This window comes from Ochrobactrum sp. PL_is501 (assembly GCF_055816895.1).
Map to the genome: position 1 here is coordinate 1 of NZ_JBVPGR010000020.1, position 42,844 is coordinate 42,844.

General features: G+C 56.2%; 40 protein-coding genes and 4 pseudogenes. 21 read left to right on the top strand and 23 right to left on the bottom strand.

Features of this window, described 5'->3' with window-relative positions; genetic code table 11:
• Positions 1 to 50: 50 nt before the first annotated feature.
• The 3 genes and pseudogenes from AC0TOF_RS01355 to AC0TOF_RS01365 all read left to right on the top strand — a co-directional run.
• Positions 51 to 152, top strand: a pseudogene (locus tag AC0TOF_RS01355) (PaaI family thioesterase); the annotation flags it as partial.
• A 67-nt stretch (positions 153 to 219) separates the two neighbouring features.
• The gene (locus tag AC0TOF_RS01360) at positions 220 to 663 is read left to right on the top strand and encodes a hypothetical protein (protein WP_473766938.1); all 444 of its coding nucleotides are present in this window, start codon (positions 220 to 222) and stop codon (positions 661 to 663) included.
• A 66-nt stretch (positions 664 to 729) separates the two neighbouring features.
• A complete protein-coding gene (locus AC0TOF_RS01365) occupies positions 730 to 1,155 on the top strand; it encodes a SufE family protein (RefSeq protein WP_122003296.1) in 426 nt (141 codons plus the stop codon).
• On the opposite strand, the gene AC0TOF_RS01370 is transcribed toward AC0TOF_RS01365, so the two are convergent.
• The 3 genes from AC0TOF_RS01370 to AC0TOF_RS01380 all read right to left on the bottom strand — a co-directional run bounded on the left by AC0TOF_RS01370 (position 1,147) and on the right by AC0TOF_RS01380 (position 3,767).
• Positions 1,147 to 2,439 carry an amidase gene (locus AC0TOF_RS01370; RefSeq protein ID WP_473766939.1) on the bottom strand — a complete coding sequence of 431 codons (1,293 nt, stop codon included), beginning with the start codon at positions 2,437 to 2,439 and terminating at the stop codon, positions 1,147 to 1,149. The two genes, AC0TOF_RS01365 and AC0TOF_RS01370, sit on opposite strands and share 9 nt — an antisense overlap.
• Before the next feature lie 93 nt (positions 2,440 to 2,532).
• Entirely contained in the window at positions 2,533 to 3,324 is a 792-nt protein-coding gene (locus AC0TOF_RS01375; protein ID WP_473766940.1) for a DUF6456 domain-containing protein, read from the bottom strand.
• Positions 3,321 to 3,767: a helix-turn-helix domain-containing protein gene (locus AC0TOF_RS01380; RefSeq protein WP_122003310.1), complete on the bottom strand. Its 447-nt coding sequence runs from the start codon at positions 3,765 to 3,767 to the stop codon at positions 3,321 to 3,323. The genes AC0TOF_RS01375 and AC0TOF_RS01380 overlap by 4 nt, the downstream gene beginning before the upstream one ends.
• Positions 3,768 to 4,038: 271 nt before the next feature.
• Between AC0TOF_RS01380 and AC0TOF_RS01385 the strand changes: the two genes are divergently transcribed.
• Positions 4,039 to 4,308 (top strand): cytoplasmic protein, encoded by a 270-nt coding sequence (locus tag AC0TOF_RS01385; protein WP_122003293.1) that lies wholly within the window; start codon positions 4,039 to 4,041, stop codon positions 4,306 to 4,308.
• A gap of 138 nt (positions 4,309 to 4,446) precedes the next feature.
• Here the strand turns inward: AC0TOF_RS01385 and AC0TOF_RS01390 are convergent, their stop codons facing one another.
• Positions 4,447 to 4,875, bottom strand: a complete 429-nt coding sequence (locus AC0TOF_RS01390; protein ID WP_122003292.1) for a Ros/MucR family transcriptional regulator — start codon at positions 4,873 to 4,875, stop codon at positions 4,447 to 4,449.
• A 703-nt stretch (positions 4,876 to 5,578) separates the two neighbouring features.
• On the opposite strand from AC0TOF_RS01390, the gene AC0TOF_RS01395 reads away from it, so the two are divergent.
• The 7 genes from AC0TOF_RS01395 (at position 5,579) to AC0TOF_RS01425 (ending at position 14,121) form a co-directional block, all read left to right on the top strand.
• Positions 5,579 to 7,684 (top strand): S9 family peptidase, encoded by a 2,106-nt coding sequence (locus AC0TOF_RS01395; protein WP_473766941.1) that lies wholly within the window; start codon positions 5,579 to 5,581, stop codon positions 7,682 to 7,684.
• A gap of 114 nt (positions 7,685 to 7,798) precedes the next feature.
• Positions 7,799 to 8,137, top strand: coding sequence for a hypothetical protein (locus tag AC0TOF_RS01400; protein ID WP_473766942.1), 339 nt, complete (start codon positions 7,799 to 7,801; stop codon positions 8,135 to 8,137).
• A gap of 103 nt (positions 8,138 to 8,240) precedes the next feature.
• On the top strand, positions 8,241 to 9,941 hold the full coding sequence (locus AC0TOF_RS01405; protein WP_473766943.1) for an AMP-binding protein: 1,701 nt from the start codon (positions 8,241 to 8,243) through the stop codon (positions 9,939 to 9,941).
• A 116-nt stretch (positions 9,942 to 10,057) separates the two neighbouring features.
• A complete protein-coding gene (locus AC0TOF_RS01410; protein ID WP_473766944.1) occupies positions 10,058 to 10,420 on the top strand; it encodes a DUF2267 domain-containing protein in 363 nt (120 codons plus the stop codon).
• Positions 10,421 to 10,713: 293 nt separating this feature from the next.
• A complete protein-coding gene (locus tag AC0TOF_RS01415; RefSeq protein ID WP_473766945.1) occupies positions 10,714 to 11,154 on the top strand; it encodes a c-type cytochrome in 441 nt (146 codons plus the stop codon).
• A gap of 412 nt (positions 11,155 to 11,566) precedes the next feature.
• Positions 11,567 to 12,505, top strand: a complete 939-nt coding sequence (locus tag AC0TOF_RS01420) for a c-type cytochrome (protein WP_473766946.1) — start codon at positions 11,567 to 11,569, stop codon at positions 12,503 to 12,505.
• Positions 12,506 to 12,609: 104 nt separating this feature from the next.
• A complete protein-coding gene (locus AC0TOF_RS01425; RefSeq protein ID WP_122003284.1) occupies positions 12,610 to 14,121 on the top strand; it encodes a helicase HerA-like C-terminal domain-containing protein in 1,512 nt (503 codons plus the stop codon).
• Between the two features lie 101 nt (positions 14,122 to 14,222).
• Here AC0TOF_RS01425 and AC0TOF_RS01430 read toward each other — a convergent pair whose 3' ends face one another.
• Positions 14,223 to 14,939, bottom strand: coding sequence for a L,D-transpeptidase (locus AC0TOF_RS01430; protein WP_122003282.1), 717 nt, complete (start codon positions 14,937 to 14,939; stop codon positions 14,223 to 14,225).
• 292 nt (positions 14,940 to 15,231) lie between these two features.
• Complete coding sequence (locus tag AC0TOF_RS01435) at positions 15,232 to 15,885, bottom strand: haloacid dehalogenase type II (RefSeq protein WP_473766947.1); 654 nt, start codon at positions 15,883 to 15,885, stop codon at positions 15,232 to 15,234.
• A gap of 333 nt (positions 15,886 to 16,218) precedes the next feature.
• Between AC0TOF_RS01435 and AC0TOF_RS01440 the strand changes: the two genes are divergently transcribed.
• Positions 16,219 to 16,815 (top strand): superoxide dismutase, encoded by a 597-nt coding sequence (locus AC0TOF_RS01440; protein WP_122003280.1) that lies wholly within the window; start codon positions 16,219 to 16,221, stop codon positions 16,813 to 16,815.
• Positions 16,816 to 16,875: 60 nt separating this feature from the next.
• On the opposite strand, the gene AC0TOF_RS01445 is transcribed toward AC0TOF_RS01440, so the two are convergent.
• Both AC0TOF_RS01445 and AC0TOF_RS01450 read right to left on the bottom strand, forming a co-directional pair.
• On the bottom strand, positions 16,876 to 18,171 hold the full coding sequence (locus AC0TOF_RS01445) for a CynX/NimT family MFS transporter (RefSeq protein WP_473766948.1): 1,296 nt from the start codon (positions 18,169 to 18,171) through the stop codon (positions 16,876 to 16,878).
• The gene (locus AC0TOF_RS01450) at positions 18,168 to 18,845 is read right to left on the bottom strand and encodes a FadR/GntR family transcriptional regulator (protein WP_473766949.1); all 678 of its coding nucleotides are present in this window, start codon (positions 18,843 to 18,845) and stop codon (positions 18,168 to 18,170) included. Before AC0TOF_RS01450 ends, AC0TOF_RS01445 begins: the two co-directional genes overlap by 4 nt.
• 172 nt (positions 18,846 to 19,017) lie before the next feature.
• Between AC0TOF_RS01450 and AC0TOF_RS01455 the strand changes: the two genes are divergently transcribed.
• From AC0TOF_RS01455 to AC0TOF_RS01465, 3 genes are all read left to right on the top strand, one after another.
• Positions 19,018 to 20,010 carry a magnesium transporter CorA family protein gene (locus AC0TOF_RS01455; protein ID WP_122003277.1) on the top strand — a complete coding sequence of 331 codons (993 nt, stop codon included), beginning with the start codon at positions 19,018 to 19,020 and terminating at the stop codon, positions 20,008 to 20,010.
• Between the two features lie 61 nt (positions 20,011 to 20,071).
• Positions 20,072 to 20,302, top strand: a complete 231-nt coding sequence (locus tag AC0TOF_RS01460) for an AbrB/MazE/SpoVT family DNA-binding domain-containing protein (RefSeq protein ID WP_061347202.1) — start codon at positions 20,072 to 20,074, stop codon at positions 20,300 to 20,302.
• On the top strand, positions 20,299 to 20,685 hold the full coding sequence (locus tag AC0TOF_RS01465; protein ID WP_473766950.1) for a type II toxin-antitoxin system death-on-curing family toxin: 387 nt from the start codon (positions 20,299 to 20,301) through the stop codon (positions 20,683 to 20,685). Before AC0TOF_RS01460 ends, AC0TOF_RS01465 begins: the two co-directional genes overlap by 4 nt.
• Here the strand turns inward: AC0TOF_RS01465 and AC0TOF_RS01470 are convergent.
• The gene (locus tag AC0TOF_RS01470; protein ID WP_122003309.1) at positions 20,682 to 21,152 is read right to left on the bottom strand and encodes a GreA/GreB family elongation factor; all 471 of its coding nucleotides are present in this window, start codon (positions 21,150 to 21,152) and stop codon (positions 20,682 to 20,684) included. The two genes, AC0TOF_RS01465 and AC0TOF_RS01470, sit on opposite strands and share 4 nt — an antisense overlap.
• A 162-nt stretch (positions 21,153 to 21,314) precedes the next feature.
• Here AC0TOF_RS01470 and betI point away from each other — a divergent pair, with 162 nt between their 5' ends.
• The 4 genes from betI (at position 21,315) to AC0TOF_RS01490 (ending at position 26,952) form a co-directional block, all read left to right on the top strand.
• Positions 21,315 to 21,899: a transcriptional regulator BetI gene (gene betI, locus AC0TOF_RS01475; protein WP_473766951.1), complete on the top strand. Its 585-nt coding sequence runs from the start codon at positions 21,315 to 21,317 to the stop codon at positions 21,897 to 21,899.
• Positions 21,900 to 21,901: 2 nt separating this feature from the next.
• Positions 21,902 to 23,551 (top strand): choline dehydrogenase, encoded by a 1,650-nt coding sequence (gene betA, locus AC0TOF_RS01480; protein ID WP_473766965.1) that lies wholly within the window; start codon positions 21,902 to 21,904, stop codon positions 23,549 to 23,551.
• A gap of 98 nt (positions 23,552 to 23,649) precedes the next feature.
• Positions 23,650 to 25,113 (top strand): betaine-aldehyde dehydrogenase, encoded by a 1,464-nt coding sequence (betB, locus tag AC0TOF_RS01485; protein ID WP_473766952.1) that lies wholly within the window; start codon positions 23,650 to 23,652, stop codon positions 25,111 to 25,113.
• Between the two features lie 768 nt (positions 25,114 to 25,881).
• On the top strand, positions 25,882 to 26,952 hold the full coding sequence (locus AC0TOF_RS01490) for a helix-turn-helix domain-containing protein (protein ID WP_473766953.1): 1,071 nt from the start codon (positions 25,882 to 25,884) through the stop codon (positions 26,950 to 26,952).
• Here AC0TOF_RS01490 and otsA read toward each other — a convergent pair.
• The 14 genes and pseudogenes from otsA to AC0TOF_RS01560 form a co-directional block, all read right to left on the bottom strand.
• Positions 26,906 to 28,285 carry an alpha,alpha-trehalose-phosphate synthase (UDP-forming) gene (otsA, locus tag AC0TOF_RS01495; RefSeq protein WP_473766954.1) on the bottom strand — a complete coding sequence of 460 codons (1,380 nt, stop codon included), beginning with the start codon at positions 28,283 to 28,285 and terminating at the stop codon, positions 26,906 to 26,908. The two genes, AC0TOF_RS01490 and otsA, sit on opposite strands and share 47 nt — an antisense overlap.
• A 14-nt stretch (positions 28,286 to 28,299) precedes the next feature.
• Complete coding sequence (gene otsB, locus AC0TOF_RS01500; RefSeq protein WP_473766955.1) at positions 28,300 to 29,082, bottom strand: trehalose-phosphatase; 783 nt, start codon at positions 29,080 to 29,082, stop codon at positions 28,300 to 28,302.
• 66 nt (positions 29,083 to 29,148) lie between these two features.
• Complete coding sequence (locus AC0TOF_RS01505; RefSeq protein WP_473766956.1) at positions 29,149 to 30,564, bottom strand: mannose-1-phosphate guanylyltransferase/mannose-6-phosphate isomerase; 1,416 nt, start codon at positions 30,562 to 30,564, stop codon at positions 29,149 to 29,151.
• Positions 30,565 to 30,567: 3 nt separating this feature from the next.
• Positions 30,568 to 31,992, bottom strand: coding sequence for a phosphomannomutase (locus AC0TOF_RS01510; protein ID WP_473766957.1), 1,425 nt, complete (start codon positions 31,990 to 31,992; stop codon positions 30,568 to 30,570).
• A gap of 322 nt (positions 31,993 to 32,314) precedes the next feature.
• A complete protein-coding gene (rfbD, locus tag AC0TOF_RS01515) occupies positions 32,315 to 33,193 on the bottom strand; it encodes a dTDP-4-dehydrorhamnose reductase (RefSeq protein ID WP_473766958.1) in 879 nt (292 codons plus the stop codon).
• On the bottom strand, positions 33,190 to 34,266 hold the full coding sequence (gene rfbB / locus AC0TOF_RS01520) for a dTDP-glucose 4,6-dehydratase (RefSeq protein WP_473766959.1): 1,077 nt from the start codon (positions 34,264 to 34,266) through the stop codon (positions 33,190 to 33,192). The genes rfbD and rfbB overlap by 4 nt, the downstream gene beginning before the upstream one ends.
• Before the next feature lie 9 nt (positions 34,267 to 34,275).
• Positions 34,276 to 34,827, bottom strand: coding sequence for a dTDP-4-dehydrorhamnose 3,5-epimerase (gene rfbC, locus AC0TOF_RS01525; protein ID WP_473766960.1), 552 nt, complete (start codon positions 34,825 to 34,827; stop codon positions 34,276 to 34,278).
• Positions 34,824 to 35,708 carry a glucose-1-phosphate thymidylyltransferase RfbA gene (gene rfbA / locus AC0TOF_RS01530; RefSeq protein ID WP_473766961.1) on the bottom strand — a complete coding sequence of 295 codons (885 nt, stop codon included), beginning with the start codon at positions 35,706 to 35,708 and terminating at the stop codon, positions 34,824 to 34,826. The genes rfbC and rfbA overlap by 4 nt, the downstream gene beginning before the upstream one ends.
• A gap of 213 nt (positions 35,709 to 35,921) precedes the next feature.
• Positions 35,922 to 36,737, bottom strand: a complete 816-nt coding sequence (locus tag AC0TOF_RS01535; protein ID WP_253126638.1) for a glycosyltransferase — start codon at positions 36,735 to 36,737, stop codon at positions 35,922 to 35,924.
• On the bottom strand, positions 36,734 to 37,780 hold the full coding sequence (locus tag AC0TOF_RS01540; protein WP_253126641.1) for a glycosyltransferase family 2 protein: 1,047 nt from the start codon (positions 37,778 to 37,780) through the stop codon (positions 36,734 to 36,736). Before AC0TOF_RS01540 ends, AC0TOF_RS01535 begins: the two co-directional genes overlap by 4 nt.
• On the bottom strand, positions 37,780 to 38,724 hold the full coding sequence (locus tag AC0TOF_RS01545; RefSeq protein ID WP_473766962.1) for a beta-1,6-N-acetylglucosaminyltransferase: 945 nt from the start codon (positions 38,722 to 38,724) through the stop codon (positions 37,780 to 37,782). The genes AC0TOF_RS01540 and AC0TOF_RS01545 overlap by 1 nt, the downstream gene beginning before the upstream one ends.
• A gap of 49 nt (positions 38,725 to 38,773) precedes the next feature.
• Positions 38,774 to 39,691, bottom strand: a complete 918-nt coding sequence (locus AC0TOF_RS01550; RefSeq protein ID WP_473766963.1) for a glycosyltransferase family 2 protein — start codon at positions 39,689 to 39,691, stop codon at positions 38,774 to 38,776.
• Positions 39,692 to 39,777: 86 nt separating this feature from the next.
• Complete coding sequence (gene glf, locus AC0TOF_RS01555) at positions 39,778 to 40,923, bottom strand: UDP-galactopyranose mutase (protein WP_473766964.1); 1,146 nt, start codon at positions 40,921 to 40,923, stop codon at positions 39,778 to 39,780.
• 234 nt (positions 40,924 to 41,157) lie between these two features.
• Positions 41,158 to 41,636, bottom strand: a pseudogene (locus tag AC0TOF_RS01560) (IS66 family transposase); the annotation flags it as partial.
• A 168-nt stretch (positions 41,637 to 41,804) separates the two neighbouring features.
• On the opposite strand from AC0TOF_RS01560, the pseudogene AC0TOF_RS01565 reads away from it, so the two are divergent.
• Together AC0TOF_RS01565 and AC0TOF_RS01570 are read left to right on the top strand one after the other, a co-directional pair.
• A pseudogene (locus AC0TOF_RS01565) lies at positions 41,805 to 41,942 on the top strand (IS3 family transposase); the annotation flags it as partial.
• Positions 41,930 to 42,844, top strand: a pseudogene (locus AC0TOF_RS01570) (IS3 family transposase); the annotation flags it as partial. The pseudogenes AC0TOF_RS01565 and AC0TOF_RS01570, both read left to right, overlap by 13 nt.

Genomic DNA, 42,844 nt, shown 5'->3' on the forward strand with positions numbered 1-42,844 from the left:
TCGCGAAGCGACGTGGTGTATTTTCCCTCTGAATGCGTCGAAACTCCCTTATGGAGGAACAACTCCATGCGGTCGTTTCTCCTGTTCAGCAGAAAAATACACCAACGCCGAACCGTAAGTTAATTCGTCACTACAGCCTAACGTTCAAACCGAACGGTTACGGAATCTTTTCGAATTCATCGGACATTGACGCCGACACACCGCAACAGAAGCAAGGCAATGATCCGTTTTCTCCTCAAATCCGCATTCTGGCTGACGCTGGCGTTTCTTGTGATGCCACGCATCTTCCCTGCGGATGAGCAGAACAAGCCGCAGGAGAAACCCGCCATTGCCACGACCGAGCGGGAACCTGATCCAATCGGCCAGCTTCTCGCCAATGGCAAAACCGCGGTGGAGCTGGGCAAGCTTTGCATCGATAACCCGTCCTTCTGCCAGAACGGAACCTCGCTGGTTTCCGGCGCCGGAAGCGGACTTCTGGAAGGAAGCCGTGTCGCGCTTGAATATCTGAGCGACCGTTTCGGCACCAAGCCGCAACCGCCTGCGAAAGTGGAACCGGTAGCGCTTCCGCCTGCACAGGCCGCAACCGGCATTCCCATCCCGACATCGCGGGAAGACGCCCTGCGCGCACTGGATCGTCGCGCGACCGGCGCAATTGAACGCTAGTTTTCCGTGACCTTGCCACGTTTCATCACTATATAAGCGGCAAGAAACTTCTTTCAGGCGAGTATCATGACCACGACCATCGATAGCATCATGTCCGATTTCGAATTTCTCGATGATTGGGAAGACCGCTATCGCTATGTCATCGATCTCGGCAAGGAACTGCCGCCCTATCCCGACGATGCGCGCGATGCAGAGCACAAGGTGCAGGGCTGTGTCAGCCAGGTCTGGCTGAAAACGCTGCCGCAAGACGGCGCCGATCCGGTCATCGAATTTCTGGGCGATTCCGATGCACATATCGTGCGCGGTCTGGTGGCCATCGTGCTGGCGCTTTACTCGGGCCGCAAGGCTTCGGAAATTCTGACGATAGACCCCGAAGCCATTTTGAAAAAGCTCGGTCTCGACGAGCACCTCACCCCGCAGCGCGCCAATGGTCTGCGTTCCATGGTAGCGCGCATCCGCCGCGAAGCGGAACTGGCGAAAGAGTCAGCCTAACAGTTTTTCCACCGACAGGGCTGCGGCCAGCAGCCTTTTGTCCGTGCCGCCGCGCGCGGTGAGCATGAAGCCGGTCGGCAGCGTCATGCCCGCCATGGGCACGGTGATGCTGCAAAGGTCGAACTGATTGCCGACCTGTGTATCCCGCAGGAGCAGCCCTTCCACACGGTCATATTCGGCCTCGTCATCGCTGACCGAGGCAATCGTCGGCGCAACAATCGGCGTAGCGGGCGTCACGAACATGTCGAACTGGCTCAAACGCTCGTCCATTTCCCGCACCAGCGCCGCGCGCGTTTCCATAATCCCGCGATAGGTTTCCATCGGCACCTTGATGCGGACGGCGAGCGGGCGCTTCACGCGGATGTCGACATTGGCCTCGGGATCGCCAAGCCATGTCGATGCGTGAACATGGCTTGCCTCAATGCCTGCAATGGAGCCGACGCGGGTTGCTTCGCGCAGGCGCTGGATCAGATCATCGACTTCCAGATCGGCAATGACAGCGCCCGCCTTTTCAAGAAGTGCGACGGATGCCTCGAAATGTTTCGCCACATCCGGCTCCATATCCGCCAGAAGATAGCCCTTCGGCAGCGCAACACGCAGCCCCTTTAGCGGCAGCGCGTCGGGCAATACCGGTGTTTCGCCTGCCATCACAGCATCGGTTAGAATGGCGTCAGCCACCGTGCCGGTCAGAGGACCGACGGAATCCAGCGATGGCGCCAGCGGAAAAGCGCCGTCGAGCGGAATGCGCCGGGCTGTCGGCTTGAAGCCGACAATGCCGTTCAGCGCCGCCGGAATGCGCACCGACCCGCCCGTATCCGAACCGATGGCAATTTCGCTCGTGCCTTCCGCAGCCGAGACTGCCGCACCCGACGACGAGCCGCCCGGAATGCGCGTAGGGTCAATCGCATTGCCCGGCTCGCCATAATGCGGATTGAGGCCGACCGGCGTGAAGGCAAATTCCGTCATATGGGTCTTGCCGACGATAACCGCACCTGCCTCGCGCAGACGGCGGACAATCGTTGCATCCTGCGTCGCAGGCGCGGCATCACGGCGGATAACCGAACCGGCCAGCGTCGGCTCTCCGGCAACATCGAAAAGATCCTTGATCGAAACAATGCGCCCGTCGAGCGGCCCGACAGCGCGCCCGTCGCGCAGGCGCGCATCGGCGGCATCCGCCTCGGCACGTGCCTGTTGCGCATAAACCTTGCTGAAAACGCGCTCATTCCCTGCCCGCGCTTCCAGCCGCGACAGGATGCTTTCCAGCCGATCCCGTACCGAATTCATGTGATTTCTCCCCACTTCCCCATCAGGCCTGCCAGGCTTGTTTGGCACAGGCGATAGCCCCGCCCCAATGGAGTGTCAATGAGGGAGATCGCGTCACTTGTTCTGCGGCTGCAGCCGGGGGCGATAGTCGTCGGCCCCCCAATGCAGGACGGCGCCGCCTCCCCGCTCCTTTTCAGGCTGAGGGTTGTAATGCCGGTGCAGTGCGGCAAGGCCGACCTTGAGCAGCATCTTGGCCGAACGTGCAGGCCATTGCCGCTCGCGCTCCACAGTTTCAAGACCTTTCAGGAAGCAGCAGACGTCGACCAGAACACCGTTCAATTCCGGTCCGACTGCCTCCAGCGCCCGCTCGACCCGGACGCGGCTGGCAAGCGCAATATCCGTCAGTTCGGCCATACCGCCCGACCCGCTCGCCCTGCTCCTGACGCTTGTGTCCCAACGCATCGTGATGGAAGGCATGAGCGAGCCGCGCGTGAAGTCGGCACGCAGCCGCTCGCCTGCAAGAAACTCGTCTTCCGAAATGAAGGAAGAACCGCTCGCGGTCTTGCGCCGGTAGAGCATGGCGAGCGGCGACTCTTCCGGGTTGATCTCAACCTTTTCGCCCTGCTCATACTCCACGGTCAGGGTTTTCCTTGCCGGAACGGGTGATGGCTTGCAGCGCTTCTTCTGGCTCCCGGCAGCGCCTTGCGCCAGAACAAGGCGTTCATTCTCCCAGCGCAGCAATTCCTTTTGATGCATGGCCTTCAGTTCGGAGCGGGAAGCCGCAATGGTCCCGTGATCCGCCGCGAGTAATACATGCGTGGCGCGAACCGAATCCTGAACCTCGCAGGACCCGCCCTTCAGAAAGCGTATAATTCTCGCTTCGGACACTGACAGTTGGGTGGTCATGCCGCCATCCTCCACTCCGCGAAAGCACTTTGCGCAATGCGCTCGAAGGTCGAGACGATCGCATCGAATTCGGTATCGTCACGCATGTCTTCCACCAGATGGCAGGCGTGCATTACCGTGGTGCGGTCCCGTGCAAAGCCCACGGCCACATCCCGCATGGCCAAGCCGAATGCCGTGTGCGCGACATACATGCCGATCTGCCGGACACGCGCAACCTCGCGCCTGCAACGCAAGGGAGAACGCAATTCGGTGCCGGAAACCCCGAACATGGCTACAAGCAAATCAATCAGGGCATCGCACAACGCTACATTGTGCCGCTGCCGCAACCGGTCCGCGGAGCCCTCCTCCATTGCCAGGCTAAGGTTGCGACCATGCCTTGCTGCCAGCAGCTTCAATGCTTCGAAAGCTTCTGCCCGCGTGTGAATGACATCCGATAGTTCCAAAGACATTCATCTTCCCTCGCCAGAATAGGAATATCTTCTTATACGGAGGAAAATGCAAGAGTGGATAAGTTTTGTAGAATGGATTGCGTTGCATGCTTAATTTCGTGGTTTCTAAGATAGGCTAAAGCCTTGTAAGCATGGCACTAACGCCCCGCGAAGGGTGCAATTGATGGCTATTCTACCGAAATTTGCGGGTAAAATCTAGGAATATTATCCAACACCATCTGGCGAGGCTCATGCTCGTTCACACCCAGAAATGAGGATTGTGACGATGGAAGCGGATCTCAAACATGCCCGCAAATTGTTTTTTGACCGGCAAAAACAGAATCAACTGACTGCGATGCAGCGTATCGCCTTGCAGATTATCGCCGGGATCGATCTCGATGAAGTTCTCAAAGCATCGCAAGAAGAAAAGGAACAGACCAAGCGGCGCCTGACGCGCCTCATGGAGAGGGAACGACTGAAAGGAATGCGCGGTCACTGGAGTTATGACCTGAACCGGCACATTGCATTGAAACAGGCTTTTGACCGGATCGCTTGATGGAGACGGCGTTTCGGGAAAAGCGGGTTCAAGCAAAATGGCCGTTATCGTCGAGCTTGCGCTTTACGATAACGGCCATTTCAACAAACGCTCAAGAATAGACGCGGCAAAGCGCAGTGCGCTCGAATGTCAGAGCGCTTAAGCTTCCTTCGGCTTGCGGCCGAGGCCCATCTTCTTCGCCAGACGCGAACGCGCAGCGGCGTAGTTGGGAGCGACCATCGGATAGTTCGGGTCGAGATCCCACTTTTCGCGGTACTGTTCCGGCGTCATGTTGTAATGGGTCATCAGGTGACGCTTGAGCGACTTGAACTTCTTGCCGTCTTCGAGGCAGATGATGTAGTCGTCATGAATCGACTTCTTCGGATTGACTGCCGGCTTCGGCTTCTCAACCACGACGGGCGCTTCCTCGCGTTCGACGTGGCGCTTGAAAGCAGAATGCACTTCAGCGATCAGCTGCGGCAGTTCACCGGCGCGAATCGAATTATTGCCGACATATGCAGCCACAACATCTGCAGTAAGGCTCAGAAGCAGTTCTGCGCTCTCGTCGTGCGTGTCCAGATTTTCCATCAGATTTCCTTTTTACTTCTTATTGTTGCGTAATCGACGACTGGAGATCCCCGCCTGCCATCGTCGCTACGTATTCCAAAACTCTGCCGCATTCATTCCCGATTGCGGATATCAGTTGATAATGTCATTTGCAATAGAATTGTCAAACCACATTACATTAACAACAAGTCTTTCTTCTTGAATCGGCAAATACAAAAACCAGAACTCAACCTCGCCGGAATAGGGAAACTATGAAACACGATGTGTTCGCGCTGCCTCCCCTGTCATTTATTACAGGATAAGGATGAAGCCGCAGTTCGCTGCCGGGATTCCTTTAATTTGCTCGGGCGCCGCTAGCAATATTTTTTTCCCTCAAGTTTTCTTGTACGAGGCTTAAGACTAACCCGTTTCCGTTCAGTAGCTTTTGGCCGCAAAATCGGGCCTCAAAAAGGCATTGGTCAAATATATTTCAACGGAATCAACTCGCTTTCGCCTTTTGGCGCAACTATATAAACACCAGTATCACCCGCTAGCGGTCTGATTCCAACATTTGCATCCCTTGGTTCAAGCGCTGAGCAAATGTTGGTATCCAAAAGACCACCAGGAATTTGACGTTTGAAACAGCATCTATGTCAGCCGGGATTCAAACGTGAAATCCAATCCACTAGAACGCATGGCTTACGGGCCTTGCAGCAAATCGAAACAGTTTTCATCGGAACTATGGATGTCTCAAAGCTCCTCCCAACCGCAACCGCCGCACGCAGCCAAACATCCGGTCAATGACACCCGCCACGGGATCACCCGCACCGACGATTATGCTTGGCTGCGCGCAGATAACTGGCAGGAAGTATTCAAGGACCCTTCGGTTCTTGCCCCAGAAATACGCACACATCTGGAAGCCGAAAATGCCTATCAGGCAGCGCTCATGAAAGACACGGAAGCGCTGCAAAAAAGCCTGTTTGCAGAAATGCGCGGGCGGATCAAGGAAGATGATTCGTCCGTTCCCTCAAGGGATGGCCCCTACGCCTATGGCGTGTCCTATCGCACCGGCGGCGAGCAGCCCTATTTCATCCGCACGCCCCGCGATGGCGGCGCGGAAACCATTCTTCTCGACGGCGATGTCGAAGGCAAGGACAAGGCATATTTCCGCCTCGCCTCCGCCGACCATGCGCCTGATCACAAACTTTTGATCTGGGGCTATGACGACAAGGGGTCGGAATTCTACAAGCTGAAAGTCCGCGACCTCACTTCGATGAAGGACCTTGAGGATATCGTCACCGATACCAATGGCGGCGGCGCCTGGGATGCGCGAAGCGAAGGCTTCTTCTATACGCGCCTTGATGAAAACCACCGGCCATCCAAGGTCTTCTATCACAAGATCGGCACAGACCAGTCAGACGACCGGTTGATCTATGAAGAAAAAGATCCGGGCTTTTTCCTCGGCGTCGGCGGCTCGGCGCTGGACGACTATATCTTCATCGACATTCATGACCATGAAACATCGGAATGCTGGCTGCTTCCCGCCAGCGACCCGGCGGCAAAGCCGCAGCTCGTCATGAAGCGCAAGACCGGCACGGAATATGACATCGCGCCCGGCGGCGACGTGTTCTACATCCTGACCAATGCCGATGGCGCCAAGGACTTCAAGATATGCCAGGCGCCCGCCAGCGCGCCGCAGCCGGAAAACTGGGTCGAGGTCGTGGCGGAAAAGCCGGGACGGCTGATCCTGTCGCACTCGGCCTACAAGCATCATCTTGTCTGGATGGAGCGGGATAACGGCCTGCCGCGCATCGTGATCCGCGACCGCGAAACCGGCGAGGAACACGCCATTGCCTTTGACGAGGAAGCCTATTCGCTCGGTCTTCACGGCAGCGCCGAATATGATACGGATGTAATCCGCTTCTCCTATTCGTCCATGACGACGCCGGAACAGCTTTTCGACTACAATATGCGCACGCGGGAGCGGAAGCTCCTGAAAACGCAGGAAGTTCCGTCCGGCCACAATGCGCAGGATTACGTCACGCGCCGCGTCTTCGCCAAGGCATCGGATGGCGAACTGGTGCCGGTCTCCCTGCTCTATCACAAGAACACCAGGCTCGATGGCTCTGCGCCATGCCTGCTCTATGGCTACGGTTCCTATGGCATCACAATTCCGGCGAGCTTCAGCACCTCGCGGCTGTCGCTTGTGGATCGCGGCTTCGTCTATGCCATCGCCCATATCCGCGGCGGCAAGGACAAGGGTTTCGCCTGGTACGAAAACGGCAAGCGCGACACGAAGGTGAACACCTTCACCGATTTCATCGCCGCCGCGAGGCACCTCGTTGCAGAAGGCTTCACCAGCCATGACCGCATCGTCGCCCATGGCGGTTCGGCAGGCGGCATGCTGATGGGCGCGATTGCCAATATGGCGCCCGACGCCTTCGGCGGCATCATTGCCGAAGTGCCGTTTGTCGACGTGCTGAACACGATGCTGGACGACACGCTGCCGCTGACCCCGCCGGAATGGCCGGAATGGGGCAACCCGATCACTTCGGAAGCCGATTACCGGACGATTGCGGGCTATTCGCCCTACGATAATGTCAGCCGTCAGGCCTATCCCGCCATTCTGGCCGTGGCGGGGCTTACCGATCCGCGCGTCACCTATTGGGAGCCCGCCAAATGGGTTGCCCGGCTGCGCGAACTGAAGACCGACGACCATCCGGTCCTGTTCCGCATCAATATGGATGCGGGCCATGCCGGAGCCTCGGGCCGCTTCTCGCGGCTGGAGGAAGTCGCCTACACCCATGCCTTTGCGCTCAAGGTGACTGGCAAGGCAGGCGACACGCTCTGATTTCAGACAAGGCATCGCACCCCTATTTTAAGGGTGCGATGCTTCTCATTGGAAGAAAAAGTACTATTCTACTTGTGAAGTTGTTTCATAGCTGGTCTTTTCAGGGAGAATTCGATGCTGCGTAAGCTGATTGCTCTTTGCCTCACGTCCGCATCGCTTGCGGTTTCCGGCCTTGTCGCGCTGCCGATTTCGGCTGAAGCGCAGGTGCGCAAGGATGTGAGCGAATATGCGGGCCAGCGCTGCAATGTGCCGAGACGCGGCAGCGGCATCATTGTCGGCCAGTTCAGCGGCGTGGACGATTCGCCCTTCCTCACCGGCGGCGACGGATTGATCCCGATCGACCGGGTTCGCTGCTTCACCACGCTGTCGGAATGCAAGGGCTGGCTCTATACGATGCAGAGCAAATACACCAATGCCGGTGCTGCAACGCTCGTCCGCTGCACGAAACGCTGACCCCGACCAAAAATCTGCGGTTTTCATGAAGCCCTGCGGATGGCATCCTCTCATTACTTGATGCGTCGCCTTCGGCGTCATCTTCGGTTTGGGAGGATCGAAAATGCAGCAGGCAAGCTCTGTTCCCAGTTATGTCCATGGCGCGAGCGACAAGCTCCTCATCGGCAACACGATCGGCCGGCATCTGGACCAGATCGCGGAACAATATCCCGATCGTCCAGCCGTCATCGTCCGGCACCAGAATATCCGGCTGACCTATTCCGAACTCAGGCAACGCACCGACGAACTTGCCGAAGGCTTTCTCGCGATAGGCTTGCGCCCCGGCGAGCGGCTCGGCATCTGGTCGCCCAACAATCTCGAATGGATACTCACCCAGTTTGCGAGCGCCAAGGCGGGTCTGATCCTCGTCAATATCAACCCGGCCTATCGGGCGCATGAACTGGAATATGTGCTCGGCAAAGTCGAATGCGCCGCACTCATCCTCGCACCGTCGCTGAAGACCAGCAACTATATCGATATTCTGCGCAGCATTGCGCCTGAACTCGATGAAGCCCGGCCCGGTCATCTGATGTCCGGGCGGCTTCCCTCACTGCGATGCGTGATCCGGCTCGGCACGGAGCAGACGGCGGGCATGCTGAATTTCGACGAAGTCGCCCAATCCGGCGATGACGTCACCAGACAAGAACTGGTGCAGCTTGCCGAAGAACTGCAATTTGACGACCCGATCAATATTCAATTCACCAGCGGCACGACCGGCAGCCCGAAGGGCGCGACGCTCTCGCATCACAATATCCTCAATAACGGCTTTTTCGTCGGCGAGGCGATGCAGCTTTCCGAACAGGACCGGCTCTGCATTCCGGTGCCGTTCTACCATTGTTTCGGCATGGTGCTGGGCAATCTTGCCTGCGTCACCCATGGCTCCTGCATGGTGATCCCCAACGACAGTTTCGACCCGCTGCTGACGCTCCAGACCGTCGAGGAAGAGCAATGCACGGGCCTGCATGGCGTGCCGACAATGTTCATCGCGATGCTGGATCACCCGGACTTCAGCCGCTTCGACCTCTCAAGCCTGCGCACCGGCATCATGGCGGGATCGCCCTGCCCCATCGAAGTGATGCGGCGCGTGGTGAGCGAGATGCACCAGAGCGAAATCACCATCGCTTATGGCATGACCGAGACAAGCCCGGTCAGTTTCCAGAGTTCGACGACCGATCCGCTGGAGCGGCGCGTCTCCACGGTCGGGCGCATTCACCCGCATCTGGAGGTGAAGATCGTCGATGCGGACGGCAAGGTCGTGCCGCGCGGCGAAAAGGGCGAATTGCTGACGCGCGGCTACAGCGTCATGCGCGGCTATTGGAACGACGCGGAAAGTTCAGCCGGAGCCATTGACGATGCGGGCTGGATGCACACGGGAGACCTCGCGACCATAGACGAAGAAGGCTATTGCAACATCGTCGGGCGCATCAAGGACCTTATCATTCGCGGCGGCGAGAACATCTATCCGCGCGAGATCGAGGAATTCCTCTTTACCCATCCCGCGATCAGCGATGTGCAGATATTTGGCATTCCGGACCGGAAGTTCGGCGAAATCATCTGCGCCTGGGTCAAGCTGCACAAGGACGCCCGGCTTTCTGAGGAAGAACTCACCGAATATTGCCAGCAACGGATCGCACATTACAAGGTTCCGGCTCATATCCGCTTCGTGGATCAGTTTCCGATGACCGTGACCGGCAAAATCCAGAAATTCGTCATGCGGCAGGTCATGATCGAAGAGCTGGAACTGCAGGAAATTCAAACGGCGTAATTATCCCGCACCATCTCATTTCGGGACCGCACACCTAATATTTTGGCATACAGCCGCTTGCAAAGCGAAGGCGAGAATGCATATTACGTAAACGTAAGATTTTTGGGAGAGTTTCCATGGAAGAACTGATCGCACGCATCACCTCCAAAGTTGGCATCGATGCGGGAACGGCAGAAAAGGCAGTCGGCATGATCCTCGCCTTCCTGCAGAAGGAAGGTCCGGCAGCGGAAGTCCAGAAGCTTCTGGCAGCGTTTCCGGGCGCTGAAGAAGCGATTTCGCAGGTCAAGGGTGGCGGCTTCCTGTCCGGCCTGATGGGCGGCGTGATGGGCCTCGGCTCGCAGCTGATGGGCGCGGGCCTCGGCATGGGTGAAATTTCCGGCGTTGCCAAGGAAACCATCCGCTTCGCCAAGGAAAAGGCCGGTGACGAACCGGTTGATGCCGTCATCGGCGCGATTCCGGGCCTTGGCCAGTTCGTCTGATCAAGCCTTGCATGCCCTTCAGAAAAGGCCCCGGATTCCGGGGCCGTTTTTGTTTGGCCCCGGTGATTAGACATTGATTCACGAGCAGCCGCCTCATCCGGAGTATAAAACAATAGAATTTAAGTCATGTTTATCACGATAACGTGAACCGCATGTAATAACCGCTACAGATTCAAAATGATACTTGCTGCCTTGGGGATTTGGCCGGTGTCATGATTGCAATGTCCGGGATTGTATCGGATATTTGAACCAAGGGACGAATTCTGTTCAATTTTTTAAATGCGGAGGATCGCATGCGTTTGTTTTTTCTGACTGTCAGCTCTGCGGCGCTATTGGTTGCCGGCGTGGCGCAAGCCGACGTCATCGCTGATCGCGAGGCGATCATGAAGGATCTGGGGCGTTCGGTCGGGACGATTGCTCCCATGATCAAGGGCGAAAAGCCTTTCGATGCGGCCACGGCGCTTGCGGCGCTGGAAAAGATCGATGCCGATGCCAAAAAGCTGGATGTGGATGCGCTGTTCCCCGCCGGTTCGGATAAGGGCGATACCGAAGCTTCGCCGAAAATCTGGGAAAACAAGGACGATTTCGTCAAGCATGTCGAAAAATTCCGGGCCGATGCCGCTGCTGCTCTCGCCGCCAAGCCGCAGGATCTGGATGCGTTAAAGCCAGCCTTCCAGCAGGTCGCCGCCAATTGCGGTTCGTGCCATCAGGCCTATCGCGTCAAGAAAGACTGATCTTCACGGTTGACACCGGGCACACCGGACGGAAACATTCGGTGTGCCAATTCATTTTGAGCAGATGTGCAAAGCGGTCCGCTAGAGCATCGGCCCGGAAATCGGAATCGATTTTCGGAAAGCACGATGCTTAGAGCCTGAATTAAAAAGCGGCAGGCCGAGGCGAAAATGGCGATTTTCGAGTACCGGAGCGCAGTGTGCTTCCAAGCATAGTCCCGAAAAGTTGCAGACTTTTCGGGACTATGCGTCTGAGAAAGCTACATGAGCACCGAAACGCAGAAAATTGCCATTTGCCGACCGGCATGGCGACTTTTGGAACAGGCTCTTAGATTCAATAGGTTGGAGCTACCTTTGTGCGTCCGTAAGGACGCACGGCGCTCTAATACCGGAACCGCATACGGGAACGGGTGGAATGATCCGAAAACTGGCATATGCCGCAGGCATCGTGGCCGTAGCTGGAGCGGCGGCTTTCTGGATTTTGACGGCGCCTCAGAAGGTTGACCAGACGGTGCTGGACGCGATGAAGCCGGGCGACCCCGCCAAGGGCGAGCAGGTTTTCTGGGCGGGCGGCTGTGCTTCCTGCCATGCGGCACCGGGTGCGACGGGCGATGCGCGCAAGGTTCTGGCGGGCGGGCATGAACTGACTTCGGATTTCGGGACATTCATCGCGCCCAATATCTCCCCGTCCGAGCAAGGGATTGGCACCTGGACGCTCCATGATTTCGCCAATGCCATGCTGAAAGGCGTCGGCAAGCGCGGCGAACATCTTTATCCGTCCTTCCCCTACACATCCTATGCCAGAATGCAGCCGCAGGACGTGGCCGATCTTTTCGCCTTCATGAAAACGCTGCCGCCATCCGACAATGTCGCGGCACCGCACAAGCTGTCCTTCCCTTTCAATATTCGCCGCGGGCTTGGCCTGTGGAAACAGCTTTATCTGACCGATCAGCCAGCGGTGGAAATCGCGAACGCCTCCGATCAGGTGAAGCGCGGCCAATATCTGACGGAAGCGCTTGGCCATTGCGGCGAATGCCACACGCCGCGCAATGCGATTGGCGGAGTGGAGACCGGCAAGTGGCTTGCCGGTGCCGTGTCGCCTGAGACCGGCAGTGACGGCAAAAAAGGCGTTGTGCCGAATATCACCCCGGACGAAGCGGGCATTGGCGGCTGGAGCGCGAAAGACATCGCCTATGCATTGCAGAGCGGCTTTACCCCGGATTTCGATTCGCTCGGCGGATCGATGACCGATGTGGTTGCGAATATGGCCCATCTTGCCGAGGCGGACCGCAACGCCATTGCCGCCTATCTGAAAGCTATTCCGGCTCACGAAAACGGCTATCCGGCGCGGTGAATTCCGCCATGCCCTGTTTGGAGGCAAGCCACGGCTTTTCCTTGTCGTGACGACGAGCGGCGTTTATACGTTGAGTGAGTTGAACAGAGGGAGCAAGCCGCCTGATGACTGCCGAAGACGCTATTTTTCTTGGCGCGAGCCGCAAGCCAGACGACTCCTACCAGCAGCCGGAATATCTAGCGCTGAAATACGGCAACCGGCACGGCCTCGTCACCGGCGCGACCGGCACCGGCAAGACGGTGACCTTGCAGGTTCTGGCCGAAAGCTTTTCGGCGGCTGGCGTTCCGGTGTTCTGCGCCGACATCAAGGGCGACCTGTCCGGCATCGGCGCTATCGGCGTTCAAAATGACGGGCTGCTCAAGCGCGCATCGGAAGTGAAGCTCGACCCTTATGACATGCGCGCCGCGCCGGTGATCTTCTGGGATATTTTCGGCGAACAGGGCCATCCCGTCCGCGCCACCATTTCCGAAATGGGGCCGCTGCTGCTGTCTCGCCTCATGAACCTGACCGACGCGCAGGAAGGCGTGCTGAACATCGCCTTCCGCCTGGCGGACGAAGAAGGCTTGCTGCTTCTGGATCTCAAGGACCTGCAGGCCATTCTCGCTGAAATGGCGGACCGTTCGGCGGAGCTTTCGGCGAAGTACGGCAACGTCAACAAGACCTCGGTCGGCGCGATCCAGCGCTCGCTTCTGGTTCTCGACCAGCAAGGCGGCTCGAAATTCTTCGGAGAACCGGCGCTGAGGATTTCCGATCTGATGCGCACCACCACCGACGGGCGCGGTGTCGTGAGCGTGCTTGCAGCCGACAAGCTTATGATGAGCCCTCGCCTCTATTCGACTTTCCTGCTGTGGCTGATGTCGGAACTGTTCGAGGAACTGCCGGAAGTGGGCGACCCCGACAAGCCGAAGCTCGTCTTCTTCTTCGACGAGGCCCATCTTCTCTTTGATGAGGCGCCGAAGGCGCTGATCGACCGCGTCGAGCAGGTCGTGCGCCTGATCCGCTCCAAGGGCGTCGGCGTTTATTTCGTGACGCAGAACCCGCTCGATGTGCCGGAAACGGTTCTGGCGCAGCTCGGCAACCGCGTGCAGCATGCGCTTCGCGCCTATACGCCGCGTGAGACCAATGCCGTGAAGACCGCAGCCGACACGTTCCGTCCGAACCCGGATTTCAACACGTTTCAGGCAATCACCAATCTTGCCACCGGCGAAGCGCTGGTTTCCACGCTTCAGGCCAAAGGTGTGCCCTCCATCGTGCAGCGCACCCTCATTCGCCCGCCCTCGTCACGCATCGGACCGCTGACGCCGGAAGAACGCGCGAAGATCATCGCCGCAAGCCCAGTTGCCGGGCAGTACGATCAGGCTGTGGACCGCGATTCCGCTTTCGAAATGCTGGCCCGCAAGGCGCAGAATGCGGCGGCAGCCCAGCAAAAGGGCAAGGAAGAGGAAGAAGGCGGCGGCGGCATCTTTGGCGAGATCGCCGGTACGGTGCTCGGTACCGGCCGCCGCTCCGGCCGCCAGACGGTGGCGGAAGCAGCCATGAAATCCGTTGTCCGGTCGGTCGGCAATTCGCTGGGGCGTGCACTCGTGCGCGGGATTCTGGGCAGTTTCAAGCGGTGAAGTAAGGCAGTAAGGCAGTAAGGCAGTAAGTGAAATAGGGCAGAAGGTTTCAGTCAAGCAAACATATTGCCCTACTGCCTTACTGCCCTATTCCCCTAAGCTCACATTACGAGAATCGGCGCCTTGGCTGGAACACGATCGTAGAGATCGATGATGTCCTGGTTCAGGAAACGCACGCAGCCCGAAGAGACCGCCTTGCCGATTGACCACCATTCCGGATTGCCGTGCAGGCGGTACAGCGTGTCCTTGCCGTCCTGGAAAATATAGAGCGCGCGGGCGCCGAGCGGGTTCTTGAGGCCCGGAGCCATGCCGCCGTTCTTGGCGCTGTAAGGCATAAGTTCCGGCTGGCGGGCAATCATTTCGTCCGGCGGGGTCCAGCGCGGCCACTGGCGCTTGTACTGGATCACAGCACGGCCAGACCATGCAAATCCTTCACGGCCAATGCCGACGCCGTAGCGCATTGCCTGACCGCCTTCGAGGACCAGATAGCAGAAGCGGTTCGCCGTATCGATGACGATGGTGCCCGGCAGTTCGCCGGTCGGGTCCTGCACAACCTGACGCAGATAGCGCTTGTCCATCTTCTGGATCGGGATCGCCGGAAGCTGGAAGCCGCCATCATCCACGGCGGCATACATCTGCGCCCAGCCGCCATAGGAGGAGTCCACATTGGCCTGCGGGGTGCGGTTGATCGGGTTGCCCGACTGATCCACATCAATGATTGGAACATTCTGCCCCAACTGAGCGCAACCGGCCAGGCCGGCCGCCGCTGTCGCTGTCATTGCCGTCAGGAAGGAACGGCGGGTAAGGGTCGTTTGCATATGAAAACCAGTTTAGTGACGGGAGGAGTTACAGATACACATTCAGGGTTAACGAATTGCGACCCGGCCAATTGTGGCGGATCGGCGGCGAACCATCGAAACGGCCCTAAACGGCAATTTCCGGTATTCGGTTGCACGGAAAACGCCCGAAAAATGTGGCGTACGCCCGTTCTTAATGCGGCCTAAACATGGCAAAGGCCCACCAGCATGGCTCGTGTTGCAGCCGCGACACAATTTTGGGTTCACGGACCGGCTTTCAATAAACCGGGAACGTTCAAATTTTAGTGAGCATTCAGTCGAGCAGTTGAAGGCTTGGGAGAATGAGTGCGGGAGCAAACTGCCTGTATTCGTCGGGCTGGTTGGAGCGGTTGATCCAGACCCCACGCATGCCGAACCGGACCGCGCCTGCCACGTCCCAGCGATTCGAGGACTGGAACGAGATCGCCGACGGATAAAGCCGCCAATGCAGGGTGATGAGTTCGTAGACCGCCGGGGCGGTCTTGTACTTCCTGACTTCATCGACCGAAATCACGTCGTCCAGCAAAACATCGAGGGCAGCCGAACGGACGGCGGATTCCAGCATTGCGGGCGACCCGTTGGAGAGGATTGCAAGCCGCGCCCCCTTCTCCTTCAGGCTTTTGAGGGCAGCTGGCACTTCCGGATAGCAATCAAGCTTCCAATAGGCGTCAAGCAGATCATTGCGCAGAGCGGGATCAACGGAAGGATAGCAGGCGAATGCAAAACCAAGCGATTCCTCGGTGAGTTTCCAGAAGTCGCTATAGGCTCCCATCAGGCTCAGAACCCAGGAATATTCGAGCTGCTTTGCCCGCCACAGCTCGGAAAATGCCCGCCCGTCCGGTCCGGCCTTGTCCGCATGCCGCCGCACCGCCGAATGGACATCGAACAATGTGCCATAAGCGTCGAAGACATAAGAACTGTGGGACACCGTTTCCTCCTGCGGGGGCTGCCGCGCATCGCGAAGAGTTAGAGCGCGTTTCGATCTTGATTGGATCAGACCGGGCTCTAATCCTTTGTTTTTGACGCGCATCTTATCCGAAAACCGTTTCACACTTTTCGGGATGCGCTCAAAATTCAGAATTACGCCATCCTACTGTGATTTCAATAATAATTCATTGTCTTGAAGCTGAATTGCTCATTCGCGCCATTGCCGCCCGCACTGATGCGGCCTATGTAGATTCCGCACGCAAGTTTTGTGGCAGCATCTGCTCGGCCAGCCAAGAGCTGCCCATATAAGCTGAAGAAAAGAGGAGAGTTTCCAATGGCTTTCGAACTGCCCGCCCTGCCGTATGACTATGACGCCCTTGCGCCTTTCATGTCGCGCGAGACGCTTGAACTTCATCACGACAAGCACCATCAGGCCTATGTCACCAACGGCAACAAGCTGCTCGAAGGCTCCGGCCTCGAAGGCAAGAGCCTGGAAGAGATCGTCAAGGAAAGCTACGGCAAGAATCAGGGCCTCTTCAACAATGCCGGCCAGCACTACAACCACATCCATTTCTGGAAGTGGATGAAGAAGGGCGGCGGCGGCAAAAAGCTGCCGGGCAAGCTGGAAAAGGCAATCGAGTCGGATCTCGGCGGCTACGACAAGTTCCGCGAAGATTTCATCGCTGCCGGTGTCGGTCAGTTCGGTTCGGGCTGGGCCTGGCTGTCGGTCAAGAACGGCAAGCTTGAAATCTCCAAGACCCCGAATGGCGAAAACCCGCTGGTTCATGGTGCAACGCCGATCCTCGGCGTCGATGTGTGGGAACATTCCTACTATGTCGATTACCGCAACCTGCGTCCGAAATATCTGGAAGCCTTTGTCGACAGCCTCATCAATTGGGAATATGTCGAGGAACTCTACGAAAAGGCCTGATCCCTTTCGTATGCCGATAAAGAAAAACCCCGGTTTTGCCGGGGTTTTTTGATATTCGTCTTACTCATTTATGACCTGCACGCCCACATGCTGGGCCCGTCCCGCGCCCCATCCGGCGACCGCCGCCCCCATCCCGAGCAGGCCGAAGAACGCGCCGCAGGCGGCAAAACTGCCCGTCGCACTGTGGATCATGCCGACGATCAACGGCCCGATCGCGGCGAGCGTGTAGCCGACGCATTGCGCCATGCCGGACAGATGCGCCGCCGTGTGTGAATCTGGCGCGCGCAGAACGATCACCATCATGGCGGCGGCAATGAGACCGCCCTGCCCGATGCCCTGAACGACTGCCAGCCCCCAATAGGTCCACTGCGGCAGGTAGAGAAAGCCGATCAACGGCAGGGCCGCGCAGGCACACAGGACGACATTGAGCAGGCTCTGGTTCTTCTGGCGGGTGGCAATGGACGGCACCCCGAGACACGTGACGACCTGCACCATGATCGAGAAGGAGACGAGACCGCCGGCGGCTGCGGCACTCAGGCCCTGCTCGCGCAGGATCGGCGCCAGCCATCCAAAGACGATATAGGCCGTGGAGGATTGCAGCCCCATGAACAGCGTGACCTGCCAGGCCAGCCTGTCCTTCCAGAGACCGATCACGCGGAAGCCCGAATGTGCCACATTATGCTTTGCGCGCACGGCCTGCGGCAACCACAGAAGCAGAACAAGCGCTGCCGGAACGGCCCAAAACGCCAAAGCGAGGTTCCACGAACCGCCGAACATCTCCTTGATCGGAATGGTAAAGCCGGCAGCGGAAGCCGCGCCGCCGCACAGCGCCATCGTGTAAAGGCCGGTCATGATGGCGGCGGTTTTCGGAAAATCGCGCTTCACGACGCCGGGCAGAAGCACATTGCCGGTCGCAATGGCCGCGCCAGCCAGCGTCGCGCCGATATAGAGCGAATAGAAGTTGCCCACCCCGCGCAGCGCCGTGCCGAGGGTCAGCACGAGAAGCACGAACAGCAGCACCCGCTCGGCTCCGAAGCGCTGGGCGAGGCGCGGCGCGAAGGGAGCGAAAACGCCAAGGCAGACCACAGGCAAGGTGGTCAGCACGCCAGCCGCGATGGAGGACATGCCGGTGGCATCGATGATTTCCGGCAAGAGCACGGAAACGCTGGAGAATACCGGCCGCAGATTGGCAGCGATGAGCACGAGGCTCAACCCCAGCAAAATGCGCATCGCCTGGCTGGGCGGCTGCTGGACAGGCGGCGGCGGAACGCTGTCCGCCTCCGCGTCGACCAGCGCGTCTGGCTGCATCGCCTCGTTTTCCGTCGCGTCCGACAGGGCTGTGTTCGTGTGGCTCATGATGCCAGCAACCTTTCAAGTTCTTCAATCAGGGGCGCCATGAAACGGCGAACGGTCGCTCCGGCCTTGTCGGGATCGCCCGAGGCGATGGCTTCCACGATCTGGCGATGCGCCTCGTCGCTCGGTTCGGGCAGTTCGCCATCGAGCGTGGCTTCTATGGATTCGCGTATGGAGGCGGAAAAAAGGTTGTAAGCCTCGATCAATGCGCCGTTGCCGGAAGCGGCGACAATGGCCTCATGAAAGGCAAAGTCACGGGCAACGAAAACCGACCGGCCGAGTTGCTCGCGATTGCCCCGCTGTGCCAGCATCTGTTGCAGATGCGTGATCGTTTCCGCCGTTGCGCGCTGTGCGGCAAGGCGCGCGGCTTCCGTTTCCAGAAGCGCCCGCGTTTCAAATCGGTCGCGAAGGCTGGAATGGCGGATACGGTCAAGGCTGCGCGCTGCATCGGCAGTGGAACGGACATAGGTGCCCGACCCCTGCCGGGTTTCAAGCATTCCCTGCGCCACCAGCGCCCGTACCGCCTCACGCACCGTGCCGCGGCTCACGCCCAGCTTGGCCGAAAGCGCAGCTTCGTTGGGAAGCTGGTCGCCTATCGACCAGCGGCCCGATGTAATCTCCGTGCGCAACGACTGCATGGCCGCATCCGTCAGGCTCTTTCGGGATATTGTCTTCATACCCTCACCAAAGTCATCCGATGACTTGATGAATTATGCGGGCGAAGCCCACATGTCAACAAGGAAGAAGAAGCACGCTGCGGGGGATGGCGCGGACCGCCGCATTCCGTTAACAATTTTGGCGCAAAGTGCCGCTTCGAGGATAAAGCCCATTGAGACTTCAGGTGCCAGCATGATCACGCTATACAGCCTTTCCGGGGACCATCTTGCAGCGGTGGAGGTCGAACCGGGCACCCCGTTGCCCGAAAACGTGATCTGGATTGACCTGTTTGCCCCCGGCGTGAACGAGGACAGCATTGTGGAGGCGTGGACGGGAATTTCGATCCCGACGCGCGAGGACATGACGGAAATCGAGGAATCGAGCCGTTTTTATATGGAGACCGGTGCGCAGTATCTCACCGTCCCCATCCTGCACGCGGTCGATCTCGACCATCGCGAGCTGGCGCCAGTCACCTTCATCCTGCATGGAACGCGGCTGATAACCGTGCGCTACGCCAATCCGAAGTCATTCACGACCTATGTGATGCGCTCCACCAGGCCGGGCAATGGGCTCATATCGGCCAAATGCTCAGGGCTTTCGATCATGCTCGGCATCACCGAGGCCACGACCAACCGGCTTGCCGATATTCTGGAAGGTGTGGCGGGCAAGATCGATGCGGCCTCGCATTCCATCTATCGCCGCCAGCCGAAAGCCCGCCCGATGACGACGCAGGACTTCCGGCACATATTGACCCAGATCGGCGGACAGGGAACCTTTCTGTCGCGGATGCGGGAAAGTCTGGCAGGCATCAGCCGCATGCTGGTCTATCTGTCTGCAACCAACAATCCGGCCTCCGGGAAGAAGGAAACGCGCAGCTGGATCAAGTCGCTGGAGCGCGACACGCAATCGCTGACCGCCTATGTGGATTTTCTGTCCAACAAGGTCACGTTCCTGCTCGATACGATTGTCGGCCTGATCTCGGTCGAGCAAAACGCCATCATCAAGATTTTCTCGGTCGCGGCAGTCGGCTTCATGCCGCCGACGCTGGTCGCTTCCATCTACGGCATGAACTTTTCCTTCATGCCCGAATTGCACTCCCCCTGGGGCTATCCGATGGCGCTTATTCTGATGGTCGCCTCTGCCCTGCTGCCGCTCTATTATTTTCGTCGAAAGGGTTGGCTGTAGTTTGCAGTGACAAGGGAGGCGCACTATGTTATATCATGCGTTATAACATAGGAGAAAACCCATGAACGTGACCCTGCGCAAGATCGGCAATTCTGACGGTGTGATCATCCCGAAGGAAATGCTGGAGCAGTTGAACGTGCAGACGGGTGACACCTTGGTCCTGACCGCAGATAAGGACGGGCTGAGACTGACCCGAAGCACCGAAGACCCGGAAATCTTCGAGAAGAAAATGAAGATTGCCCGCGAGCGGATGAAAAAATATGAGACCGCCTATCGCGTGCTCGCTCAATGATAGACTTTCATTCGCGGACCTTCATAGAAGCGCTGCATCAGGAGCAGTTGCGCCTGCATGGTGGCGCGGCAGGAATTCGTGATTCCGGCTTGCTGGATTCAGCGCTGGCGCGTCCGCTGCAGAAGGAAGCCTATGGCGATCCCGACATTTTCGATCTGGCGGCGGCCTATCTGTTCGGCATCCTGAAGAACCATCCTTTTGTGGATGGCAACAAGAGAACCGGGCTGGCTGCCGCCGATTTGTTTCTTTATTTCAATGGCTACAGTCTTGAAGCCGGACAGGAAGACGTTATCCAACTTGTCCTGATGGTTTCGGCCAGCGAAATCGATGAATCTGGCGCCGCAGCGTTTTTCCGCGATCATACGGTTGCGGTAGAGGGTTAACCCCCTTTCAGCGACACGATTTCCCATTCGACATTGTTGATTTTGACGACATCGCCGACCGGCTTGCCGAACAGCAAGATGGCAACAGGCGCGACGTGGGAAATCTTGCCGTTTGACGGATCGGCCTCGTCCTCGCCAACGATGGTCCAGCGACGGACCTTGCCGTCATCCAGGTTTTCCAGTTCCACCGTCATGCCGAAACGCACCACATCACTGTCGGGAGCGGGAGTGGAAAGCTCGGCATTTTCGCGCCGCGCCGTCCAGTAGCGCAGATCGCGCGAAATGCGCGCAACTGCTGAGCGCTCGCCGGCGACATTGGCATCGGCCAGTTCGCGTTGCAGCCGGGCAATTTCATCATCGATCATCTTCAGGCCGGTTGGCGTGACGAGATTGCGATGCGGGCTGACGGGGCGCTCGCCAAGGTCGGTCGGCGCATCATCCTGTTCTTTGGTGAAAGCTCTGCTCATCATTTGAATGTAAGCAAGCGCACCCCTCCCGGCAAGCCTCCCCAACCGCACGCCCCGCTTCCGCGATGCGTAAACGCATGATTTGCATGATGGGTTTTTATTGATTGATGAGTCAATCAAAGATAGGCTATGCTGGAATTAGCCTGAGAACGGACCAAGATTATGCCCAAGATCGGGATGGAGCCCCTAAGACGGCGCGAACTAATCGATGCCGCCATTCGCACCATCGGCCAGCGCGGTTCGCTGGACGTGACCGTTGCGCAGATCGCCCATGAGGCCGGCGTATCGCCCGCGCTCGCGCATCATTATTTCGGCGGCAAGGACAAGCTCATTCTCGCTACGATGCGGCATCTGCTGCGCGAGTTGGGCCGCGATCTCAACGCGGCAATCGGACAGGCTGAAACGCCGCTCCAGCGCATCGCCGCTATCATCGCCGTGAACTTTTCCGCATCGCAATTTGCGCAGGAAACGATTGCCGCCTGGTTGACCTTCTATATCCACGCCCAGCAGTCGGAAGACACAAGGCGGCTGTTGCGCATCTATGCGCGCCGCCTTCATTCCAACCTCGTTTTCGCGCTGGAGCAGCTCACAAGCCGCGAACAGGCGCACCGGATCGCGGAGGGTGCCGGTGCGATGATCGACGGCCTTTATATCCGTCACGCGCTTGGCGCCGACGCGCCGGATGCCGCCCGAGCAACGGCACTGGTGGAAGATTATATCGCGGTTCAGCTTGCGGGGAAGAAATGAGCATGGAAGCAGATTTCGTCATTATCGGCTCCGGCTCCGCCGGATCGGCCATGGCTTATCGCCTGTCGGAAGACGGGCGATATTCGGTGATCGTCATCGAATATGGCGTTCCTGACGTTGGCCCATTGATCCAGATGCCTGCCGCCCTCTCCTTCCCCATGAACATGGAGACCTATGACTGGGGCTTTTCCACGGAGCCGGAACCGCATATCGGTGGACGCAGCCTTGTGACGCCACGCGGCAAGGTGCTTGGCGGATCGTCCTCGATCAATGGCATGGTCTATGTGCGCGGCCATGCCCGCGACTACGACCATTGGTCGGAAAGCGGCGCGCGCGGCTGGGCCTATGCCGATGTGCTGCCCTATTTCAAGCGGATGGAAAATTCGCAAGGTGGACAGGAAGGCTGGCGCGGCACCAGCGGCCCGCTCTATATCCAGCGCGGCAAGCGCGACAATCCGCTGTTTCATGCCTTTGTGGAGGCCGGCCAGCAGGCGGGCTTTGAAGTCACCGAAGATTATAATGGCGAGAAGCAGGAAGGCTTTGGCCCGATGGAGCAGACGATCCACAACGGTCGTCGCTGGTCTGCCGCCAATGCCTATCTGAAGCCTGCGCTCAAGCGCCCGAACGTCAAGCTGGTCAAGGGTTTGGCGCGGAAAGTGGTGCTGGAAGGAAAGCGCGCCGTCGGCGTGGAAATCGAGGCAGGCCGCACCTTCTCGACCATCCGTGCGCGGCGCGAGGTCATCATTGCCGCTTCATCGATCAATTCGCCGAAGCTTCTCATGCTTTCTGGCATCGGACCGGCCGCGCAGCTGAAACAACACGGCATCGACGTGGTTGCCGATCGCCCCGGCGTCGGCCAGAATCTGCAGGACCATCTGGAAGTCTATATCCAGCAGGAATGCACGCAGCCGATTACGCTCTATTCCAAGCTGAACCTGTTTTCGAAAGCGAAGATCGGCGCGGAATGGCTGTTCTTCAAGACGGGCGACGGCGCGACGAACCATTTCGAATCCGCCGCCTTTGTGCGGTCGAAAGCTGGCGTGGAATATCCCGACATCCAGTATCATTTCCTGCCGGTCGCCATCCGCTATGACGGCAAGGCTGCGGCGCAATCGCATGGCTTTCAGGCCCATGTCGGCCCGATGCGATCCAAATCGCGCGGCAGCGTGACGCTTCGTTCAGCCAATCCGCGCGAAAAGCCGATCATCCAGTTCAACTACATGTCGCATGAAGACGACTGGGCGGATTTCCGCCATTGTGTGCGGCTGACGCGAGAAATCTTCGGGCAGGCCGCGTTCAATCCCTATCGGGGAGCGGAAATCCAGCCGGGTGCGCATGTTCAGAGCGACGAAGAAATCGACAATTTCATCCGTGAGCATGTCGAAAGCGCCTTCCATCCCTGCGGCACCTGCAAGATGGGGGCGATTGACGATCCAATGGCCGTGGTCGATGCTGAATGCCGCGTGATTGGCGTCGAAGGTTTGCGCGTTGCGGATTCATCCATCTTCCCGCGCATTACCAATGGTAATCTCAACGGTCCGTCGATCATGGTAGGCGAAAAAGCCTCCGACCACATTCTTGGCCGCACGCCGCTCGCCCGCTCCAATCAGGAGCCGTGGATCAATCCGAGGTGGCAGGTTGCGGACCGCTGATGCGGTCAAGGCAATAGGGCAGCGGTCGTGTTCCCGGCGCTTAAAAACATACTGCCTTATTGCCTTACTGCCCTACTGCCTTAAACAAGGAAACAACAATGAAAGCACAACCCAAGGCCTCGCACTTCATCGGCGGCGCATTCGTGGAAGACAAGGCCGGAAAGCCTTTGCCTGTCATCTATCCAGCCACCGGTGAGGAGATTGCCAAGCTTTATTCCGCCACGCCCAGCGTGATCGAAGCGGCTTATGCGGCAGCGCTGAAAGCGCAAGGCGAATGGGCGGCGCGGAAGCCAGTTGAACGCGGGCGCATCCTGCGCCGCACGGCAGATATTCTTCGCGAGAAGAACAGGAAACTTTCAAAGCTAGAAACCCTAGACACCGGCAAGGCATTGCAGGAAACGCTGGTGGCCGATGCTGCTTCGGCGGCGGACGCGCTGGAGTTTTTCGGCGGCATCATTTCCGGTTTCAACGGCGAGTTCGTGGAACTCGGCGGCTCGTTCGCCTATACGCGCCGCGAAGCGCTCGGGATCTGTGTCGGCATTGGCGCATGGAACTATCCGATCCAGATCGCCGCGTGGAAATCGGCACCGGCGCTTGCCATGGGCAATGCCTTCATCTTCAAGCCCTCTGAGAACACGCCGCTTTCAGCGCTCGCGCTGGCGGAAGCCTACAAGGAAGCGGGGTTGCCGGATGGCTTGTTCAATGTCGTGCAAGGCTTTGGCGATGTGGGGGCCGCGCTCGTCAATCATCGCCTGACGGCAAAGGTTTCGCTGACCGGCTCAGTGCCGACCGGCAAGCGCATCATGGCGCAGGCTGGCGAACATCTGAAGCACGTCACCATGGAACTTGGCGGCAAGTCGCCTATTATCGTCTTTGACGATGCCGACCTTGAAAGCGCTATCGGCGGCGCGATGCTCGGCAACTTCTATTCGACCGGTCAGGTCTGCTCGAACGGCACGCGCGTTTTCGTTCACAAGAAGGTCCGCGAGCGCTTTGTCGAACGGCTGGTCGAACGCACGCGCAAAATCCGCATTGGCGACCCGTTGGATGAGGCAACCCAGATGGGCCCGCTTGTCAATGCAGCCCAGCGCGACAAGGTTTTGTCCTATATCGAAAAGGGCAAGGCAGAAGGCGCAACGCTTGCCTGCGGCGGCGGCGTGCCGAAACTGCAAGGCTTCGACAAGGGCTATTTCATCGAGCCTACCATCTTTACCGATGTCACGGACGGGATGACCATCGCCCGCGAAGAAATCTTCGGCCCGGTCATGAGCGTGCTCGAATTTTCCGATGAGGACGAGGTGATCGCACGTGCCAACGACACCGAATTCGGACTTGCCGCTGGCGTGTTCACTGCCGATATCGCACGCGGCCATCGCGTCATCGGCCAGATCAAGGCGGGCACATGCTGGATCAATGCCTATAATCTGACACCGGTGGAAGTGCCTTTCGGCGGGTACAAGCAATCCGGCATCGGGCGTGAAAACGGCATTGCCGCGCTGGCCCATTACAGCCAGATCAAGACCATCTATGTCGAAATGGGTAAGGTAGACAGCCCCTACTGATCGCTGAAATCGGCCCGCGGAATTGCTTTCGGTTCTGCGGGCACCGTATTGAAAATACCCGCTATCTGAACAGGAACGCGCTGGTACTCTATGCCCATACGCCTTCACTACCACTGCGGGAGCAGTGTTCACCTTGCCCGGCAAGCAATCACAAACAGTAAAAAATAGCCTTGTTAACAACAGTTTCAAACAATATTAGATTGAAACTGCCGAAATCAACGCGGTTCCTGGCCGGGAGGGTATTCTATTTGTTTTTACACATGTCTTTATCCCCAAACCGGTTCCCGCTTTCGAGAGGCATGCCGCGTCATTAGATGCAGTTCCCTATTTTAACGGAACCGCCGGAACCGCTCTAACTATTTGTTTTGTCGCATCTTCCAACGCATCAGAGCGGGATTAGAAATCAGTCCAGTGAACTGCTTTCCCCGCGCAGGCATTGCTGGCAATGCTCTAGCGATGAGTACTCCATAAGATTTTATCAAGATAACTTATCTTCTGTGGGTTCTCCGGGTATTTTTCCCAAACGAAATGAATATTAAACACTACTGTACAATATTCTACTTTGCTATATTAGCCGAAAATCATTTATCACGAAATAAAGAATCTGCCATGATCAAAATCGTATAGACAAGCCCATTGTCAACGACTAGCAATTTAATTCCCATTTATTGGCAGCAACAACAAGGAATATCTTATTCAAGCAATATAGTATTTATTTCTAATCTATAATTCCCCCCACATAGTCACGTTCTTGGCTGAACGGTTTGCATGGATAACAAGACATTAATTTCGACAGATATGATAGAGGATCGGTTGCCCAATGATTTCTGGTGCGCAATCCTCAAGCCTATGTATGAAGCCGAAGGCGACGATTACCAATTCTCTGGATCAATCGTTGCCCGTTCCATCGGCTCCGTTCAGATTGGAGCCACGTCGTTCAAGTCCCACAACCGTGCGCGCGTGCCAGAGCTTATCGCTCAAGCGGGACTGGACCACTATGTCCTGCAACTCATGGCCAGCGGTGAGCTGCGCGGCAATTTCAACGGTGTCGATGTCGATGCGAAGCCGGGGGATATCGTCTTCATCGACCTCAGCCAGACGGTCAAGCTCCATGGTTCCTGGGGCTCGCGCATTACGGTCGTGATTCCGCGCGAGGAGCTGGAAAAGATGGTCGGCTGGCGAAATCTCCATGGCCTTCACATGTCGGCAGAGATTCCCATGACGCGTCTGCTTTTCAGCTATCTTCATGATCTCCTGTCATTGAGCGGGGACCTGGACAGGATCAATGCGCAGTCAGCGCTGGACGCGATGTTCACCTTGCTCGGTGCAAGCATAAACGGCACCACAGGCGGCGTAGTCGAAAGCCTTCCAGCCAACCTGCCCATGCGCAAGCGGATTCTCGCCTATATCGATGACAATCTTTCCGACCCGCTGCTTGGGCCGCACCTCATCACCAAAAATCTCCGTATCTCCCGCTCAAGCCTTTACCGGACCTTCGAGGCGGAAGGCGGCATTGCCAGCATCATTCGCGACAAGAGGCTGGATCGCGCTTATCGCATTCTGGTTGACGAGCGGGGCCGACACGTGTCGTTCAAGGAAATCGCCTATCGTTGCGGCTTTCACGATGGCGCGCAATTTACCAAGGCATTCAAAAACCGTTTCGGCATGTCGCCCAAGGATGCTCGCGAATCGCACACGGACCTGCTGACGTCGGATGCGGCAAACTTCGACTGTACGTTCATGTTTCGGAACAAGCCGGCGGACGCCGCATTGTCAAACCATGAGCTGACCGTCAAGCTGATGAAAGACGACACAAAAAGTCGTCACACCAACGGTTGACGTCATTCGCGCTCAGGAAGGCCATCATGCTTTCAAATCGTTCCTTGCGTTCACCCAGCGGCATGGCAAGCGCGCGGGCCATGGCATGGGCAACCGCCTCTATATCATAGGGATTGACCAGCAGCGCGCCGTCCAGTTCCTGGGCGGCGCCGGCAAAACGGGACAGGACCAGCACGCCCGGATTTTCAGGATCCTGTGCGGCAACATATTCCTTGGCGACGAGGTTCATGCCGTCGCGCAATGGCGTGACCAGCGCCACGCCAGCCAGCCGGTAAAGTCCCGCCAGCACATCCCGGTTCAGCGAACGGTTGATGTAGCGTATCGGCGTCCAGTCAACGGTGGCGTTGGCCCCGTTCACCCGCCCGGCCAGCTCGGCGACAGCGCGCTGCATGTCCTTATATTCCGGCACTTCCGAACGTGATTTCGGCGTGACCTGCAAAAAAGTGACCTTGCCGCGATTGCCGGGGTCGACTTTCAGGAAATGCTCGAAAGCCTCCATGCGGTTGGTGATGCCCTTGGAATAATCGAGCCGGTCAACCCCAATGATAAGATCGCGATCCAGCATGCTTTCGCGCATGCGCTTTACCGTTGGATGGCGTTGCGCCTTGCTGGCTATTTCCGCGAAGGCAGCGGTCTCGATACCGATACCGAAACGCTCGGCGCGAAACCGATGGCCGAAAGCCTCAAACAGGCCATTATCATCCAGCGGCTTGCCGATTTTCTCGCGCCGCAGACAGCCTATGAAATTATCGACGTCATTCCGGGTCTGGAAGCCGATAACATCGTAAGAAGCCAACCCGCGCATGATGGTTTCGTGTACGGGCAGCGTGAACAGGATATCCGCTGGCGGCCATGGGATGTGCAGGAAGAAACCGATGCGATTGGTGACACCCAGATTGCGCAGTTCCGCAGCCAGGGGAATGAGATGGTAATCGTGAATCCAGATGAGGTCGTCCGGCTCGATCATCGGCAGGAGATGCTTCGCAAATAGGCGGTTGACCCGGAAATATCCGGCCATGTCCTTGCGCGTGTAATCGATGAGATCAAGGCGATAGTGGCATAGCGGCCAGAGCATGCGGTTGGCAAAGCCCGCATAATATTCATCGATATCCTTCTTATGGAGATCAAGCAGGGCGTAGCGAATTGGCCCCTCGTCGCGGATTGTCAGCTCCTGCGACTGGCGCGCGGGAAGCGTCTTGCCGGACCAACCGAGCCATATGCCGCCGCGTTCGTTGAGCGCCGCCTGCAACGCTACGGCCAGCCCGCCAGCAGGCGCCTTGCCCTGTTCATCGGGCAAGGGAACACGATTGGAGACCACGATCAGCCTTCCCATACATCAAGCTCCTTTCATTGCTTTTCCTGTCCATCACTCCGAATGCTGGAAAGCCACAGGCGAAGCTCGCCGGGGTTTGCAAACCGCGCGGCATGCGGAAGGTCAATCGTCCGTCCAACCACGGCGGTCGCGCCGCCCCATTCCGTTGCCGCCTTCAGCATGGACAGGTCGGTAAGATCGTCGCCGAATGCGACCGGAATCCTGCCTGCAAACGGCTTTTCTCCCATGAAGCGACGCAGGGCCGTGCCCTTGTCGCTTATCGCCGGGCGTAGCTCGAAAACCATCTTGCCGGGCTGCACAGTCCAATCAGGCCCGACGAGTTTCGACGCCTTTTCGATGAGGTCATGCGCCAGATCAGCCTTTTCGGGCGCAGCGCGATAATGAAGGGCGACGGCGTTGCCCTTGTCTTCGGCAAGAAGGCCGCTGACGCGAAGCGCGGCCTGCCGCAGAAAATCCCTGGCGATCAGGAAATGTTCGCTCGGCTCGATCAGTTCTACCAGCCCGGATGCGTGCCGGAACTCGGCGCCATGCAGCGCCGCTATCGGGCCGTGATAATCGGGAAAGCGTTCCTCGATGAACGCGATCGCCCTGCCCGTGACCAGAGCCATCGCACCGGACAGCCGCCGGGATATGACAGACAGGGAGTGCTGCAGGTCGGGCGGAACCACAACGCCGTCAGGATTGGCGGCGATATCGAGCAGGGTTCCGTCGACATCGAAAAAAAGAGCGTGTTTTTGAAAATCAATGACCGGCATGCCGATCACATCGGTCGCCGGGTCCTGTTCCTTGCTGGGCATATAAGGCAAACATCCGCGGCGGCGAATGGTTCCCGAATAAATGCCGCGCCAGGCAGTTTCCTGCCCTTACGTGCGGCCATAGACGTCATCGAAGCGCACGATGTCGTCTTCGCCCAGATATTCACCGCTTTGCACCTCGATGAGCACGAGCGGCAGTATGCCGGGATTTTCCAACCGGTGCCGGAAACCGCAGGGAATATAGGTCGACTGGTTTGTCGTGAGCAGGATTTCGCGGTCGCCATTGGTCACCTTCGCGGTGCCGGATACGACGATCCAGTGCTCGGACCGGTGATGATGCGCCTGAAGGCTCAAGCGACGCCCCGGCTTCACCTCGATCCGCTTGATCTTGAAGCCGTCGCCCTCTTCCAGAACCGTATAGGTGCCCCATGGCCGATGGGCCGTGCGGTGAAGCTTGGCCGCCTCATGGCCGCTCGCCCGCAGCCTGTTGAAGACCTTGCGCACTTCCTGCGCCTTGTCGCGATGGGCGACGAGCAATGCGTCCGGCGTGTCCACGACAAGCAAATCGTGAACGCCGACCAAGCTGACGAGCCGGGTTTCAGACAGGACAAAGCTGTCGGTCGTGTCTTCGATGACCGTTTCGCCCCGCAAGCGGTTGCCTTCGCTGTCGGGCGTGATGAGGTCGGCCATGGCTGCCCAGGAACCGATATCGGACCAGCCGCAGGACACCGGAATGCAGGCAATATTGTCGGCCTTTTCCATGATCGCATAGTCGATGGAAATCGCAGGCGCCGCCGCAAATTCATCCTTCGCGATTTCGACGGTCTTCGTCTCGCCATTGACGCCGCGCCGGGCATGTTCAAGTGAAGCCTGCACGGCATTGAAAATATCCGGTGCAAAATGCTGCATCGCTGCGAGCATGGTTCCGGCGGTGAAACAGAACATGCCGGAGTTCCAGAAATACCGGCCGCTTTCCACATAGGCCTGTGCCGTTACGGCGTCGGGTTTTTCGACGAAGCGGAGCACATCCGTACCTTCGGCCTCGATGTAACCGAAACCGGTTTCCGGATGATCGGGCACGATGCCGAAAGTGACGATGCGCCCGGTTTCCGCGAGCTGGCGAGCCTTGGAAACGGCCTCGGCGAATGCTGCCTCATCCTCGATCAGATGATCGGCGGGCATGACCAGCAATGTGGCATCCGGCCCGAAAGTCGCAGCCGCATGCAGGGCCGCAACCGCGACAGCAGGCGCCGTATCGCGCCCAAGCGGCTCCAGCAGAAATGCGTTGTCGACCTTGGGCGCCTTCGCATCCGCATAGGCATCGAGCGTCAAGAACAGGAAGTCGCGATTGGTGACGGTGAGGATATGGTCCACACCGTCAAGCTGTGCCGCGCGCTTGTATGTCTTGCCGATCAGGGTGCTGCCATCGGGCAGTTCGATGAATGGTTTCGGGTGCGCGTCGCGCGAAAGCGGCCACAATCTGGAACCGGAACCGCCGCTGATGATGACAGGAATAAAGCTCATTGCTCAGTTGTCCTTCGTTGCGTTGCGGGCGATGGCAAGTCCCGTTTCCAGAAGCGTCTCTGCCTGGCTTTCGCCAGAAGCTTCCACATAGCACCGCAGTTCCGGCGCGTTGCCGGAAGCGCGATAATGAATTGCATTGCCTGAGTGGAAGAAGAGTTTCACGCCATCAATCGTCTCGGTTCGGACGATCGGATCATCCATTTGAAACAGCGCGTCGCGTTTTGTCTCGCTCTTCAGCATGGACAGAAATGCAAGGCTCTTTTCCTGCGGAATGTTCTGGAGCCTGTCGCTCAGCGCAACGCGGAAGTGGAAACCGGATGCGATTTCAGACAGCGGCTTGCCCGTTTCCTTGATGGAACCGAGACACCCCAGAATTGGCAGCAGCGCATCGCGTGTCGGCAGGGCAACCAGCACGCGGTCGCCACGGCTCATATCCGTGCCCAGCAGCACACCGCCATTGGCCTCAAAACCGACAACTGCCCGTATGCCCTCCGCGATGGCTTGCTCCATGCCCTCAATGACATAGGGCGACCCCACGCGAGTTCTGACAACACGCCCGAAATGCTCTTCAAGAGCGGAATTGGACGTCACCGGCGTCACGATTGTTCCGACGCCAAGCCATTTCGCGGTGATCGCCCCTACCAGATCGCCCCGGACGAAACGCCCGTTCTCATCCGCGATCAACGGGCGATCGGCATCGCCGTCTGTTGAAACAATAGCGTCGAAGCGGCTTTCCTTGGCCCACTGACCGAGAAGTTCGATATCCTCGGGGCGCAGGGCTTCCGTGTCGACAGGCACGAATACATCGGACCGTCCAAGGGGTACGGTTTCGGCACCAAGCTCGGTCAGGATGCGGACGATGAGGTCACGTGCCACAGAAGAGTGCTGATAGACCCCTACCCGCAATCCCCGAAGGCTTTCATCTCCCGCCAAGGCAACATAACGCTGCACATAGTTGTCAATGGCATCGCTGCCAAGCGGCGCCTCGTGCAGATGGCGGAAGGCGATATTATCAGGCAGGGCGGCATAGGCAGCGCTGATGGCGCTTTCGTCGTTCTTATCGATTTCCCCGTCGGCGCGATAGAATTTCAGCCCGTTGCGATCATCGGGAATATGGCTGCCCGTGACCATGATGCTGGGCGCATGCTGCGAGATCGCGTAGTGGCTCAATGCTGGCGTCGGCAAAACACCGCAATCGACGGGCTGAAATCCTGCATCCTCGATTGCCGCCATGCACAGCGCTGCAATGGCAGGACTGGAGGGGCGAAGGTCGCGACCAACAAAGACCTTGTCGTCCTTCCGGAGCTTCCCGGCTTCCGACAGCATTCCGACGAAAGCAAGGGAATAGGCATAGGCAGGCAGGCCATTCAGTTCGTCCGCCAGTCCTCTCAGACCGCTCGTGCCAAATTTAAGCGATGTACCGCTCATGCTTCCCGCCAGATTTTCCAGTATCGAAGAGGCGACGCCCGCAAGCGCCCGCCGGGCTTAAAAGACTTGCCATCTTATAACGTGAATCCGAAAATCATCATCCCCACAATGGTGCAATCCCATGCAACTTATTGTGGGTCATAATCCGTATAGGCGGGCAATATCAAATCCTTAACGCAGACTGCGTTAATAATTGCTGTTTTGCTTCTTTGGCTGAAAGCTAGAGCGGTTCCAGTTGAAACGGAATCGGGGAACCGCTCCATCTCTTTGTTTTCACGCATTCTCCTACGCAAAACCGCTTCGCACTTTTGCTGGAAATGCTCTATATCAGCCGGGATACGACGTCCTGCAGCGACGACTGCCATTGCGGTGCCGACCAGTTGAACGCCTGTTGGAATTTGGCCGTCGACAGGCGGGAGTTGGCGGGGCGCACGGCCTTGGTCGGGTAACCGGCGGTCGCAATATCCGTAACGGTCGCCGTCGGCCCGCCAAGCCTGGCGCTTTCACTGAATATGGCGCGTGCAAAGCCGCTCCAGTTCGTATCACCCGTTCCGGCCAGATGATAAACACCATAAGCTGAAAACTCCGGTGCCGCCGCCAGATGATTCGCCACCCGGATAATTGCATCAGCGATATCAAGCGCGCTGGTCGGATTGCCCCACTGGTCAGCAACAACCGAGAGAACGTCGCGCGTCTCCGCGAGCTTCAGCATCGTCTTGACGAAATTCTTGCCGAAAGGACTATAGACCCACGCTGTCCGCAAAATGATGTGCTGCGGGTTGGCTTGCGCTACGAGACGCTCACCTTCAAGCTTGGAACTTCCGTAGACACTGCGAGGGTCGGTCGCGTCCGTTTCTACATAGGGTTTGTCGGCGTCGCCCGCGAAAACATAATCCGTGGACAGATGAATGACAGAAACGCCGCAGTTCATCGCTGCCTGCGCAACTGCCCCGGCGCCTGCTGCATTCACCGCAAAGGCAAGTTCCTGCTCATCCTCGGCCAGATCCACCGCCGTATAAGCGGCGGCAGAGACGACGATGTCGGGCTTGATCGCTTCAATGGCACTGCGCACGGTGTCCGGCTCTGCCAGATCCAGCTCCGGGCGGCCCAGCGCGATGACCTCGAGGTCCGCACGCTGCGACGCCTTCTCAAGAAGGCTCTGCACAACCTGCCCTTCCCTCCCGGTGACGGCGATTTTCATGCCCTGGCCTCTTTTACTGCCGTGTTGCCAAGGCGCTCACCGGCATAGGTACCGCTGCGGATCGGCTCCCACCACCATGCATTGTCGAGATACCATTGAATGGTTTTTTCCAGCCCGGTCTCGAAAGTTTCCTGCGGCTTCCAGCCCAGCTCGCGCTCAATCTTAGAAGCGTCGATCGCATAACGGCGATCATGACCGGGGCGATCTGTCACGAAGGTGATCAGGTCGGCATGGCTCTTGCCGTTTGCGCGAGGCCGCTTCTTGTCCAAAATGGCGCAGATGGTTTCCACCACATTCAGATTGGTGCGTTCCGCACGCCCACCGATATTGTAGCTTTCGCCCAGCTTGCCCGTCGTCGCAACCAGAGCGAGGGCCCGCGCATGATCTTCAACATAGAGCCAGTCGCGTACATTCGCCCCGGCCCCATAAACCGGCAGCGGCTTTTCATCGAGCGCATTGAGAATGACAAGCGGGATCAGCTTTTCGGGGAAATGGAACGGACCGTAATTGTTCGAACAATTCGATAACACAACCGGCAGGCCATAGGTTTCATGCCAGGCACGCACCAGATGGTCGGAGGCCGCTTTTGAAGCCGAATAGGGCGACGAAGGCTTATAGGGCGTTTCCTCGGTGAAAATACCGCTGTCGAAAGGCAGATCGCCAAACACTTCGTCCGTCGAGATATGGTGAAAACGGAAGCTCGACTTGCGCGGTTCCGGCAGTTCCCGCCAATAGGCAAGTGCCGCATTCAGCAGGCGAAACGTTCCGACAATATTCGTCTCGATGAAAGCACCCGGACCATCGATTGAACGGTCGACATGGCTTTCTGCCGCCAGATGCATGACCACATCGATTTCGTTGGCGCGCAGAGCATCCAGAACGCTCGTGTCATCACAAATATCAGCCTGGAGGAAGCTGTAATTCGGATGATATTCAATCTGACGGAGAGACGCCAGATTGCCTGCATAGGTCAGCTTGTCGAGATTGACGACATTGATCCTGGGCTCGGAAGCCAGATGCCGGCACACCGCAGAGCCAATGAAGCCTGCTCCACCCGTAACGAGAATATTCATATCATTTCCTCAAGCAAAAACTTCTGCGTCAGCAAAATGCGGGGCCTTCCGATCCTTATCGGAAAGCTGGACGCCTGAAGATGCGAGTGACCAATCGATACCAATGGCCGGATCATCATAGCGGATCGAGCGGTCGTGCTCGGGAGAATAATAATTCGTCACCTTGTAGATAACTTCGGTTTTCTCCACGAGCGTCATGAAGCCGTGTGCGAAGCCCTTGGGCACCAGAATCTGGTTCCATTTTTCAGCCGAGACTTCCAACGAAACCCACCTCCCGAATGTGGGCGAGCTTTTGCGGATATCAACCGCAACATCGAGAATTGCACCGCGCGTGACACGAACCAGCTTGTCCTGCGCAAATGGCGGCAACTGATAATGAAGACCACGCACGACGCCCTTGGCGGCCGAATAAGAATGATTGTCCTGAACGAAAGTCAGATTAATCCCGGCTTCGGCGAATGATTTCGCATTGTAGGTCTCGGAGAAAAAGCCCCGGTCATCGCCAATTTTACGCGGGCTGATCTCGAAAACGCCGTCTAAACCTAAGGGACGAACTATCATCTTTCGCTACCGATTTCCTCGACCCGTCGACGCAGATAGGCAGCATATTCGGTCTGGCCAAGTTTTTCCGCCCGTTCGAGAACGGCGGCTCCGTCGATCCAGCCTTTTTCGAACCCGATTTCCTCAGGACAGGCAATCTTGATGCCTTGCCGTTTCTCGATAGTACGCACGAAAGACGACGCATCCTGAAGGCTGTCGTGCGTTCCGGTATCGAGCCAGGCATAACCCCGGCCCAACTGGTGGACTACCAGATCGCCACGCTGAAGATAGATATTGTTGATGGCTGTAATCTCCAGTTCGCCGCGCGCGGAGGGCTTGAGCGAAGCGGCAATATCGACGACATCATTGTCGTAAAAATACAGCCCCGTAACCGCCCAGGAGGATTTAGGCTTGATGGGCTTTTCCTCGATGGAGATTGCCTTGCCGGTCGTCTTATCGAACTCGATCACGCCATAGCGCTGAGAATCATCCACCCGGTACGCGAATACTGAACCGCCCTTATCCAGACGGGCAGCGCTTTCGCACAACTGGGACAAGCCATCACCGAAATATATATTGTCGCCGAGAATCATCGCCACATGGTCGCTACCGATAAAATGGCGACCGATGATGAAAGCTTCCGCCAAACCGTTAGGTTGCGGTTGTTCCGCGAAGGAGAAATTCATGCCGAACTCACTGCCATCTCCGAGCAGCTTGCGGAAAAGCGGCAGATCATGCGGTGTCGAGATAACCAGAACGTCCCTGATCCCCGCCAGCATCAGCACGCTCAGCGGGTAATAGATCATCGGCTTATCATAGATCGGAAGAAGTTGCTTCGAAACGGCTATCGTCAGAGGATAAAGACGTGTTCCGCTGCCGCCAGCTAAAATTATTCCTTTCATCTGCGCCTCATTTTGATCCCCGAAACATCAATACACCAGAGACACCACCCTCTGAAAAAATATATAAAAACACCTTTAACATTAATTTCAATATAAATACAAAACAATCAAGTCATAAAAATAATTCCTCTTCTTAATACTGCCAAACCAGCATCCAAGAAACCCGAACCCTCAACTTAACCTAAAAATACCTTAAAAGAGAACTACATAATCTCACCGTGGATCGCAAAACCGTATTAACTTTATAAGACGATTGCGGAGATATCTGGGTAGGAGGCTTCTGATAAGCGGATAAAAAACACCCAAATAAGAGAGAAGCCGAGGATCGAACTCCTGAGCAGCCGACCAACCAATCTTGAGCCGATTCCAGCCGACCCGCCAGTCGTTTTTCTCCTCTCCACTGACCCTGTAAAAGATCAGAGATTCCGGTAGATTATGAAACTTCAATCCGTGACGCGCAGCACGAATCCATAAATCATAATCCTCTTGTCGAGAAGGAATATCGGCATCGTAAGAGCCCGCCTCCAAGATTCTTAAACGCCTGAACATCACTGATGGGTGTATCATCGGACAGGTCCATATCAACCGCTTTATTTCCGTATCGGTTACGGGAACAGTTCTTTCACCAATTTGCTCGCCCTCAGCGTTAATTAGAAAAGCGCAAGATCCCAATACCGCTATGTCAGGATTGCTCGATAGATATTCGACTTGCTTTTGAAAACGTGTATCGAGCGCTATATCATCAGCATCCATACGGGCGACGAACTCACATGAGCAAGCATTTAGCCCTGCCCGCAAAGCTCCGCCCAATCCGATATTCTCCCCTAAAGGAACGATCCGCAGCGATTCTCCGATTTGCTTCTTCCATCTGCTAACCACAGTTTGCAATTGATGGGTAATAGGCCCATCAAGAACCAAGACAATCTCGTCAGGCTTTAGCTGCTGGTCCGACCAAATACTTTTAAGGCTACGTTCCAGATAATTGGGCCTCTCAAGGCGGTATATAGACACAAGAACAGAAAGACTCATTGTCTGCCTTCGGCTACAATCTTACTGCGCAAGCATGCCAAGGTTCTCAAGCCATCGAAACGCCGTGCTGTGGCATCTCTCGGAACATCCTGAGAACTATTTAGATAAGTTCTTTCTTCACCAGCGCCGTAATGTTCCCGTTCAATCTCTGGATCACTATGACGGCGAGCCATTTGAGTTCCTAACTTAAGATGAATCAGCCAGCCTTGTTCTATGTGAGTTTCATATGAATCTGGCATAAACTCATGGGAGGATGCCGTAAAATAACGGCGCTCATCGTACCGGATCAAAGGAAACTTCACTAAAAGCGGTTGCGCGCCGCCAGTCTTTTGGGCGATTCGACCCCTTGGGCCTCCTTTTAGGGATAGAAAACCATTACTCAATAAAGGGCCGGGCTCGTAACCGTCGACGTCGTGCATGGATTCTTTAAGTGCAAGATCTAAGTCACGCCGGTCTCCAACCGATTTTACTTTTTCATCATCGAATAAATACAAATCAACCATTGGAGCATATAAATATGATTGACCAATCCCTGACAGCAATTCGACGTATTGATCGATCTTACAATCTTCTCTATTCAAGTAAAGCAATTCATCAGCATCTATAAATAGGGCCCACCTGCCTTTTGCATGCTTATGAAACAGAAAATTTATCCATGTTATACCGTAGTAAGCTTGCTTGTAACTCTCATTCGTACGATAAAGATTGACGTCACGCTGGGCTTTAAGAAACTCCAAACTACCATCTGTTGATCCGTTATCAACGATACAGAATTCGCTCACACCTAAATGTCTGTGGTATTCTAAACATGCCGACAAGCGGTCGATTTCATTTCGAACGCTCATCAGCGCAACGGTTTTCCCATTCCTCTCCGTTTCAGCAGCTTGAATAAACTCCAGTTGCGTGGAACGGCTCGCCGCAACGATGTGCCGATAATGTATTCTTCGAATCAGTATTCTGACTGGCCGACGAAATGGCTCGAATAGGAACGTGAGATTCGGGCACTTAACCGAAAGCCAATGGAGAAACTCGCGGAATCCCATTATGAATCACCGGGTATATAGAAATTTGCCTTTAAGAAAGAGATAGCGCCCAGATCGCGACCGTCATCATCACTAAGAGCCGCTGCAAAACAGGCTTCTCTCAGTATTTCTGCATCTGGTGACGCCTTCCGGAAGAAAAAGCTCTTTAAATTCATGACCTCATCGACATCGCTATTACCATACACAATCGGCTTACCTCCTTCATCGAACCGATAGTCTGTAAGATTGAAACCGGTGATAGATTGTGTTTTATCAAGATAATTAACCAAAGTCGGAAACACCATTTCGTCGGGAATATATGTTCTTTTGAAGAATGAGACCAGCTCCGGATTATCGCGCAAATAATCAACAATGGACCCACACATTTCTCCAGTTAACGCCCACCACTGAGACCCGAACCGGATATCCAAACCTTGCGGAACATTTCGCTTTACGCCGCAGAGTTTTTGAAACCTGATCAGATTTTTTTGTAAGAATGAGTTGTTTTTCGATGGGGAGAAAGGAAAATAGAACTGATACCTCTCGGAGCGGAGGCCATCCTTGATCCAGTTTTGGTCGGCGACTTCGATAAACTGTGCACCTCTGTTCTCCAAGAGATATCGATACAGCTGTTTCAACGAACGGTTAGGAAGGCAAGCTTCACTTAAAAGAAAAACATAGTCATAGGATTGCAACCCAATGCAGGTTTGAATCTCTTCGAGACTAGCGATAACAGCTTCAACTAAACTGAAACTCCCCCAATGACATTTTATTCTGTTATCAACGAGATGAACCCTCTCTACCGGTCGCATTTGCCTCTTAATAAAAGAAAAATCGTGAAAAGGAGAATTTGCGTCATAGTGAATTGCGACATGATTGCTCCCCCCCCCTTGAACCAGATTTTCTGTAAGTTTCACAACTGTGCGAGCTTGGCTATGCGCTAGTATCAAAAAAATAATATTCACTTGCCGCTCCATCTTCAGTCGCCAACTTCACTTCTATTAAGAGAAGCCGTCATAAAAACTCTATATGCTTTTTATAATTCCAGAAGACCCCACGTACTCCGCAACACAATAGCGTCAGACAGATTGTAATGTTCTTTGTAGCCTTAAAAGCCAACCATGAGTTCTTGAAAACGTATCGAAGTGCAATGATCTTGTCCGCTTTCCTACCTGTACGCGCCTCGACTGCTGCAACATTTCTTATATCGCATTTATACTTCCAAATATTATTCTTGGAAACATTGCTGTAGGTTGGAAGCAAATTCTGGGGAGTAACATGCATCACCACGCTAGCATCAATATAGAAGCAGTCGAAATGATGTGAAATCCTGCGGGTATACTCGGTGTCGTCGTGCCAGATAAAAAACTCCTTCACGGGAAGTCCGACTTTTCGAATAGCTTCTTGACTGATAAAGCAAGAAACAAAGGAGCACGACACACATGGAAGAGATGAGGACATCTCATGAAATGTACTGTTCCAAGGCCAACGCGCAACAGGAATATTCATTACGCATAAATTGCCGTCTGTCCACTCCACTCGGCTGGATAAAAAGCCAACCGTTCGGAACCCTGCTTGATGCTGGACAAAAAAAGGGCTTTCCGTAACGGCTTGTAAACAGTCAGGCTTCGGCATGACATCGTCATCCATTACCCATACCCAATCAGCGTTCATCTTTATTGCAGCGCGAATGCCCGTATTAAATCCACCAGCTCCCCCGCTATTAAAATCAAGCAAATGCAAAACTAGATTCAGACGCCGACTATTCGCTTCGAGCCATTCGCGTGTCCCATCCGTCGAGTTATTATCGACGACGTGGATGTAACGTAACTCTCCGGTTTGTCTGCTTAATGCCTCGAGGCACTCACGCAGCTTCTCCAGTCGATTATATGTCACAACCACAGCGTCCACCGCTGCCTCAGCTTTGCTCATAACAAACAGGCCCGGTCAAAAATAAACTATCTACACATTGCAGAATCGAGCAACCAATCACAAAGTGCTTGGGCAGCTCTTCAACCTCAACATAGCCTGGATTTAACTTCGTTATCAAAGCACTTCAATGCCGCACCAATTGCCTGATGCATATCTAGATAACGATAAGTACCAAGACGCCCACCAAAAATGACATCCTTTTCAGCATCCGCCATTGCCTTGTAAACAAGGTACGTTTGTTTATCTTTCTGCGTATCGATAGGATAGTATGGCTCATCTCCACGCTGTGCGAACCGAGAATATTCGCGAACAATGATGGTCTTTTCTTTCTGATAATCACGCTCTGGATTAAAATGCCTAAACTCAAGGATACGTGTGTATGGGACATCCTCGTCAGCGTAGTTCATGACAGCCGTGCCCTGAAAATCCCCCACCTGCAAAATTTCGGGCTCAAAATCGATGGTTCGCCATCCAAGTTCGCCTGCTTTATAGTCAAAAAACTTATCGATCGGCCCCGTAAAGACAACCAGCTTCCCCGCTGGAATTTGGTTCTTCACGTTAAAATAATCCACACCCGTTTGAATATGAATTAATGGATGAGAAAGCATTCTCTCAAAGATCGCTGTATAGCCATCAACAGGAAGGCCCTCGTACGCGTCATTGAAGTATCGATTATCAAAATTATAGCGCACGGGAAGACGTGTTATGATATGCTCGGGTAATTCACGTGGGTCGGTCTGCCATTGTTTGGCTGTATAACCGCGAATGAACGCCTCATAGAGAGGACGACCAATTAGCGATATGGCCTTTTCTTCTAGGTTCTCGGCTTTTTTGTCACCAAGTTCGCGCGACTGCTCCAGCACGAGCTGTTGCGCTTCAATTGGTGACATACGCCGTCCAAAAAACTGGCTTATCGTGCCAAGATTAATTGGCATCGAATAGACTTGGTCTTTATACGACGTATATACGCGGTGCTTGTAATCCGTAAATTTGGTAAAAATGTTCAAATAATCCCAAACAGTTTTATTAGGTGTATGGAAAAGATGTGCGCCATACTTGTGAACTTCGATGCCAGTCTCCGCGTCATTCTCGCTATATGCATTTCCACCAATATGCGCGCGCCTATCAAGGATCAGAACTTTCCGCCCTAACTCATTTGCAACACGCTCCGCAATGGTTGCTCCAAAGAAACCAGCACCTACAATTATCAGATCATAATTATCGAAATTCACATTAACCTGCCAAAGTCTCGTTTATTGTACACCACCCACCCGCTCCTAATAGTTCATACCCACCGTTAATTCAATGAACGTATGCGGCGTCCATACCACATTGATTTATCAGTTGCAGCAGTTTGACAATCTTGCGTGAGGCTCGGATGTGAGCTCAGCCGGTAGTATCCGACCAGCTCATCGTGAGGTCTTCATGCAGGCGGCATAGGCCCATGGCGTCGGATCGTCGATATTTTAGGCGAGGTGGCCGTTTGTGAGGAAGGTAAAGAGATCACAGATAGGCGTAAGGCTCAACGCCGTTCATTTTACAAGTGCCGATCAGGCTGGCAAACCGGGCCCAATTGCGGCCCCTTCATCGTGGCTCGCAAAGAGCGCATCGCGGCGATTCATAGCGGGTCGGCGGATCGCGTTTTCCACCAGGTTGGAGTCGATATCGACGCGACCGTCGCTGAGGAACAGCCGGAATCCGTCCTGTCGCGTCAGCATATAGGCCAAGGCTTTTCCGAGGTAAGAATTGCGTGAGACGCGCTTGGCTTGCGCTGCCAGCCAGGTGAAAACTCGTCCACCAGCGGGAGGGACAGATCCTGTCGAACTGCCCGGTGACGTTCGGGATCTGGGCCCCGCATACTGGCTTTGATCTTAAGCACGGCGATTCGCACCAGCGCCTCGTCTACGATGGGCGATCCTTTCTTTGGCGTGGCCGCGCTAATCCGTTCCAGCCGCGATCGTCACGCAACACGGCCAATAGATAGTAAGCGGCTAAGCTACCCCACTTATCTTTCGTCGGTGAGAGATTTTCTTCATGAATCATATGGAGAACCCTATGAGCGACGGTTTGAATCAACCCCGAACATTCGAGGTTTTGACGGCAGAACCCGTGCGAAACCGACGGCGGCCGCAAGACTGGACGGAAGGCGAGAAGCCGGTCGAATATCGCTGCACGCGCCACAGGCGCCCTTTCCAGAGCCCGAGGGAGACCTCCGCTTCCCGACGCTGATCTGGTTGCTCAGATCAGGGCGGCCGCAGGCGGTGGACAACCGAGCAAAAGCTGACGATCATTGAGCAGAGTTTCGAACCAGCCGAGACGGTATCTTCGACCGCTCGCCGTCACGGCGTTGCGCCCAATCTGCTTTATCGGTGGCGCAGGCTCTTGAGTGAGGGAGGTGCTGCAGCCGTGGATTCTGACGAGCCGGTGGTCGACACTTCGGAAGTGAAGAAACTGGAAGATCGCGTCCGCGAGCTGGAGCGCATGCTCGGCCGTAAGACGATGGAGGTCGAAATCCTCCGCGAAGCACTTTCCAAAGCGGACTTAAAAAACGAATATCGCGGCCGATCTTGTTGCCGAAGGACGGTTCGCGATGAAGACCGTCGCCGAGACGCTGGGCGTTTCCCGTTCCAACCTCGTCGAGCGGCTGAAAGGCGAATCAAAGCCGCGTGGGCCTTACCACAAGGTCGAGGATGCAGAGCTTCTGCCCACCATCCACAGGCTGGTGGATCAAAGGCCAACCTATGGCTATCGGCGGATCGCCGCGCTCCTCAATCGCGAAAGGCGGGCCGCCGATAAGCCTGTCGTCAACGCCAAACGGGTCCATCGCATCATGGGCAACCACGCCATGCTGCTGGAGAAGCATACCGCCGTTCGCAAGGGCCGCATCCATGACGGCAAAGTCATGGTTATGCGCTCCAGTCTGGGTTGGTGCTCGGACGGTTTGGAGTTCACCGGCTGGAATGGCGAGGTCATTCGTCTCGCCTTCATCATCGACGCATTCGACCGCGAGATTATCGCCTGGACGGCGGTTGCCAATGCAGGCATTTCCGGCTCAGACGTGCGTGACATGATGTTGGAGGCGGTCGAGAAACGCTTCCATGCAACACGAGCCCCGCATGCTATCGAGCATCTCTCTGACAATGGCTCGGCTTA

Coding starts and splice junctions, on each gene's coding strand:
- AC0TOF_RS01415 (WP_473766945.1), top strand. CDS start 10,714: ATGCGTTTGTTTTTTCTGACTGTCAGCTCTGCGGCGCTATTGGTTGCC.
- otsB (WP_473766955.1), bottom strand. CDS start 29,082: ATGCCCAGCAAGGAACAGGACCCGGCGACCGATGTGATCGGCATGCCG.
- AC0TOF_RS01455 (WP_122003277.1), top strand. CDS start 19,018: ATGATCACGCTATACAGCCTTTCCGGGGACCATCTTGCAGCGGTGGAG.
- betI (WP_473766951.1), top strand. CDS start 21,315: ATGCCCAAGATCGGGATGGAGCCCCTAAGACGGCGCGAACTAATCGAT.
- AC0TOF_RS01420 (WP_473766946.1), top strand. CDS start 11,567: ATGATCCGAAAACTGGCATATGCCGCAGGCATCGTGGCCGTAGCTGGA.
- AC0TOF_RS01425 (WP_122003284.1), top strand. CDS start 12,610: ATGACTGCCGAAGACGCTATTTTTCTTGGCGCGAGCCGCAAGCCAGAC.
- AC0TOF_RS01505 (WP_473766956.1), bottom strand. CDS start 30,564: ATGAGCTTTATTCCTGTCATCATCAGCGGCGGTTCCGGTTCCAGATTG.
- rfbA (WP_473766961.1), bottom strand. CDS start 35,708: ATGAAAGGAATAATTTTAGCTGGCGGCAGCGGAACACGTCTTTATCCT.
- betB (WP_473766952.1), top strand. CDS start 23,650: ATGAAAGCACAACCCAAGGCCTCGCACTTCATCGGCGGCGCATTCGTG.
- AC0TOF_RS01550 (WP_473766963.1), bottom strand. CDS start 39,691: ATGAGCAAAGCTGAGGCAGCGGTGGACGCTGTGGTTGTGACATATAAT.
- AC0TOF_RS01370 (WP_473766939.1), bottom strand. CDS start 2,439: ATGAATTCGGTACGGGATCGGCTGGAAAGCATCCTGTCGCGGCTGGAA.
- AC0TOF_RS01400 (WP_473766942.1), top strand. CDS start 7,799: ATGCTGCGTAAGCTGATTGCTCTTTGCCTCACGTCCGCATCGCTTGCG.
- AC0TOF_RS01510 (WP_473766957.1), bottom strand. CDS start 31,992: ATGAGCGGTACATCGCTTAAATTTGGCACGAGCGGTCTGAGAGGACTG.
- AC0TOF_RS01470 (WP_122003309.1), bottom strand. CDS start 21,152: ATGAGCAGAGCTTTCACCAAAGAACAGGATGATGCGCCGACCGACCTT.
- AC0TOF_RS01450 (WP_473766949.1), bottom strand. CDS start 18,845: ATGAAGACAATATCCCGAAAGAGCCTGACGGATGCGGCCATGCAGTCG.
- rfbB (WP_473766959.1), bottom strand. CDS start 34,266: ATGAATATTCTCGTTACGGGTGGAGCAGGCTTCATTGGCTCTGCGGTG.
- AC0TOF_RS01365 (WP_122003296.1), top strand. CDS start 730: ATGACCACGACCATCGATAGCATCATGTCCGATTTCGAATTTCTCGAT.
- AC0TOF_RS01430 (WP_122003282.1), bottom strand. CDS start 14,939: ATGCAAACGACCCTTACCCGCCGTTCCTTCCTGACGGCAATGACAGCG.
- AC0TOF_RS01375 (WP_473766940.1), bottom strand. CDS start 3,324: ATGACCACCCAACTGTCAGTGTCCGAAGCGAGAATTATACGCTTTCTG.
- AC0TOF_RS01490 (WP_473766953.1), top strand. CDS start 25,882: ATGGATAACAAGACATTAATTTCGACAGATATGATAGAGGATCGGTTG.
- AC0TOF_RS01460 (WP_061347202.1), top strand. CDS start 20,072: ATGAACGTGACCCTGCGCAAGATCGGCAATTCTGACGGTGTGATCATC.
- otsA (WP_473766954.1), bottom strand. CDS start 28,285: ATGGGAAGGCTGATCGTGGTCTCCAATCGTGTTCCCTTGCCCGATGAA.
- AC0TOF_RS01360 (WP_473766938.1), top strand. CDS start 220: ATGATCCGTTTTCTCCTCAAATCCGCATTCTGGCTGACGCTGGCGTTT.
- rfbD (WP_473766958.1), bottom strand. CDS start 33,193: ATGAAAATCGCCGTCACCGGGAGGGAAGGGCAGGTTGTGCAGAGCCTT.
- AC0TOF_RS01395 (WP_473766941.1), top strand. CDS start 5,579: ATGTCTCAAAGCTCCTCCCAACCGCAACCGCCGCACGCAGCCAAACAT.
- AC0TOF_RS01390 (WP_122003292.1), bottom strand. CDS start 4,875: ATGGAAAATCTGGACACGCACGACGAGAGCGCAGAACTGCTTCTGAGC.
- AC0TOF_RS01405 (WP_473766943.1), top strand. CDS start 8,241: ATGCAGCAGGCAAGCTCTGTTCCCAGTTATGTCCATGGCGCGAGCGAC.
- betA (WP_473766965.1), top strand. CDS start 21,902: ATGGAAGCAGATTTCGTCATTATCGGCTCCGGCTCCGCCGGATCGGCC.
- AC0TOF_RS01535 (WP_253126638.1), bottom strand. CDS start 36,737: ATGAGTCTTTCTGTTCTTGTGTCTATATACCGCCTTGAGAGGCCCAAT.
- AC0TOF_RS01540 (WP_253126641.1), bottom strand. CDS start 37,780: ATGGGATTCCGCGAGTTTCTCCATTGGCTTTCGGTTAAGTGCCCGAAT.
- AC0TOF_RS01440 (WP_122003280.1), top strand. CDS start 16,219: ATGGCTTTCGAACTGCCCGCCCTGCCGTATGACTATGACGCCCTTGCG.
- AC0TOF_RS01385 (WP_122003293.1), top strand. CDS start 4,039: ATGGAAGCGGATCTCAAACATGCCCGCAAATTGTTTTTTGACCGGCAA.
- AC0TOF_RS01445 (WP_473766948.1), bottom strand. CDS start 18,171: ATGAGCCACACGAACACAGCCCTGTCGGACGCGACGGAAAACGAGGCG.
- rfbC (WP_473766960.1), bottom strand. CDS start 34,827: ATGATAGTTCGTCCCTTAGGTTTAGACGGCGTTTTCGAGATCAGCCCG.
- AC0TOF_RS01465 (WP_473766950.1), top strand. CDS start 20,299: ATGATAGACTTTCATTCGCGGACCTTCATAGAAGCGCTGCATCAGGAG.
- AC0TOF_RS01410 (WP_473766944.1), top strand. CDS start 10,058: ATGGAAGAACTGATCGCACGCATCACCTCCAAAGTTGGCATCGATGCG.